General features: G+C 44.1%; 53 protein-coding genes and 3 tRNA genes. 17 read left to right on the forward strand and 39 right to left on the reverse strand.

Features of this window, described 5'->3' with window-relative positions:
- Positions 1-28: 28 nt before the first annotated feature.
- Both GDA45_05785 and GDA45_05790 read left to right on the forward strand, forming a co-directional pair.
- Complete coding sequence (locus GDA45_05785) at positions 29-1,072, forward strand: porin (GenBank protein ID MBC6414374.1); 1,044 nt, start codon at positions 29-31, stop codon at positions 1,070-1,072.
- Between the two features lie 342 nt (positions 1,073-1,414).
- Positions 1,415-1,705 carry a transposase gene (locus GDA45_05790; GenBank protein ID MBC6414375.1) on the forward strand — a complete coding sequence of 97 codons (291 nt, stop codon included), beginning with the start codon at positions 1,415-1,417 and terminating at the stop codon, positions 1,703-1,705.
- A 74-nt stretch (positions 1,706-1,779) separates the two neighbouring features.
- On the opposite strand, the gene GDA45_05795 is transcribed toward GDA45_05790, so the two are convergent.
- The 9 genes from GDA45_05795 to GDA45_05835 form a co-directional block, all read right to left on the reverse strand.
- The gene (locus GDA45_05795) at positions 1,780-2,967 is read right to left on the reverse strand and encodes a hypothetical protein (protein ID MBC6414376.1); all 1,188 of its coding nucleotides are present in this window, start codon (positions 2,965-2,967) and stop codon (positions 1,780-1,782) included.
- A gap of 270 nt (positions 2,968-3,237) precedes the next feature.
- Positions 3,238-4,323 carry a redox-regulated ATPase YchF gene (gene ychF / locus GDA45_05800; protein MBC6414377.1) on the reverse strand — a complete coding sequence of 362 codons (1,086 nt, stop codon included), beginning with the start codon at positions 4,321-4,323 and terminating at the stop codon, positions 3,238-3,240.
- A 19-nt stretch (positions 4,324-4,342) separates the two neighbouring features.
- Positions 4,343-4,900 carry an aminoacyl-tRNA hydrolase gene (gene pth / locus GDA45_05805; GenBank protein MBC6414378.1) on the reverse strand — a complete coding sequence of 186 codons (558 nt, stop codon included), beginning with the start codon at positions 4,898-4,900 and terminating at the stop codon, positions 4,343-4,345.
- Positions 4,901-4,954: 54 nt separating this feature from the next.
- Positions 4,955-5,647: a 50S ribosomal protein L25/general stress protein Ctc gene (locus tag GDA45_05810; protein MBC6414379.1), complete on the reverse strand. Its 693-nt coding sequence runs from the start codon at positions 5,645-5,647 to the stop codon at positions 4,955-4,957.
- A gap of 114 nt (positions 5,648-5,761) precedes the next feature.
- Positions 5,762-5,977: a hypothetical protein gene (locus GDA45_05815; protein ID MBC6414380.1), complete on the reverse strand. Its 216-nt coding sequence runs from the start codon at positions 5,975-5,977 to the stop codon at positions 5,762-5,764.
- Between the two features lie 324 nt (positions 5,978-6,301).
- Positions 6,302-7,378 (reverse strand): 2Fe-2S iron-sulfur cluster binding domain-containing protein, encoded by a 1,077-nt coding sequence (locus GDA45_05820; protein MBC6414381.1) that lies wholly within the window; start codon positions 7,376-7,378, stop codon positions 6,302-6,304.
- Between the two features lie 82 nt (positions 7,379-7,460).
- Positions 7,461-8,123 carry a glutathione S-transferase family protein gene (locus GDA45_05825; GenBank protein MBC6414382.1) on the reverse strand — a complete coding sequence of 221 codons (663 nt, stop codon included), beginning with the start codon at positions 8,121-8,123 and terminating at the stop codon, positions 7,461-7,463.
- A gap of 29 nt (positions 8,124-8,152) precedes the next feature.
- The gene (locus GDA45_05830) at positions 8,153-8,329 is read right to left on the reverse strand and encodes a (4Fe-4S)-binding protein (protein ID MBC6414383.1); all 177 of its coding nucleotides are present in this window, start codon (positions 8,327-8,329) and stop codon (positions 8,153-8,155) included.
- 274 nt (positions 8,330-8,603) lie between these two features.
- Positions 8,604-8,828, reverse strand: a complete 225-nt coding sequence (locus GDA45_05835; protein ID MBC6414384.1) for a hypothetical protein — start codon at positions 8,826-8,828, stop codon at positions 8,604-8,606.
- 397 nt (positions 8,829-9,225) lie between these two features.
- Here GDA45_05835 and GDA45_05840 point away from each other — a divergent pair, with 397 nt between their 5' ends.
- Positions 9,226-9,828: a cytochrome c4 gene (locus tag GDA45_05840; protein ID MBC6414385.1), complete on the forward strand. Its 603-nt coding sequence runs from the start codon at positions 9,226-9,228 to the stop codon at positions 9,826-9,828.
- The gene (locus GDA45_05845; protein ID MBC6414386.1) at positions 9,828-10,475 is read left to right on the forward strand and encodes a thiol:disulfide interchange protein DsbA/DsbL; all 648 of its coding nucleotides are present in this window, start codon (positions 9,828-9,830) and stop codon (positions 10,473-10,475) included. The genes GDA45_05840 and GDA45_05845 overlap by 1 nt, the downstream gene beginning before the upstream one ends.
- 88 nt (positions 10,476-10,563) lie before the next feature.
- On the opposite strand, the gene GDA45_05850 is transcribed toward GDA45_05845, so the two are convergent.
- The 18 genes from GDA45_05850 to glnA all read right to left on the reverse strand — a co-directional run bounded on the left by GDA45_05850 (position 10,564) and on the right by glnA (position 27,929).
- On the reverse strand, positions 10,564-11,454 hold the full coding sequence (locus GDA45_05850) for a ParB/RepB/Spo0J family partition protein (GenBank protein ID MBC6414387.1): 891 nt from the start codon (positions 11,452-11,454) through the stop codon (positions 10,564-10,566).
- Between the two features lie 38 nt (positions 11,455-11,492).
- Positions 11,493-12,275 carry a ParA family protein gene (locus GDA45_05855; GenBank protein MBC6414388.1) on the reverse strand — a complete coding sequence of 261 codons (783 nt, stop codon included), beginning with the start codon at positions 12,273-12,275 and terminating at the stop codon, positions 11,493-11,495.
- 12 nt (positions 12,276-12,287) lie between these two features.
- A complete protein-coding gene (rsmG, locus tag GDA45_05860; protein ID MBC6414389.1) occupies positions 12,288-12,917 on the reverse strand; it encodes a 16S rRNA (guanine(527)-N(7))-methyltransferase RsmG in 630 nt (209 codons plus the stop codon).
- Position 12,918: 1 nt separating this feature from the next.
- A complete protein-coding gene (locus GDA45_05865; GenBank protein ID MBC6414390.1) occupies positions 12,919-13,401 on the reverse strand; it encodes a DUF302 domain-containing protein in 483 nt (160 codons plus the stop codon).
- Positions 13,373-15,247: a tRNA uridine-5-carboxymethylaminomethyl(34) synthesis enzyme MnmG gene (gene mnmG / locus GDA45_05870; GenBank protein MBC6414391.1), complete on the reverse strand. Its 1,875-nt coding sequence runs from the start codon at positions 15,245-15,247 to the stop codon at positions 13,373-13,375. The genes GDA45_05865 and mnmG overlap by 29 nt, the downstream gene beginning before the upstream one ends.
- A 9-nt stretch (positions 15,248-15,256) precedes the next feature.
- Complete coding sequence (gene rpoH / locus GDA45_05875; protein ID MBC6414392.1) at positions 15,257-16,117, reverse strand: RNA polymerase sigma factor RpoH; 861 nt, start codon at positions 16,115-16,117, stop codon at positions 15,257-15,259.
- 36 nt (positions 16,118-16,153) lie between these two features.
- Positions 16,154-16,597: a GatB/YqeY domain-containing protein gene (locus GDA45_05880; GenBank protein MBC6414393.1), complete on the reverse strand. Its 444-nt coding sequence runs from the start codon at positions 16,595-16,597 to the stop codon at positions 16,154-16,156.
- Between the two features lie 3 nt (positions 16,598-16,600).
- The gene (gene rpsU, locus GDA45_05885) at positions 16,601-16,816 is read right to left on the reverse strand and encodes a 30S ribosomal protein S21 (protein MBC6414394.1); all 216 of its coding nucleotides are present in this window, start codon (positions 16,814-16,816) and stop codon (positions 16,601-16,603) included.
- A 103-nt stretch (positions 16,817-16,919) separates the two neighbouring features.
- The gene (locus tag GDA45_05890) at positions 16,920-17,213 is read right to left on the reverse strand and encodes a hypothetical protein (GenBank protein ID MBC6414395.1); all 294 of its coding nucleotides are present in this window, start codon (positions 17,211-17,213) and stop codon (positions 16,920-16,922) included.
- A 32-nt stretch (positions 17,214-17,245) separates the two neighbouring features.
- Positions 17,246-18,349 carry a TRAP transporter substrate-binding protein gene (locus GDA45_05895; protein MBC6414396.1) on the reverse strand — a complete coding sequence of 368 codons (1,104 nt, stop codon included), beginning with the start codon at positions 18,347-18,349 and terminating at the stop codon, positions 17,246-17,248.
- Between the two features lie 339 nt (positions 18,350-18,688).
- Positions 18,689-20,881, reverse strand: a complete 2,193-nt coding sequence (gene uvrD, locus GDA45_05900; GenBank protein ID MBC6414397.1) for a DNA helicase II — start codon at positions 20,879-20,881, stop codon at positions 18,689-18,691.
- Positions 20,882-20,883: 2 nt separating this feature from the next.
- Positions 20,884-22,431, reverse strand: coding sequence for a ubiquinone biosynthesis regulatory protein kinase UbiB (gene ubiB, locus GDA45_05905; GenBank protein ID MBC6414398.1), 1,548 nt, complete (start codon positions 22,429-22,431; stop codon positions 20,884-20,886).
- Complete coding sequence (locus GDA45_05910; protein ID MBC6414399.1) at positions 22,431-23,036, reverse strand: SCP2 sterol-binding domain-containing protein; 606 nt, start codon at positions 23,034-23,036, stop codon at positions 22,431-22,433. Before GDA45_05910 ends, ubiB begins: the two co-directional genes overlap by 1 nt.
- A 2-nt stretch (positions 23,037-23,038) precedes the next feature.
- Positions 23,039-23,779 (reverse strand): class I SAM-dependent methyltransferase, encoded by a 741-nt coding sequence (locus tag GDA45_05915; protein MBC6414400.1) that lies wholly within the window; start codon positions 23,777-23,779, stop codon positions 23,039-23,041.
- 66 nt (positions 23,780-23,845) lie between these two features.
- Complete coding sequence (locus GDA45_05920) at positions 23,846-24,217, reverse strand: DUF971 domain-containing protein (protein MBC6414401.1); 372 nt, start codon at positions 24,215-24,217, stop codon at positions 23,846-23,848.
- Positions 24,218-24,220: 3 nt separating this feature from the next.
- Positions 24,221-25,564, reverse strand: coding sequence for an ATP-dependent protease ATPase subunit HslU (gene hslU / locus GDA45_05925; GenBank protein MBC6414402.1), 1,344 nt, complete (start codon positions 25,562-25,564; stop codon positions 24,221-24,223).
- A gap of 30 nt (positions 25,565-25,594) precedes the next feature.
- Positions 25,595-26,131 carry an ATP-dependent protease subunit HslV gene (hslV, locus tag GDA45_05930; GenBank protein MBC6414403.1) on the reverse strand — a complete coding sequence of 179 codons (537 nt, stop codon included), beginning with the start codon at positions 26,129-26,131 and terminating at the stop codon, positions 25,595-25,597.
- Between the two features lie 385 nt (positions 26,132-26,516).
- Entirely contained in the window at positions 26,517-27,929 is a 1,413-nt protein-coding gene (gene glnA, locus GDA45_05935) for a type I glutamate--ammonia ligase (protein ID MBC6414404.1), read from the reverse strand.
- Between the two features lie 330 nt (positions 27,930-28,259).
- On the opposite strand from glnA, the gene GDA45_05940 reads away from it, so the two are divergent.
- Entirely contained in the window at positions 28,260-29,213 is a 954-nt protein-coding gene (locus GDA45_05940) for a glycosyltransferase family 9 protein (GenBank protein ID MBC6414405.1), read from the forward strand.
- Positions 29,214-29,638: 425 nt separating this feature from the next.
- Here the strand turns inward: GDA45_05940 and GDA45_05945 are convergent, their stop codons facing one another.
- Positions 29,639-30,634, reverse strand: coding sequence for a glycosyltransferase family 25 protein (locus tag GDA45_05945; protein MBC6414406.1), 996 nt, complete (start codon positions 30,632-30,634; stop codon positions 29,639-29,641).
- 126 nt (positions 30,635-30,760) lie between these two features.
- On the opposite strand from GDA45_05945, the gene GDA45_05950 reads away from it, so the two are divergent.
- Positions 30,761-31,531, forward strand: coding sequence for a hydroxymethylpyrimidine/phosphomethylpyrimidine kinase (locus GDA45_05950; GenBank protein ID MBC6414407.1), 771 nt, complete (start codon positions 30,761-30,763; stop codon positions 31,529-31,531).
- A complete protein-coding gene (locus GDA45_05955) occupies positions 31,528-32,181 on the forward strand; it encodes a thiamine phosphate synthase (protein ID MBC6414408.1) in 654 nt (217 codons plus the stop codon). The genes GDA45_05950 and GDA45_05955 overlap by 4 nt, the downstream gene beginning before the upstream one ends.
- Before the next feature lie 45 nt (positions 32,182-32,226).
- Here the strand turns inward: GDA45_05955 and folP are convergent, their stop codons facing one another.
- From folP to GDA45_05975, 4 genes are all read right to left on the reverse strand, one after another.
- On the reverse strand, positions 32,227-33,033 hold the full coding sequence (folP, locus tag GDA45_05960) for a dihydropteroate synthase (GenBank protein MBC6414409.1): 807 nt from the start codon (positions 33,031-33,033) through the stop codon (positions 32,227-32,229).
- Positions 33,034-33,037: 4 nt separating this feature from the next.
- Complete coding sequence (locus GDA45_05965) at positions 33,038-33,985, reverse strand: MBL fold metallo-hydrolase (protein ID MBC6414410.1); 948 nt, start codon at positions 33,983-33,985, stop codon at positions 33,038-33,040.
- Positions 33,982-35,772: an elongation factor 4 gene (gene lepA, locus GDA45_05970; GenBank protein MBC6414411.1), complete on the reverse strand. Its 1,791-nt coding sequence runs from the start codon at positions 35,770-35,772 to the stop codon at positions 33,982-33,984. Before lepA ends, GDA45_05965 begins: the two co-directional genes overlap by 4 nt.
- A 403-nt stretch (positions 35,773-36,175) precedes the next feature.
- The gene (locus GDA45_05975; GenBank protein ID MBC6414412.1) at positions 36,176-37,246 is read right to left on the reverse strand and encodes a hypothetical protein; all 1,071 of its coding nucleotides are present in this window, start codon (positions 37,244-37,246) and stop codon (positions 36,176-36,178) included.
- A gap of 213 nt (positions 37,247-37,459) precedes the next feature.
- On the opposite strand from GDA45_05975, the gene gshB reads away from it, so the two are divergent.
- The 5 genes from gshB to GDA45_06000 are packed head-to-tail and all read left to right on the forward strand — an operon-like array spanning position 37,460 to position 41,696.
- A complete protein-coding gene (gene gshB, locus GDA45_05980) occupies positions 37,460-38,467 on the forward strand; it encodes a glutathione synthase (GenBank protein MBC6414413.1) in 1,008 nt (335 codons plus the stop codon).
- Positions 38,467-38,943: a Holliday junction resolvase RuvX gene (gene ruvX, locus GDA45_05985; GenBank protein MBC6414414.1), complete on the forward strand. Its 477-nt coding sequence runs from the start codon at positions 38,467-38,469 to the stop codon at positions 38,941-38,943. Before gshB ends, ruvX begins: the two co-directional genes overlap by 1 nt.
- A complete protein-coding gene (gene pyrR / locus GDA45_05990; protein MBC6414415.1) occupies positions 38,933-39,430 on the forward strand; it encodes a bifunctional pyr operon transcriptional regulator/uracil phosphoribosyltransferase PyrR in 498 nt (165 codons plus the stop codon). The genes ruvX and pyrR overlap by 11 nt, the downstream gene beginning before the upstream one ends.
- 33 nt (positions 39,431-39,463) lie before the next feature.
- Entirely contained in the window at positions 39,464-40,534 is a 1,071-nt protein-coding gene (gene aroC, locus GDA45_05995; protein MBC6414416.1) for a chorismate synthase, read from the forward strand.
- 4 nt (positions 40,535-40,538) lie between these two features.
- Positions 40,539-41,696 (forward strand): MFS transporter, encoded by a 1,158-nt coding sequence (locus GDA45_06000; GenBank protein MBC6414417.1) that lies wholly within the window; start codon positions 40,539-40,541, stop codon positions 41,694-41,696.
- Here GDA45_06000 and GDA45_06005 read toward each other — a convergent pair.
- From GDA45_06005 to trxB, 3 genes are read right to left on the reverse strand one after another with little or no spacing between them, the layout of a single operon-like run.
- Positions 41,646-42,356 carry a leucyl/phenylalanyl-tRNA--protein transferase gene (locus tag GDA45_06005; protein MBC6414418.1) on the reverse strand — a complete coding sequence of 237 codons (711 nt, stop codon included), beginning with the start codon at positions 42,354-42,356 and terminating at the stop codon, positions 41,646-41,648. The two genes, GDA45_06000 and GDA45_06005, sit on opposite strands and share 51 nt — an antisense overlap.
- A complete protein-coding gene (locus GDA45_06010) occupies positions 42,349-43,581 on the reverse strand; it encodes an N-acetyltransferase (GenBank protein MBC6414419.1) in 1,233 nt (410 codons plus the stop codon). Before GDA45_06010 ends, GDA45_06005 begins: the two co-directional genes overlap by 8 nt.
- Positions 43,578-44,543 (reverse strand): thioredoxin-disulfide reductase, encoded by a 966-nt coding sequence (trxB, locus tag GDA45_06015; GenBank protein ID MBC6414420.1) that lies wholly within the window; start codon positions 44,541-44,543, stop codon positions 43,578-43,580. Before trxB ends, GDA45_06010 begins: the two co-directional genes overlap by 4 nt.
- A 68-nt stretch (positions 44,544-44,611) precedes the next feature.
- Between trxB and GDA45_06020 the strand changes: the two genes are divergently transcribed.
- The gene (locus GDA45_06020) at positions 44,612-45,457 is read left to right on the forward strand and encodes an ABC transporter substrate-binding protein (GenBank protein ID MBC6414421.1); all 846 of its coding nucleotides are present in this window, start codon (positions 44,612-44,614) and stop codon (positions 45,455-45,457) included.
- 18 nt (positions 45,458-45,475) lie between these two features.
- On the opposite strand, the gene GDA45_06025 is transcribed toward GDA45_06020, so the two are convergent.
- Positions 45,476-46,165 (reverse strand): DUF3108 domain-containing protein, encoded by a 690-nt coding sequence (locus tag GDA45_06025; protein MBC6414422.1) that lies wholly within the window; start codon positions 46,163-46,165, stop codon positions 45,476-45,478.
- A 237-nt stretch (positions 46,166-46,402) separates the two neighbouring features.
- Here GDA45_06025 and GDA45_06030 point away from each other — a divergent pair, with 237 nt between their 5' ends.
- Positions 46,403-46,594, forward strand: a complete 192-nt coding sequence (locus tag GDA45_06030) for a DUF2970 domain-containing protein (protein MBC6414423.1) — start codon at positions 46,403-46,405, stop codon at positions 46,592-46,594.
- Here GDA45_06030 and GDA45_06035 read toward each other — a convergent pair.
- Positions 46,589-49,480, reverse strand: coding sequence for a PD-(D/E)XK nuclease family protein (locus GDA45_06035; GenBank protein MBC6414424.1), 2,892 nt, complete (start codon positions 49,478-49,480; stop codon positions 46,589-46,591). The genes GDA45_06030 and GDA45_06035 overlap by 6 nt on opposite strands.
- A gap of 1 nt (position 49,481) precedes the next feature.
- Entirely contained in the window at positions 49,482-49,805 is a 324-nt protein-coding gene (locus GDA45_06040; protein ID MBC6414425.1) for a ferredoxin family protein, read from the reverse strand.
- A gap of 98 nt (positions 49,806-49,903) precedes the next feature.
- Here GDA45_06040 and GDA45_06045 point away from each other — a divergent pair.
- From GDA45_06045 to GDA45_06055, 3 genes are all read left to right on the forward strand, one after another.
- Positions 49,904-49,980: transfer RNA gene (locus tag GDA45_06045), tRNA-Pro, on the forward strand.
- An 83-nt stretch (positions 49,981-50,063) separates the two neighbouring features.
- A tRNA-Arg gene (locus GDA45_06050) sits at positions 50,064-50,140 on the forward strand.
- Positions 50,141-50,190: 50 nt separating this feature from the next.
- Positions 50,191-50,266: transfer RNA gene (locus GDA45_06055), tRNA-His, on the forward strand.
- Positions 50,267-50,283: 17 nt separating this feature from the next.
- On the opposite strand, the gene GDA45_06060 is transcribed toward GDA45_06055, so the two are convergent.
- Complete coding sequence (locus tag GDA45_06060; GenBank protein ID MBC6414426.1) at positions 50,284-51,156, reverse strand: site-specific DNA-methyltransferase; 873 nt, start codon at positions 51,154-51,156, stop codon at positions 50,284-50,286.
- Between the last annotated feature and the right edge of the window lie 271 nt (positions 51,157-51,427).

A 51,427-nucleotide genomic window follows, 5' to 3' on the forward strand; every position in this document is an offset into this window, starting at 1 on the left:
CCTTCGCCACGAGACGGCGGGTGAGATTATGTTTGGTCAATGGTTGCTACCTTACAACGAAATCGTTGCCCAATGGGTAGATCCTTTCTATGATGCTGGTGCCGACTCGCATACCAGCATTATGGGTAATATTGGTGGTTCTACTGAGCGTTCTGGTGGTTGGTTAAGTTCGTTGTTCTACAACGGTAGCTTTAATAATAGTAGCGACTTTACTAATGCATTCGGGGCACTGGCTTTTAACCGTCGTCAAGAAGGTGTCGTCCAATATGTTTGGCCGAATACTTCGGCGATGGCAAGTCAAACCCGCGATGGCTTACAGTTTCGCTTTGCGGTTACATCAGGAGATGGTATTGAAGCACAAGGCGTTGATTCTGAATCGCCGTTAGGTGGTAGGGATGTTGATCCGCGTATCATATCTACTGGTGTTTCGTATCAGCATAATATGGCTAACGGCCAAATCTGGCTTGCCGCCGCTTACGAGCAACACGAAGATGTCAGTGCAGTTAACTTAAGTTATAGTGGCGAGGCAGAAGTTGGTGACATTGCATGTGATGACTCAGATGACGAAGGTTATCGTTTAGCCGGTCGCTATAAGCACGATTGGGGTAATGGTCAGTCCACTTGGATTGCTGCGATGTACGAAGAACTGGAGTACGACGCAAGTTGCCAACGTGTGACAGCAGTTGATGCTAATGGTAAGCCTACTACTTCTGCAGATTATAATAATACAAATGCCCCCATCTGGAGCGGTGTAGACCGTGATGCTTGGATGATTTCCGGTAAGCATGCCTTCGGCAACGGCGTGGATATCCGTGCCTCATATATGGATGCCGACGAATGGGACTGTGATTCCGATGTATGTACTTCGGCAGCCGAAAGAGATACTGATGCGGATGCATTCAACATTGGTGTGTTCTACACGATGCCGGCTGGTACTGAGTTGCGTGCGACTTATTCTGAAGTTGATAACAAAGACAATGCTGGTTATGATTTTGGTATCAACGGTACCGTTCCTGCTACAGGCGCGGATATAGAAATGTTCGCCGTCGGTATCGTCCACTGGTTTGACTAGTCGTATATTTCACGGATAGAATTTTTTACCACTATTCCACCATGGATGGTAGAGACCGCCGCCTTTGGGTGGCGGTTTTTTTATTCTTGTTATTTTTTAATCTATTTCCCTAGATACAATAATCCCTATAATGACACACCAAATGGGACCATTTCCCAAATCATACGAACCTCTAGACAATCTTTGCTACACGATTTCACCTATATTTAAAGAAAGTTTTTCGTTTGGTAAAGTGTGGTAAATATGCAGAGAACTGGCTTTAGATGGGCTTGCCAGAAAATGACCGACTAAGTCAGCTAAGCATAGAAAAATCTTGATGCAACAATTACCTAATTACTTTGTTTGATTGCTCGCCTAGAGATTAGAAAAACCATCTATACTACGAATGCAATAGAAAGCCGCAATAGGTTTATCAGAAAATCAATCTGCACTCGTAAGATATTTCCAAGTGACCAATCGGCATTTAAAAATAGTCTATTGGGGCTGGAGGAAGTTGCTGATTACTGGGCGATTCCGATACGGAACTGGAAATCGGCGATGAAACAATTAGCTATTGAATACAAAGTTACACAGAATAGATTACAACCTCTCTTTTTCATAATATCCTCCTTATTTAATCAAGTTTTTTATTAGTGGAAAGCTTCCCTCTTGCCGGAGGGAAGCTCTCGTGACATCCATGTCAAAACATTTATCCGTAATTTAGAGGTTTAGTCAAACCAGTGGACAATACCAACGGCGAACATTTCTACATCTTCACCTTGAGGAACCCCGCTTACACCTATACCGAAATCATAACCGGCGTTAGCTTCGTTACTAACTTCAGAATATGTTGCGCGCAACTCAGTACCAGCCGGCATCGTATAGAACAAGCCTATGTTAAATGCATCCGCACCAGTGTTCCTTTCAGCTTCGGCCCGCTCGTTTACATTAGCTGTAGCTGGGTTATCTCTACAGACATCACCATCGCACTCTAAATCGTCGCCATCCATATAGGAAGCGCGAATATCTAAACCATTGCCGAAGGCATGCTTACCAGAAATCATCCAAGCATCACGTTCAACACCTGTCCAGATAGGAGCTGGGTTATCAAAGGTAAAATCAGCATCGTTCACATCTGTACAACCCGTCGAATCATAGTCCAGTTCTTCATACATTCCGGCAATATAGGTAGTTTGCCCATTACCCCAGTCGTGTTTATAGCGACCAGCAAGCCTTATACCTTCATCTTCTGAGTCAGCGCATTTTGCAACATTCCGAAGGATACTAGCGGTAGTGTCTTCATGTTGTTCATAAGCGGCAGCGATCCAGATTTGGTGGGCACCCATATTATGCTGGTAAGCAACACCAGTGGACATAATACGAGGGTCAAGAGTAGCTTTTCTTTCTGTATTAGTACCTTGATTATAAATTATCTCCTCGTCTGTTGCACTACCATCTGTTACCGCAAAGCGGAACTGAAAACCATCGCGATTCTGGTCTCCCATAGCTGCGGTATTCGGCCAAACATACTGGACGATACCTTCTTGACGACGATTAAAAGAGAGTGCGCCATAATTATCACCCGCTGCAAAACCACCAAAGCTTCCAGCATAAAACGCTCCTGTAAAACCGCCAGGTACATTCACTCCTCTAGTTTCACCACCAATATTACCCATAATACTACTATGCGAGTCGGCACCGGCATCGTAGAAGGGATCTATCCATTGAGCAACGATTTGGTTATATGGTAATAACCATTGAGCAAACATAATCTCACCCATCATCTCGTGGCGAAGGCTGATTTTAGATTCACGACTACACCAGTCATCGTTGGTATCTGCGTTTGAAAAGAAGGTGTATTGTTCACATCGGAAGCCCACTTGTAAACCAGGAATACCAGTATCCATGTGGGACATGAAGCCGATATTGGCAGAGTTGTTTTGTAAACGATCCCATTCTCTCGGACCATTATCAACCCACTCATACGACCAATCCTGCCAAGCGTAGATGTTAATATTCTCAGCTTGAGCCTAGCTATACAGGGAATTTTATGGTTCGGCACCCAGATTTATGACGAGATTACTGAATACCTGTGAGGTGTTTTGTTTGCAACAAAAGAATACAGTGCTTAAAAGTATTGCTTTGCTTAGCAAATAATTATCGGAAACTTAAGTGATGTGGGTTGGTTAAGTACTAAACCTGAAGTGTACGATATCGGCTTCTTGCATTATATAGTCCTTGCCTTCCAGACGCCATTTTCCAGCATCTTTAGCCCCTTGTTCACCGCCATGATTTATATAATCTTCATAGGCAATTACTTCGGCACGAATGAAGCCTTTTTCAAAGTCGCTGTGTATGCAACCGGCAGCTTGCGGTGCAGTAGCACCGTTGGCGACTGTCCATGCTTTAGCTTCTTTGGCACCAGCAGTAAAAAATGTAAGTAGATTAAGCAAGCGATAGCCGGCTTGGGCAACGCGATCTAGACCAGTCTGTCTCATACCTAAATCCTTCATAAACTCTAACCGTTCCTCTCTATCTAGACAGACCAGTTCAGCCTCAAATTTGGCACAGACCTCAACGAGAATTAAGTTGTGTTCATCGGCATAACGAACTAAATGTCGGTGATAGAGGTTTTCGATATTTTGCTCGTCTACATTGGCAATGAGCATCATCGGTTTAGAACTTAACAGATTTAATTCTCGCACATGTGCTTGTTCAGCTTCGTTTAAGTTGAGCGTGCGAATATTATTTCCTGCTGCTAGGTGTTCGTATAACTGCTCTAGTATTTGCTTTTTTTGAAGCTCATCTTTATTGCCGGATTTAGCGTTTTTAGCGACGCGTTGACAGGCACGGTCAACTATTTCTAGATCAGAGAGCAGTAGTTCGGTATTGATAATTTCCACATCAGACAGTGGATCGACCTTGCCGTCAACATGGCTCACCTCACCTCCAAAGCATCTTAAAACCTGAGCGATTGCGTGCGTGCCCCTAATATGAGACAGAAACTGATTGCCTAACCCTTCGCCTTTTGAAGCTCCTTTAACAAGACCTGCAATATCTACGAATTCAAGTATAGTCGGTACTTTTTTGGCTGACGATGCCAACTGCGCTAATCTATTCAGGCGCTCGTCAGCAACCTCTACCACACCGGTATTCGGATCTATAGTGCAAAAAGGATAATTCTCTGCAGCAATATCCGCACCAGTCAGCGCATTGAACAGGGTCGATTTACCCACATTAGGCAAACCCACAATACCGCATTTAAATCCCATGAATGCGCCTTCCCATGTATTAGTTATGGCTGTGTAGGGCTTCCACTGCCTTGTCAAACTCTCCGGCTACTATATCCTTGGTTAGTTCGTAAAGCATGGGAAAATAGGCATCTATTGCTAGTCGTTCTTCTGGTTTAGGGTTGGATAAAACATAGGGTGTGACCTTGTCTTTGGAACCAGGGTGTCCTACGCCAATACGCAAGCGCCAAAAATCCTTGCCTAGGTGCCTGATAATATCCAATAAGCCGTTATGCCCGCCGTGTCCGCCACCGTATTTAATGCGTATTTTTGCCGTTTGAAAATCTATCTCGTCGTGTACTACTAAAACCTGCTCTATGCTTAGCTTGTAAAAATGGATAACTGAGGCAAGTGCCTGCCCACTACGGTTCATAAATATGTTCGGTTTTATGAGTCTTACTGGTTGTCCTAACAGCGTGATATTGCATATAGCACTTTTGAGTTTAGCGTTGTCTTTGAACTGCAACTGGTGTTTATGTGCTAGATAATCAACAAACCAAAAGCCTGCATTGTGGCGATTATTTTGATATTTGGTTCCAGGGTTGCCTAAACCGGCTATCAGACTTATCTTTGTCTGACTAGATGTCAACTTAGAAATAGCGATGATTGCAACCTAGGTTTTCTGATCTTTATTGCTTTGTTCAGATTTTTGTTCGTCTTCCGTTTCTTGTTGTGGTTCTGCACTTTCCGCCTCTACAGCTTCCTCTGCTTCGCCAACTTCCATAACGCGCGGCATAATGACTGAGACCAGCGCAAAGTCACTTGCCTCACCGTGCGACAGAGCTACTAAATTAACATTTTCTGGTAATTTGAGGTCAGACAGATGCAGTGAATTATTTAAGCGTAAATCGGCAACATCTACTTCTAGATATTCTGGCAGGTCTTTCGGCAAACAACTGACTTCTACATCAGTCTGCATGTGGCTGATAATTCCTCCCTGCTGCTTCACGCCTACGCATACATCCTCATTTATAAAGTGCAAAGGCACATGGACTTTAATCTGTTGATCCTCACTAATCCTAAAGAAATCTATATGCAGAACTTGGGTTTTACTGGGATGGCGTTGTATGTCACGCAAAATAACCTTTTCGTGCTTGCCCTCTGCTTTTAAGGTTAGGATATGCGAATAAAAAGCCTCGTTTTTCAAATGCTGCATCAGTTCATTATGGTTAATTGAAAGCAACACCTCTGGGTGGTTGCCGCCATAGACCACAGCCGGGACTTGACCTGCCTTTCGCATACGGCGGTTGCCATTACTATTAGCTTTCGCACGCGATTGTGCTTTAATTTCAAATTGTTGTTGCATCAGTTCTATATTCTCCAGTTATAACAGCCATATAAACTAATGGCTTAGTCTGAGGCAGGTCGATTAAGAAATATTACTTGGTATCGTTAAATCTACAAAAATATCTCAAAGTGGCTATTCTTTGGGATCTGTATGCCACAACCATGGGTCCTCTTTCATGACCAGGAAAAATATCCATACATTACCGACTAAGCCGATCAATAAACCTACGGCAGCTCCTAAACTCCATAAAGGATCATGCAAGTGATCCGTGAATGGAATCCAGTTCATGACATAAAAAATAAACACTGACCATACCACCATTAGTGCTAAAGCAATAAATAATTTCATAGCTATCACCCCTTATCATACAAATTTAAATATTGAAGTAGCATTATATCAATGTATTGATGGTATGCAAGCGGTTCGCCCCTGCATTGCCAATATTTCGTATCAAGAACATCTTATGATTAGAGGGTACTAGGGCTATCAGTATTATTCTGATAGTTGTATCTACAGCACGCGGTGGTATCAGGTTGCACTACATTGTTAAGATACGGCACAAAGCAAGCTGCCTAGAGATTCTCCGGGGTGTTCTAAAGGTATAGTGTAGGCATTGGGACACCCCTACGGACTTTTCATGTTGGGCTGGCGTTGCGAACGGGGTGTTCTAACTTAGCGACCGCCAGGAATACTTGAAGCATCCAAGAATTTGTCATAAAAGATCTGGTCTTCCGGCATATTGTTTTCTATCAGCACTTTGATGGCTGCATCTATCATTGGTGGTGGACCGCAGAGATACGCCTGACATTGTCCGGCATCTATCACACCTTTGTCTATATATTCTTCTTTTAAGTGTTGGGTCACAAAGCCACTCGGTCCTTGCCAATCGCTGTCTTTTGGTTCATCCGACAAGACTTCTATATATTTAAATGTTTTTTCACCCGCCCAGTTTTTACCCACTTCTTCCATCTCCTCTCTGCAGTATAGATCGCGTTGGGCTCGTGCGCCAAAGAAGTAATATGCATCGCGCAGCACTTTGCTTTGGGCTGCGTGTTCCAATACTGCTTTAAGTGCGCTCATACCACTGCCACCAGCAATGCAAATCATAGGTTTTTCGCTATCGCGCAGCCAAAAATTACCATACGGCACACTGATATTAAAACGAGCACCTGTTTGATCGCGCTCAAACAACCAGTCGGTAAACTCGCCACCAGGTACATGGCGCACAAAGAACAGTAGTTCTCTTGAATTACTCTGTTGCGGAGAACTTGCAAAAGAATAGGAGCGAGGTTTGCTTAAGTCCTTATGAGATATTTCGGCGTATTGACCGGCTTTCATGGTCGGCATATCAACATCACAATGAATTAACATTTCAATAATATCGTGAGTTAAATTGCGCACCCGCGCCAGAGTGCCTTCACAACTAATAACCTGTTCTACACTGGCATCTAATGCTACTTCTATCTCAACATCAGATTTTAATGCAGTTTGGCAGGCAAGAATCATTCCTGCATCAAGCTGATCAGGGGTTAGCACATAAGAAAAATCATTCAGCGGCTTGATCTTACCTTTCTTTAGGTAGCACCGGCAAGTGCCACAACTGCCAACCCGGCAGTCGTGAGGCCAAGCTAAACCTGCTGTCAGACCTGCTGCCAGCAGATTTTGTTTGGGCTTTACGACAACCTTAGAAGAACCATTAATGGTAGCTTGATGCTCCTTGCTTGGTTTGAAAAAATCAAATATAGACATACCAACATACTATTACGATTATGCGGTCGAACAAACAAGCAAAGTGCTCTATCAGAAACAGTTAAAATCTTATCTAGATATTTCAAACATTAATAGAAATATCTCTGAGCTTACCGTTTTGTATATCCTCTGATGTCGGCACAGTAGTATAAGGAATGATATTCTCTTTACTAGTGCTTGAATGCTGTTTAACTTTGTTGAACCATTCCTGAACTTTTCCTTGCTGGCTCACTAAATCACCATGCCCTTTAATCATTAGCATGTTCACACAAGCTGACCAATGTATATCAGCCATAGAAAAATCACCGCAAATATAATCACCCTTTTTAGGTGGATTAGTAATTTGGGTATTCAACTGGCTTAGGATTTCGTCAAGTCCGGTAATGTCGTCAGCAGCTATTTTAGGTTGAGCTTCGTTAGATGCAACACCACACCATTGGTACATGATCGCCCTAACAACTCCGTTTCTAGGCACCAAAGAAGGTCCGAAACCCTTGTCATCTAAATAAGAAAGTGCTGCCCCAGTGCCGTATACAACAAAGTCTATATCCTTTAATATAGGAGCGACTCCTAATGGGGATAGTGTCCGAACATCAGAACTATCCATTCCTCCTCCATCTATATCTATTACTTTCGCTTCTATATCAACGCCTTTTTCTGCTGCCATTTGCAAACACTTGGCAGTATCCATGCATTTAGGATGACCATGTAAAACCATACGGGTTCTTAATTGATCTCCAATCATTTATACACCTCCTTGAAACTGAAAATTTATTATTCAATAGTTAAAGCACCCGATGGACACTTTGCCACTTGGTCGCGTATTGCCTCCTCACTGGCGCCCGTTTGATTAATAACGAATTTACCATCTACTACCTTAAAAACAGCTGGTAAGCCGTTTACACAATTACCCGCGTGTATGCAGGTGTCTTCATCCCATTTAACTTCCATAATTATCTCCTCATAAATTTTAGTGGAATACCCTAAGCAGTATTTGCTTATAATCTTTTATTATACCACAGCCCAACGAAAACTAAACTGGTTAGCTATAGATGGGAGCTAGAAAGTTTAGTCACACGACCCAGAGGTAAATAAGGTGCAGATAACTGTCTAATCTCCAAAGTCAAGTATTCTAAGCCTTTATAACCATATCCTCGCCTTAATAAATCCGCTATTTTACGGCTGAGACTTTCAATACCTGCATGGGTTACTCAGAACGATGGCCTTAGCGCGGATTTATTGAGGATGAATCGGCATCCCAGGCGATGTATTTGCCGGCTTGCAACCATTGAAGATAGCAAACTGCTTGTCTGCCACAACTGCGACACTGTACCAGAGGTTGCTTTACGCAAGTATGCAGACGCCCTCCCATCGTCAGCACTGGGTGTAAGGCATAATGCTCTCTTCTGCATAGCGTTGTGATATAGCGAATACACTGCACTTCAAGCAAGTCAAACGCCGCCTTTTTAACGCCGCCTTTTTTGGGGGTTCAAAAACGGCTACTGCTCGGCAATTATTTTCTGCACAAATAGCGGTCATTTTCCAAGCTGAATCTTGCAATAGCATATATAGATCAGTGAAGATATGTAGTATTGATTGATAGGTAATTCCTTTAATTGGAGTTTTACGGAAATAAAGAGATTATACAATTACTCACATATCCTCATTTATCAAATTCTGTGATTAAAATTCTCTAGTCCTGCATCGTACAATCAGTTTTACTCTGGTCTGAGATAGGGTATAATCAGGCTATGCAATTCAAAATATGGATATCTTTCATTATTTAAAGTTTGCTGGTCAAATAAACCCCAATAGCAATTTTTATAACTGAGTAAAGAGAAATTAGTATGAAATACAAAATATGTTTAATGGTTCTGAGCTTTTTAGCGATGAGCGTGGTTGGTGCGCAAGGCGATATAGAACAAGGTAAATCTAAATCTATGCAGTGTGTCGCTTGCCACGGCCCAGACGGTAACAGTGTCAATCCACAATGGCCTAAAATCGCAGGTCAGTCAGCGCAGTACATCATTAAACAACTGCAACATTTTAAGAAAAGCGAACGCGTCAACCCGCTGATGAACCCACAAGCTGCCGCTTTATCTGACGACGATATAAAGCATCTAGCGGCTTACTACGAGTCGATGGTGCGTAGTCCAGGTGCCGCCGATGAGGCGTTAGTCGCCGCCGGCGAAAAACTCTATCGTGGCGGCAATAGCGAGAGCGGCATACCGGCCTGCATATCTTGCCATGGCCCGAATGGCAAGGGCAATCCGGCAGCAGGCTTTCCAAATATCTCTTATCAGCATGCCATGTATACGGTTGAGCGGCTGAAGAAATACCGCAGTGCTACCGAAAACTATCCCGGTTCGGAGATTATGAATGGCATTGCTGCAAAATTGACTGACGATGAGATAGAAGCCGTGTCGTCTTATATGCAGGGGTTACACTGATGTTTGGTCGTACAACAATAATACAAGCAGCGGTGGCTGCTGCTCTTTTTGTGCTATCTGGCCAAGCAGTCGTCGCTGAACAGTTTGCCGAGGGTAGCGACTACACGATGATCTCCCCGCGTATGCAGACAGAAGTGGGCGAAGACAAAATAGAAGTGATCGAGTTCTTTTGGTACGGTTGCCCGCATTGTTATACTGTCGAGCCTTATATAGAAGGCTGGGATATACCGGAGGATGTAGAATTAGTACGCATACCTGCCACATTCAGCGAGCGATGGGTGATCCATGCCAAAGTGTATTATGTGCTGGAGAGCTTAGACAGACTTGATCTGCATGAAGTTTTTTTCAATGCTATACATGGTGAGCAATCACGACGCGATCTGGTCACCGAAGACAAGATAGCTGAGTTCTTTGCTTCCTTTGATTCTGGTATAAGCAAGGAACAGTTCATCAAAGCATACAATTCTTTTGTTGTTCATACTAAAACCCAAAAAGCCGACCGCTTGGTTAACGAGTATGCTATCAAAAGCGTGCCGACCTTTGCAGTGAACGGTCGCTACATCACATCTCCCAGTATGGTCGGCAGTTTGCCCGGCTTGATGGATGTGTTGGACTATCTGATCAGCTTAGAGAGGGAGCAATCTTAGCCGACTGACAGCCACAACCGAAGTAGTGTTGTGCCTACATTTTCATCCGCAAGTTGCTCAAAAAGATGTAGTTAAGTTGATGGTTTGTTTAAGTAATTTTCTCTAATATATTATCCAATTCGTCCAACGAGGTATAGTAAATTATCAGCGAACCGTTGCTGGTTTTGGAGCTGTATTTAACTTTAACTGTTGCACCTAAATGTTCGGATAGGTGGCGTTCTAGTTTAGCGGTTTCGCTATCTTCATCTGATTTTTTCTTTTTGGTCTTCTTTTTCTTTTTATTCAAAATTTTCCTAATATAATCCTCAACTTCACGTGCATTCATCTGCTTTTCCATTATCAAGCGGGCAGTATCGGCTTGCTGCGCTTTGTCGAGCTGTAGCAATGTTCGAGCGTGTGCCATCTCCAGTTTGCCTTCTGCCAACCAGTCGCGTACTTCGGGTGTCAATTCCAACAATCTCAGCAGGTTGGAAACTGCAGGTCTGGAGCGTCCGATGGCAGTTGCTACTTGTGCGTGTGTCATATCGAATTTGATTAGCAGTTGTTTGATAGCCAGTGCTTCTTCTATCGCAGTGAGGTCCTGGCGCTGTATATTCTCTACCAGCGCAATGGCTGCGGCAGCGTGTTCGTCGACCTGTTTTACTACTGCTGGAATCTTGTCAAGATCTGCTAACTGTGCTGCCCGCCAACGCCGTTCGCCGGCAATCAGTTCGTATAGCCCGTGCTGGCCAGTCGCTACCCGCACGACTATCGGTTGTAGCAGGCCTTGGTGTTTAATAGAGGTGGCAAGTTCTTGCAATGCGTCTTTGTCTATATGTTTGCGCGGTTGGTAGCGGTTTGGCTGTATTTTATCAACCGCTATATATATAATTGGTTCGTCGATTGTCGCTGTGGCATCATCATTGGCAACTGTGGTGAGTAGCGCATCTACACCAAGAGAGCCTAATCCTCTGCGTTTTTTCGCCGTGCTTTTAGCCATACTTTTTGCTGTACTTTTTGCTGTGTTTTTTGCTTTTTTCATGGTTGTAAATTTTTAGCATTGTTTTTCCTGCGGTTCAACATTTCACCTACCAATTCAATGTAAGCGATGGCACCTTTGGATGCCTTATCGTATTGTATGATAGATAGCCCGTGACTGGGTGCTTCAGCGAGGGTTACATTACGAGGGATGACGGTTTGGTAAAGTTCATCCTTGAAAAAAACGCTGAGCTGCTGCGATACATCTTGTGCGAGGTTATTGCGTGGGTCGTACATCGTACGCAACACGCCTTCTATGCGTAGTCGAGGATTAGCAGTTTGGCGTATGCGTTCAATAGTTTCAACTAAAGACGAAAGCCCTTCTAGTGCGTAGTATTCGCACTGTATGGGAATAATCACACCCTCAGCGGCTATCAATGCATTGATCGTTAATGCGTTGAGTGTCGGTGGACAATCCAACAAGATATAATCGTAGGGGGTGTCGTGATTTAATGCTTCGCGTAAATAAAAGCTACTGTTCTCGGCGCGCGTCAGAGCGACTTCGGTGACGGTCAATGTCGAGTTCGCACCGACCAGATAGTAACCGCCGGCTTCGCAAAATTTAATACAATCGGCAAGCGATGTGCCTTCCAATAAATTTGCAGTGGTTGCGGTTAATTCATTTTTGTCAGTGTTGCTACCTGATGTTGCATTACCTTGCGGATCCATATCAATGAGCAATACGCGTCGCCGAGCGGCAGCTAAGCCAGCGGCTAGATTAACACTTGTTGTCGTTTTGCCGACTCCACCTTTTTGGTTGGTTATCGCGTAGATGGTTGTCACTTTCTATTCTATCTAGTATCTAACAAGCACTAAATTTCCGGTTTCTTCTTTCATTGTATTGAGTACTTTAAGACGATGCCTCAATCCTATCTCAGTTGCTATACTATCTAATTTTTGTAGTTCTTGTGGGCTTATTTTACCTTTTAATGCCAGCCAATGGGTCTGTTTGTGACCTAAGTGTAGAGTGCTAGCAATAAATCGCTCCAAGCTACTCAATGCGCGACTGATTATCGTGTCAAATTTAATCCTGGGTATAAAATTTTCGGCACGGATCTGCTTGATTTCTATATGCGAGAGCTCTAGGAAAATTCGGCAGTGTTCCAAGAAGCGGGTCTTTTTACCGTTGCTGTCTATTAATGTATATTGATGGTGTGGTGCAAGGATGGCCAGCGGGATGCCCGGCACACCACAGCCGCTACCTACATCTAAGACAGTGTTGCCACGTAAATAAGGAATTGCAGCAAGGCTACCGATTATTAAATAACGGATGATTTGCTCAGTGCTATTTAACGCCGATAGATTATATGCAGTGTTCCATTTTTGTAGTAATTTAATCCACTGCAACAGCATCTCTAATTGTCGGTCGGTGGGTCTAATACCCAGAGCACAACATTCTTGGTTGAGCAAGGTTATAGATTCCAAGCTATCGCCCCGCTCGTTGTGCCAGGTCTTTTAGTAAATTTCCTATTTCATTGAATTTTTCGGCATAGGCATCAAGCTGATGGCGTTTTTGCATAGCCTCAACTGAACTGTAGCTAATCCAGACCACACCTCGGCTATCTTCCCACACTAGTAGTTTGAGTGGTAAGTCAAGACCGATTAACGGGTTTGCCTCGAGCAATTCGGCGTCTATCTCGGAATCGCCGAAAACCATCAGCTGAGCAGGCAATAGGGTCGTACCGGCAGCGCTAGCCACTTGGTTGTAGTCGATCACTCCAAATACTTTCAGTTCGCTATGCTCGGCAATACGCTTGGCGCGCTCGACAGTGAGTGCGACACTGTGTTTGCTTTTTATATGTAAGGTGTGCTCCGATTCAATAATACTCTGGGCATTGAGGGGTGCGGCAAAGCCTAACAGTATCCAGTACAGCAGTAGATTAGACGCTGCGCTGATAGCGTAGGTCATGCTTTTTTAGATAGATCCGCAATAGCGACAGGGATGCCGGGGTCATGCCTTGTATACGCTCCGCCTGTCCTATTGAGTTAGGTTTGAATTCATTGAGTTTGCTGCGTAATTCGTTGGATAAACCAGTGACTTTAGAATAATCAAAAGTCGGTGGAATTTGTTGGGAGCGCGCTGCAGCGAGTCGCGTGATCTCGTCTTTCTGACGAATTAAATAACCGCTATACTTTGCCTGTATTTCAATTTGCGAGATGACTTGTTCGTCGGTTGCCACGGCATCCATATTTGCTATACGAGCGATATCTTGATATGAAACCTCAGGCCTTTTAAGTAGTTCGGCAGCAGGGCATGGATGTTTGAGTACTATGCCGAGTGGTCGGCATTGTTCAGGGGTGATGGTGAGGGCTTTGAGTTTAGCTTGCTCGGCATTGATGCTGTTGCGCTTTTTTTCAAACACGCGCCAGCGTAAATCACTGATTAGACCCAGTTCTCTGCCTTGCTCAGTCAGGCGAAAATCGGCGTTATCTTGACGTAAAGATAGCCTATATTCGGCACGACTAGTAAACATGCGATAAGGTTCATTGGTACCATGTATGGTTAGATCGTCTATTAATACGCCAATATAGGCTTGCTCGCGGCTTGGATACCACGATGCTTTACCTTGTGCTTTGCGCGCTGCGTTGAGACCTGCTATCAAACCCTGAGCGGCAGCTTCTTCATAGCCTGTTGTGCCGTTGATTTGGCCAGCAAAGAACAGTCCTTCTATCACTTGGGTTTCAAGAGATGGATTAAGGTCGCGAGGATCCATATAGTCGTATTCAATCGCGTAAGCTGGGCGAGTGATGTGGGCTTTTTCGAATCCTTCAATAGAGCGTACCATCGCAACTTGCACATCAAAGTCCAGGCAGGTCGAAATTCCATTCGGATAAACCTCGCCGTTGTCTAATCCTTCTGGCTCAACGAAAATCTGATGCGATGTTTTATCAGCAAAGCGCACTATTTTATCTTCTATCGACGGACAATAACGCGGGCCGGCGGAATTAATTATGCCGTTGTAGGTCGGTGAACGATGGAGAGCAGTACGGATGATTTCGTGCGTACGCTCGTTGGTGCGAGCGATAGAACATTGGCGTTGCGGTGGATGCTCGCGGCGGCTACCCAGATAAGAGAATATTGGTTGTGGTGTGTCGCTAGGCTGGATGGCAAGTTTTGTGAAATCTATCGTGTCTTTAGCGATGCGCGGCGGTGTGCCGGTCTTTAGCCGACCTACGCGTAGCGGCAATGCACGCAATCTTTCGGCGAGTGCATTGGCTGGTGCTTCGCCAGCCCGCCCGCCTTGGTAGTTGTGGGTTCCTATGTGCATACGCCCACCCAGAAAAGTACCAGTGGTCAACACCACCGTAGGCGCTCTAAAGCGAAGTCCCATCTGTGTAATCACACCTTCTATGCGATTGTTAGTGACGATGAGGTCCTCCACTGTTTGTTGAAATAAGAATATATTAGCGTGTTTTTCCAACAGCCTACGCATGGCTGTTTTGTATAGCTGACGATCGGCTTGTGCGCGTATGGCTTGCACCGCCGGCCCCTTGCTTGCATTGAGCATACGAAAGTGTATGCCGGCAAGATCAGCACAGCGTGCCATTAAGCCGTCTAGCGCATCTACTTCACGGACTAAATGGCTCTTGCCTATACCGCCGATTGCCGGGTTGCAGCTCATTTGACCTATGGTTTCTATATTTTGGGTGAGTAGCAATACTGCAGCTCCGCTGCGCGCCGCCGCTGCTGCTGCCTCGCTACCGGCGTGTCCGCCGCCTATAACGATTACATCGAAGGATTGTTGATATTCCATTGTCTCAGCTTAATCTTTTATCGCTCGTCTGAGTTTTTGCAATGCTAATTTTTCAATTTGCCGTATACGCTCTTGAGACACCTTATATTGCTGTGCGAGTTCGTACAAGGTAACTTTTTTATCCGATAACCAGCGCGCTTTCAAAATAGTAAGACTACGCTCATCTAGGCTTTTCAATGCATCGTTTAATCTTTTACGGTTATAGGCACCGGCTTGTACATCTTCAAAATATTCTGCCGGATCTACTTCTCGTTGATCGGTTAAGTAAGCACTGGGTGAGTATGCCTTCTGCTCGCTGTCATCCGGCATCGGGTCTAGACTTATTTCGGTATGCCCCATGCGCTTTTCCATCTCAGTGACCTCTTCTGGCTTAACGCCTAGCTGGCGAGCAATTTCATGAACTTCTTTTTGGTTCATCCAACCCAGTCTCTTTTTGGAACTTCTGAGATTGAAAAAAAGTTTACGCTGGGCTTTGGTAGTTGCGATTTTTACAATACGCCAATTTTTAATGATAAACTCGTGAATTTCAGCGCGAATCCAATGTACTGCAAACGACACTAAACGCACACCAATGGCCGGGTCAAACCGTTGGATGGCTTTTAATAACCCAATGTTGCCTTCTTGTATTAAATCGCCCAATGCCAAACCGTAGCCGCTGTAGCCACGCGCAATTTGGATGACAAAACGCAGGTTATGCATTGCCAATTTACGCGCCGATTCAACATCGTTTTCTTGTTTATAAAGCGATGCGAGCCGCCGCTCTTCTTCGGCATCTAATACCGGAATTCCATAGGCAGCGGTGATATAAGCATTCAGGCTGCTTACCGGCACCATCATCATGTCTTTACTTCTGACTAAGTCTTTTCCCATATTCTCGCTACCAAAGAGTACCGCTCAGAGTGATATTCAAACAGACATCAGCTTGGTCTTTACGATGCGACTTGCGATCGATAAATCAACGCTACCACGAGCCTGAGTTTTTATCTCAGCCATTACTTTTGACATATCTTTGATGCTGGTTGCTCCGATATGCGCAATCGCTTGGTCAATCAACGCATGCAACTCAACCTCACTAAGGGGTTGGGGCATATAGCCGGTAATCACCTCTAGTTCAAAGCTCTCCTTTTCTTGCAGATCGACGCGGCCGGCGTCGGCGAATTGTTTGATTGATTCGCGTCTTTGTTTAGCCATTTTTCCCAGTACATCGACTACACCGTCGTCATCTAGCGGTTGTCTGGAATCTATTTCTATGCGTTTTATCTCCGATAACATCAGGCGCAACACTGCCAAGCGTGCCTTATCGCCGCTTTTCATAGCTAGTTTGGCATCGTCCTCAATACGATGTTTCATGGATTAATATAAGCGGGTACGCTTAGATCTAATTTTGAATGTATGTCTGCTTTGGCGTTTTTTTGCAAGTATCGTCTTGTGTCGTCGCACTGTGGTCGGTTTTTCGTAGAATTCGCGTGCGCGTATTTCCATCAAAATACCTGCTTTCTCGCAACTACGTCGAAAGCGCCTGATGGCAATATCTAGTGGTTCATTTTCTCTTAATTGTATAGTCGGCATATATATCTATCTCCAGTCGGAATGTGAATTATACAGGCTAACAATAAATTTGCAATGTTCCCAGTAGAACTGTGGGCAAGGATTTAACTGCAACTAGGAGATGCTAGTGTGAATTTCGCTTATTAGGGTCGTTAGTATGGCTTGCTGGCAGATGGCACCCAGCCCGCATCATCACAAACGGCAACAGCTGTTGGTAAAATGAGTCGGCAACTTCCAACTGTACAAAAGCAACATAAGTCACAAATAGATAAGCAAAGCCTAAAATCCCCCTTGTCCAACGGTGTACTGTCGTTTCTTCTTTGCAACCGAATATGGCTGATGCAGCTATAAAAATTGCCGCTAAAAAGCTAAATGCAAAAAAGGTGAAAGTGCCTATATCATAACCAAACACAAACATTGTTCTGCTCCTCCTAATATATTTTGTCTATTCTATTTACGGCTACGTATATCGTACACCATTTTTCCCGAATACTGCGACCATATTTTCATTTTGTTTAAGAAATCACTAAAAGAACGGTATACGCGCTGTGCATAATCGCTCTCGGCGGCCACTCCTTTGATAACATCATCGGCAGTTTCGTATAGTTTGTCAATTACTTTGTCGGGGAATCGGCGTAATTGTACACCGTGCTCATCCATCAATATACGCAATGCGTCGGGGTTTAACGCCAAATATTGGGTGAGTGAGCGCATGCTTTCGGCTTCACACGCATTGCGTACTATAGCTTGTAAATCTGCTGGCAATTCCATAAACATGTCTTTGTTGAGAATACATTCTATGATGACCCCCGGCTCTTGCCAGCCCGGATAGTAATAGTAGTCAGCGATTTTATAAAAGCCTAAAGTTAGATCGTTGTACGGCGTCGACCACTCTACTGCATCCAGTGTGCCGGTTTGCAGTGCGGTAAACAGTTCACTAGCCGGCAGATTTACCGGGATCATACCCAACCTTTCGTAGATTTGGCTGGCAAGTCCTGGTATTCTAATTTTTATGCCTTTCAGGTCATCAATATCTTTGATCTCCCGTTTGAACCAGCCACCCATTTGTATCCCGGTACCACCGACCGCAATAGGTATTAAACCGAACTCACCGTAGCCTTCGTCCCATAATTCTTGTCCGCCACCATAATTAAGCCAAGCAGTCATCTCAACGATATTCATGCCGAATGGCACCGAACTGAAAAAGTTAAACGCACGATTTTTACCTTGCCAATAATAAGCTGCTGAATGTCCCATCGCAACAGCACCGCTATGCACTGTATCAAAAACTTCAAACGCCGAGACCAACTCACCCGCACCGTATACGCTCACCTGCAGTCGTCCACCCGACATGTTATTAATATTCTCGGCGATACGCTCCGCACTAATGCCTAGGCCTGGATAGTTTTTCGGCCAACAAGTAACCATCCTCCAACGATAGCTTTTGCTACTGCTCGGAGATTTGTTGGTCTCTTGTTCGCTACGACTGCACGCAGCCAGCGGTGTTGCCAACAGCGCACCTGCTGTGCGGTTTATAAAATCTCTTCTTTTCATAAAATTTTTCGCAATAAGTAGATGTGTGCTTTAGATATGGGCTTTATAATGATGCTGTGTTGCTGGTCGTAAGGGACGGGAATCGAACCCGTCAGACTCAGGGTATAGTGTATAAACACATCACATTAGTGCCTGCACCAGCAGTCCCTACGATTTACAAAATCTTACTTTTTCTACTACTATCCAAATAATCCCACTGAAATAATTATATCTGTTTTTTAATCTAAAAACCTATACATTATAAACCAACAAAACAATATAAAAGTTATTTTAGCGACTCAATCATATTCCAATCCTATTGACAATGAGCTTAAAGGCTTATGCTACAGAGTGTAACCCTTAAATCTTCTGCAGTCGAGTATACGCCAATACCAGCCACTTTGTGCCGACTTTGTCAAAGCGAACTTTGGTGCGCGCATGGCTACCTTCCCCTTCAAAGTCAAGTACGACACCGTCACCGAAGGTCGGGTGGTTTACGCGTTGTCCGGATGAAAAACTATTAGGATCTGGAGATGGTTTAGATTGCCCGACTACATAAAATGCATTCCCAGATAATCTATTATGTTTTTGTTGCGGACGTATCTCGTCTACTAAATCAGTAGGTAATTCGTTTATAAAGCGCGAGGGTCGGTTATAAATTATATTGCCATGCATATTTCGTGATTGCGCATAGCATAAAATCAGTTGCTCACGGGCGCGGGTGATGCCGACATAGCATAGTCGGCGTTCTTCCTCTAATCCATCTAAATCCTCTAAGGAACGGCTGTGCGGGAATAAGCCTTCCTCCATACCGGTGATGATCACTAAGGGAAATTCTAGACCCTTAGCTGAATGCAGGGTCATCAGTTGTACACTATCTTCGTCGTACTCGGCTTCGTTATCGCCGGCATCCAAAGCGGTATGTGATAAAAATGCATCTAGTTCGTCTATTTCATCTTCATCTATTTTTTTCCATTGCTCGCTAAATTGCTCAGCCGCTCTGATTAATTCCTCTAAGTTTTCGATATCCGATAGGGCGCGTTCGTTGCGTTGTTCTCTAAGATAATTGGTCAGTAAAGCAACCACTTGCTCAGCTTGTTTAGCCAACGGCTGCACCTTCAATGCTAGGGAAAAATTTTCTATTAATTGAAGAAAGCGCTGCACCACAGAGTTGGCACGTGCACCTAAAGCCTTGTCGTTCATAAGTTGTTCGGCACTCTGCCACAGGCTGATTACATTAGCTTTGGCTTGGTCTCTGATCATTTCCATCGTGCGCGCTCCAATGCCACGCGGAGGATAATTGACGATACGTTCAAAAGCGGTATCATCGTCGTGATTGGCAATCAATCGTAGGTATGCTAGGGCATGTTTGATAATCGCTCGATCAAAGAATCGTAGCCCACCGTAGACACGATAAGGGATATTGGCACTCACCAGAGCATTTTCTATAACGCGAGATTGGGCATTGGCGCGATAACACACCGCAAGCTCCGATAACGCTCGTCGTTGCTTCTGCCACTTATGGATAACTTCGACAACATAGTCGGTTTCCTCATTTTCGTTTAGGGCAGCGAAGATTTTTATTTTATCGCCGCCCTTGGCTTTGGTCCATAGCCGCTTGCCCATGCGCCCCTTGTTATTTTCTATCAGTGCGTTGGCAGCATCCAATATTATTGCAGTAGAGCGATAATTGCGCTCTAATCTATAGACACAAACATCCTTAAAGTCCCGCTCAAAGTTTTGAATATTCTCAACGCACGCGCCGCGCCAACCGTAGATTGACTGGTCGTCGTCGCCCACCGCAAAGACTGGGATTTTATCGCTTGCCAGTACTCGTAGCCAGGCATATTGCAATTTATTTGTGTCTTGAAACTCGTCGACTAATATTTGTTTGAAGCGCGCTTGGTATTGTCGTCTTAAATCATCGTTGTCGCGCAGCATCTCGTGGGTGGCAAGCAGTAATTCAGCAAAATCAACGGTCTGCGTTTCTCGGCATAGTGCTTCGTAGCGGTGGTAAATGGCTAAAATTTGTTTGAATGTTGGGTTGTTCGTATCCTCTACAACCCTATCTGCTCGCTGCCCGGCTTCTTTATAGGCATTGATGATATATTGAGTTTTCTTAAATGGACATCTGTCTTCACTGATATTAAGGTCGCGGGTAATGCGTTTAATGAGTCTGAGTTGATCAATCGCATCTATCACCTGAAATGTTTTGGATAATCGTGCCTGTTCGTGATGATAGCGCAACAGGCGATGACATAAACTGTGAAAAGTTCCAACCCACATGCCAGCTATAGGTTTGTCGCTGAGTGATTGGATACGTGAGCGCATCTCGTTGGCAGCCTTATTGGTAAATGTCACCGCCATCACTTCCCGTTCCGAGATACCTTCCACCGCGCACAACCAGGCAATGCGATGCGTTAATACGCGGGTTTTACCGCTACCGGCACCCGCTAATATCAATGCTGACCTCAGCGGCGCATTCACCGCTTGGTTTTGCTCATCGTTCAAGTCTGCTAAAATTTGTCCCTTTATATTTGCGTTATCCGACATCGTTAAACCCACAACGATAAACCTCCTAGTGCCAATGCGCCGATAACTAGCACAATCACCAGGTAGATGCGCCATCGCTTTAGCTTGCGTTGCAGATTAGAGACTTCTTGGCGCAGTTGTTGGCGCTCAGTATCAGCGGGTGGCGGGAGACTATGCGTCGCTATGAACTCGCTACTTCTCTCAATTAATGCTGGCAATTGTTTGAGGATTTTTTTTAATAAAACCGCAGGATGTCTGCGTTTTCTCATCCATCGCTCTAAAAATGGTTTGGCGGTATCCCATAGATTAAGCTCAGGGTACAGTTGTCGCCCTAGGCCTTCTATGTTCAATAATGTTTTTTGTAGTAATATCAGCTGCGGTTGCACCTCCATATTAAAACGCCTTGCGGTTTGAAATAAGCGTAATAGCAGGGCACCGAAAGATATTTGGTTTAACGGCTGTTGAAAAATAGGCTCACACACCGTCCTGATTGCCGATTCAAACTCCTCTAAGCGTATATCGGGCGACACCCAACCTGATTCAATATGCAGTTCGGCAACCCGACGATAATCGTTTTGAAAGAAAGCTAGAAAATTCTCTGCTAGATAACGTTGATCTCTGAGATCAAGACTGCCGACGATACCGAAATCAACACCCAGATAATATGGCTTGAGTGGGTTCTCGACGGATACGAATATATTGCCTGGGTGCATATCAGCGTGGAAAAAATTGTGTTCGAAAACTTGGGTGAAAAATATCTCCACACCATTATGCGCGAGTTGTCGTAAATCAGTGTTGTGGCGTTTTAACTCTTCTATGTCGTTAATCGGCACGCCGTGTATGCGTTCCATCACCATCACCTCGCGATAACAATGTTGCCAGTATACTTTAGGCACATAAAGCAGGTCGGAACCTTCAAAATTTCGTCGCAGTTGGTTAGCATTCGCCGCTTCGCGTAATAAATCCAACTCATCGGTTATGGTCTTGCGGTACTCATGCACAACATCAACTGCTCGTAGTCGACGCCCTTCCGAACAGTAACGCTCAGTGAGCCGCGCCATCATATCCAGTAATGCAAGATCGCTATCAATTTTCTTTTTAACATTCGGACGTAATACCTTTACCACTACTTCGCTACCATCGTGTAATCGTGCCGCATGAACTTGAGCAATGGATGCCGAAGCGAGTGGCATCGTGTCAAAGTGTGCAAATACTTTATCTATAGGATCTCCCATCACCTGCTCAACTTTTTCGCGGGCGATGTGACCGTCAAAAGGCGGTACTTTATCTTGTAGTTTTGCTAGCTCAGTAATCAGCTCGCTAGACAATAAATCTGGTCGGGTGGACAAGGCCTGTCCGAACTTGACGAATATAGGCCCCAAGTCTTCCAGTGCTAACCTTATTCTTGTTGCCAGTGGTTTTTTCTGTTTACCAAACCAATTCCACGGCAGTAGGTAGAAAATAAAGTGTATCGGCCTGAAGAAGTGTATCGTTAGGACAATCTCATCTAATCGGTGGCGCACCAACACGATGTTGATATATAAAAGCCGCCAAAGTTTTAGGATAAACATTACTGGTCGCGTAGCCGGCTACACCTTGCGTCCAATCTCTCTACTGCGTCGCGCAGTCGTTCTACATTGTCTATAAAATAGTCTATTTCTTGCTGCGTCGGCGTTATTTTCAGTTCCTCCTGTAAAAACTCGCCGCTACTAAAATACAGCGATTCTATGCAACGATCAACAAAATTGTTTGCTGCCCGCACGCCCTCGCCGAGTTGATGTGCCGCAATATCTCCGATTAAAGGTGCGAGCAACTCTTCCCAATCAAACTCAATCTCAGTCAGTAAACTCTGCAGCCGTTGCCCCAGATGTACATCCCCTACAATTTCCAGATTAACCGCTTGTTCGTCGTTCTCTCTATCTAAGCCGAGTCTTAGTAAATCAAAAATACTACCACTTATCCGAGTATCAGGAACCCCGCTATAGTCCTCGCAAACGCGTATGGTGTCTTCTTCGATAAGTAAAAAGAGTTCTAAGCGCGGAACGCTGAGGGACAAACCGACCACTTTTCCAGACATTGCTTTCAGCGATGATGCGACCAGTGGTGGGTCAGCTTGTAAATAACGGCCTAGTGCATAATCAAACAATGGTGCCAGTTTCTTAGAAGCAACATTCATAATCAATATTTGTACGCGCGATGTATAGCGACGATACCGGCGGATAGATTATAAACCTCGCACTGCCGAAATCCGATTTCTCCAATCATCGCACCTAAGGTTGTTTGATCCGGGTGAATCCGAATAGACTCGACCAAATAGCGATAACTCTCCTCATCTCCCACCACATACGCACCCAGTTTAGGAATCACATTAAAAGAATACCATTGATAAAATCGTTGTAACCAGGCGTGCGGCTTGGAAAACTCTAGCACCACAAGGCGACCAGCAGGTTTTAGAACGCGTAAAATAGAACCCAATGCTGCTTGTTTAGAAGCCATATTTCTTAGGCCAAAAGCGACCACTACACAATCAAAGGTGTTGTCGGCAAACGGTAGACTCTCGGCGTCGCAGCGAATAAAAGGTACACCAGCATAACCGAGATCATATAACCGTCTTTGTCCTTCCGCTAGCATTGCCTCGTTGATATCGGCGACCGTCAAAAGACCGCCATCTTTGAGCAAAGGTTTTATGCGTACAGCCATATCGGCAGTGCCACCAGCAAGATCCAACACCCGCATATTTGCGCGCACACCGCACGCCATGACCGCAAATTGTTTCCATATTCTGTGCAAACCCAAAGACATTAAATCGTTCATCAAGTCATAACGACTTGCCACCGAACTGAATACATTATCAACTAATTTCACTTTTTCGTTGACATCAACCTTGCGAAAACCGAAATGTGTCTTTTTTGTGTCCATCGCTTAATTGTAAGATAAATCGTTCAAGATCGTGTTGGTGCTATCACTTCAGCCGATCTGCTTCGGTCAACCTAGACGATTTTGTTTACGCTCAAACCCAGCATCCTTTAGCCTTTGTAGATAGTTTTGCCATTTACGGTCGTAATTTATACCTAAGTCATATAAATAATCCCAGCTATAAATGCCGCTACTATGTCCGTCGTCAAAGATGATCTTGATTGCGTAGTTGCCGACTGGTTCGAGCGATGTGATGTTGATATCTTCCTTGCCTACCTGCAGGACTTCTTGCCCGGGGCCATGCCCGGAGACCTCTGCTGACGGTGAATACACGCGTAAATACTCGCAGCTTAAGTTAAATCTTTTACCATTGGTGAAAATTAGTTCCAACACACGCGAGTTTTGATGCAAATGTATTTCATCAAGTTGTACGTTAGACATAGCTTAAAGTATATAAGAACTGAGATCTTGGTCTTTGGCAATACTGGCTAATTGCTGGTCTACTAGTTCAGAGTTTATTTTAATCTGTTTGTTATCCAAGCTGGGTGCAGTAAAAGAAATATCCTCTAACAATCGCTCCATCACTGTTTGTAGGCGCCGCGCACCTATGTTTTCGGTGTTTCTATTAATTTCGTAAGCAATCGTTGCAATGCGTTTGATTGCCTCTTCGCTAAACACAACATCCAGCCCTTCCTGAGCCAGCAGCGCTTGATATTGTTTAACCAGAGAATTATCTGGCTCACTTAAAATTCTAACAAAGGCATCCGTATCCAAGGGTTCCAGTTCCACTCGGATTGGCAAGCGCCCCTGTAACTCAGGAATCAACTCGGAAGGTTTGGAGAAGTGAAAGGCACCGGCTGCAATAAACAATATATAATTGGTTTTTATCATGCCATAACGGGTGTTGACGGTAGATCCTTCTATTAGAGGAAGCAGATCTCGCTGCACGCCTTCGCGAGATACTTCGCCGGCAGTCGTACTTTGCGAGCGACGCGCCAGTTTGTCTATTTCGTCTACAAAGACGATGCCTCGTTGTTCGGTTTCTTCTACGACCATCGTATGCAGGCTTTCTTGGTCGATCATTTTTTCTAATTCTTCTTGTTTGATAGCTCTGAGAGCGTGTTTTACAGTCATTGTTTTGTGTTCTTTGCGATTTCCTAGTCCTAGGTTGCCGAGATTCTTAAGCATACCCTGCATTTGATCACCAATGCTCTCCAAACCCGGCACCGACATCACACCCATGTTAACCTGCGGTTTAGAGACCGCAACTTTAATTTTCTGATCATTCAACTTGCCTTGCTCAACTGATCTACGGATGTCTTCTCGAACTTGTTTACTATCCAAACTCTCCTGACTGTCGTAAGTTTCCTTCAGATTATTCATCAAGCTCTCGACCACCTGATCAACCGCTAACTTTTGTGCCAGACTATCGTGTTTTGCAAATTCTCTTTCTCGCACTTTGTTAAAAGTGATTTGTGCTAAATCACGGACTATTGATTCAACATCCCGCCCGACATAGCCGACTTCGGTAAACTTGGTTGCTTCCACTTTTAGGAACGGTGCTTGAGCTAAGTCCGAAAGTCGCCTAGCAATTTCGGTTTTACCAACCCCAGTCGGCCCTATCATTAAGATATTTTTAGGGGTAATCTCCGAGCGCAAAGGTTCGTCAATCTGCATCCGTCGCCATCGGTTGCGCAATGCAATAGCTACTGCGCGCTTCGCTTTATCCTGTCCGATAATGAACTGATCTAATTGGCTAACTATTTGTTCGGGTGTCATATCGGACATAAGGATTTCCGTCGTTATCGTCGTTATTCGTTATAAAGTCTCGAGCACGAATTCTTGGTTTGTATAGACACAAATCTCGCTTGCGATTGTCAGTGCTCTCTCAACTAAGCTACGGGCATCTAACGATGAATGTCTAAGTAGTGCAAGAGCGGCGGCACGCGCATAATCACCGCCCGAACCAATGGCAATTAAATCGTACTCTGGCTCTATAACATCCCCAGTACCCGACACTAGTAGCGAGGTCTGTTTGTCGGCGACCGCAAGCAAGGCTTCTAATTGTCTCAAATTACGATCCAGCCGCCAATCTTTGGCTAATTCGACGGCAGCTCTTAGCAACTGTCCTCCGTGCTCTTGTAATTTTCCTTCAAACCGTTCAAATAAAGTGAAAGCATCTGCGGTGCTGCCTGCAAAGCCGGCTAAAACTTGATCGTTGTTCAACCGGCGCACTTTACGCGCTTTATGCTTGACGATGGTTTTATTACCCATCGTGACTTGGCCATCACCGCCCATCACTAAACAACCGTCTTTGCGTACTGATAAAATTGTGGTTCCGTGAAATGTGTGCATCAGATTTAAGACTTTGATGTTTTATTATATCAGCACCACGGACAAGTTTGGTTTGACATTGGTTTGGCAGTTTAGTTTATATAGGATTTGATGCCGATATAGGTTTTCGCTATGTTGGCATTCGCAAACTCACACGCTTGTTCATAGTGCAAATAACGAATGGCAAGGAGGGACTTTTCTAAGTAAAGGAAGGAGAATATTGCGTTCCTTAAGGTTTTATACAAACGCAACACCACCTCATTCACACTACTGTATAAAATACTGGTTGCTAAACTACGATACGCATGTTTTTTTATATCAGGGATAGCTTAGTTCATTCCATAAGCAGCGGCTAACATTACACTGGTATTGTATGCTCATCCTTTTGACTGATTGGCTTCTCCGATTACAAGCTGTAATACATATCAAATTCAACTGGGTGGGTTGCTTGTCGCAGACGAGAGATCTCTTCCATTTTGAGTTCTATATAGCCGTCTATAGCATCGTCGTCGAGTACATTACCAGCTTTCAAAAAGTCTCTATCCGCGTCCAGTGCTGCCACTGCTTCGTCTAATGAGGCAGCAACTTTGGGTATCGCTTTTTCTTCCGCCGGAGATAACTCGTATAAATCTTTATCAGTCGGATCACCTGGGTTTATACGGTTTTGTATGCCGTCCAATCCTGCCATGAGCATAGCGACAAAAGTTAAATAAGGGTTACCAGCAGCATCCGGGAACCGTACCTCTATGCGTCTTGATTTGGGATTAACCACATGCGGTATACGGATCGCCGCCGAGCGGTTGCGTGCCGAATAAGCAAGCATCACTGGTGCTTCAAACCCTGGCACCAACCGCTTGTAGCTATTGGTCGCGGCATTTGAGAAAGCGTTGATGGCACGGGCGTGTTTCAAAATCCCGCCTATGTAATATAGTGCGGTTTCCGTGAGGTCGGCGTATTGGTCGCCGGCAAATAGGTTCTCACCGTCTTTAGACAAGGTTTGATGCACATGCATACCAGTGCCGTTGTCACCGACTATCGGCTTGGGCATAAAAGTTGCAGTTTTGCCATAATTGTTAGCAACATTTAGCACGACATATTTTTGAATTTGACTGAGGTCTCCTCGCTCCACCATAGCAGCATAACGCGTTCCTATCTCACACTGTCCCGCGGTGCCGACTTCGTGGTGGTGTACTTCGGCAACGACACCCATCTCGGCGAGAGCTTCACACATAGCTGAGCGTATATCTTGCAGAGAATCAACTGGAGGCACTGGGAAATAACCACCTTTTATGCCAGGGCGATGTCCGATATTACCACTTTCGTATGCTTTATTGCTACTCCAAACCGCTTCGGCAGACTCAATATCGTAACTACAGCCGCTGTAATCATTGTGCCAACGAACACTGTCAAACACAAAAAACTCAAGTTCTGGTCCGAAATAAGCGACATCCGCAATGCCGGTTTCTTTGAGGTATTGTTCGGCACGCTTGGCGATAGAACGCGGATCCCTGTTATAAGGTTGTTTAGTGTCGGGCTCCAATATATCGCAACGCAAATATAGGGTGAGGTCGTTATAAAACGGATCTATGCACGCAGTGTTGAAATCCGGCATTAGCAGCATATCCGAATTGTTGATCTCTTTCCAGCCGGCAATCGATGAACCGTCAAACATTTTGCCACCTGTTAAATAGCCATCTTCGCAGGCAGTTTCTGCTGGCACGCTCACATGATGCTCTTTACCTCTAGGATCGGTAAAGCGAAAGTCTACATACTTTACATTTTCTTCTTTTATTGTCCTAAGGACATTTTCTACTGACATGGTTAAAAAACTCCCAAATATTAAATAAGTGTATCTAAAGTGTATCTATAATTTTTCTGCATAAAGCATTATGCAGAACAGGCATTCTAAAAAGTGCTTTATTTATAGGAATATTACGCACATTATAGCATATTATTATTTGCAAATATGTGAAGGAGATTATATGTTACCCCATCTGTTTCAGAAAAAACAATAGCTAAGCTACCAGTATTAATTCTCTAGTTAAGGAAATTATTGCTACTGGAACAACAGCCTTTGATATGTAACAAACTGATATATTGCCGAACAAACATGAAAATTGCTCCCGCAAAAATCAAGAATATCCTACTCATGCGAACAGAAAACAGAATAGGTGATATTATTTTGACTATACCTCTCGCCGGCATACTAAAATCTCACTTGCCGGACTTACACATCACCTTCGTCGGTAGTGGACACGCTAAACCTATCGTAAAAAAAACCTCAGCCATAGATGACTTCCATCATTGGAATAGGTCTAAGGATATCAGCAAATACAATGCGGATGCAGTATTACTACTTTCATTGTATTTAAATGTAGCAAAAACTGCATGGCGAACCAAAATCCCGATACGCATTGGTGCGGCCCGAAGATGGCACCACTGGCTGTATGCAAACCATCGAGTATTCTTAAAAGCACGTCCTCACAATCTGCACGAAATACAACTCACTACCTCTTTTCTATCAGCGCTAGGGATTGAAGTACCCACTGATGTTGATAAACTATATCGCTATTACGGATGGCAAAAAGGATCTAACAAATCATATCCCAATGTCATCTCAACTACCAAACACAACATTATCTTACACCCTAAATCTAAAGGGAGCGCACCAGAATGGCCGTTAGAATACTATTATCAACTCGCCTGTCTACTCAATGAAAAAGACTTCAATGTGATAATAAGCGGCACCCATAAAGAAAAAAACTACATGCAAGAAAATTGCCCTGATCTATTTACACTCCCGCACATCACCGATATCGTAGGGCAATACAACCTAGCTGACTACATCAACATAGTTGAACAAGTAGACTGCCTAGTCGCTAGTAGCACTGGGCCGGCGCACCTCGCCGCTGCCATCGGCATCAACACCATAGCTCTATATGCACCCACACGCCCTCAACACCCCGGCCGCTGGAGACCCGTTGGCAAACGCGTTAAAGTGATCTGCAAAGGACTACCAACAAATAATCCGAAGGATGTAGACAAGATTAATGCGATTACGCCACAAGAGGTACGGGAAAAAATTGCAGAAATGGTGGAATGAGTTCGTTTAGCAAGCTCTGCGCTTATTTGGCTATCTCGGCTGATTAATGTCGCTATACGATGGCTAACTGACCGTTGCCTATTAGCTTCTTAGCCATGACTCATCTCTTACTAAGCGGTGCGCATCATTTGATGAGTATCTGAGTAGAGATGAAAACCACCTAAACAGATTTTGGCACGAGACAATGTGCCTTCAACAGCGCAGCCATAGGCACGACTAACCTTCATCACAACCAGCTGTTTGAGGATATGTTGTATTTGCTTAATAAGTAATCCCCTTCTTAGGTTTTAATTAGAATAAAGAGGTTATAAAAATAATTAAAGATTATGCCTGAGAAAATTTTATGACTAAAACTTGCTAGCGCCTCGTTTTGATAAGGATGTGATAAGGTGTATTTATCGTCTAAAATCTGGGATTGCTCACATTCATAGGTCGCGTGAGGAATTGACTAAGTAATACAGAGATGGAGTAACGCAAGCCGGTGTGGTGATTCTAAGTCGTATGCCTTTTCTCAAGTGTAAATACCACGGCATAATGTCTACAAGTATCCTAGGATGCGAATTAGCGAATTCTTTCCACTCTTTTGCCATTTCAAGAGTTAAGAGATAAGCCATTGCGGATAACGGTATTTCGGCCGGAATAGCAATGTCGTAATTTCCGTATAGTCTTTTCTGACTGTTTCTAATAGGAAGACCGCCTGATTTGCAACCGATATATATATGCCTTTTCTCTTGGTTTTTCTTTTTAGATTTATACAACACTCTATAATTATTCACATTACAGATGGCGGGTATATATTTAAACAGTTTGTTGCAATTTTTCGAATAACTCAAAAGCATAAGTAAATACCAATGTAATTGGGAGATCAATGTAACATCTAACTGAGACTGGCGAGTAGCAACGGGCGGGCGTATGCTTTTCTTTGCTCTCAATATAGGGAATAGAGAACAATCTACTTCGGGCAACCTTTCTATACTTTTCTGTATATCCGGGTTTGTTCCTAATAGAATGTCTGTGCTTCTTGAGTGGCTGGAGAGCATGAGTATATCCCAAGATTTTTTTAGCGAGGCACATAAGATCTCTGGGAAATCAGGTGGTAGAACACTATCGTCTTCTAATATACATGCTGTAGCAACATTATTTGTCAACATCAAGTTGTATGCTTTAATATGGCTCAATGTGCAAGAAAGATGGTCATAGAAATAAGGGATATGTTTGTAGCGATCTATAGTAGATTCGCTCATGCCTAGTGAGCGGGCTATTTCAGTTCTCCGCTCGGAGGATGCTACATCATATTTATCGACTGCCTCTATGAACTCATAGTCCAAGCCCAGTGCGTCGAGTTGCCTTTGCATATGTAATCGCCGCTCAGGGGTACGTTTGAGATTTATGATATAAATAGGGCAAGGACTAGTATTCATATTTAACAAAAACTAGAGGCATTCAGTATTTACTTTGATACATCTAAACTACTAGGAATTATGTATATAATGCTGTTATTTTCAGTAGTACTTTTTATACAATACCACTCTAAATGACCACTCTAAATGAATAGGGATAAGCATCCAAAAGCTCTAATTATATCAGGCTTTGATCCGTCTGGCGGGGCAGGATTGATTGCCGACATTGAAACGGTACACGCACTGGGCTGTCGTGCAAGCGCGGTCATCACCTGCCAGACTATACAAACTGAGTGGGATGCCACGGCGTGCGTGGCGAGCGACAGCTCTTGGTTTAGGCAGCAATTACATTCTATATTAAAGGCTTATTCTTTTTCAGTCATCAAGATAGGTTTAACACCTTCGTTAGAAATAATAGAGATACTCGCCCATGCGTTACCGTCTGTAAGCTGCCCTATCGTGCTTGATCCGATCATTGCCGCAGGTGGCGGTTATCCGTTCTGTAACGCTAAAACCATCGCACATCTTAGCGAGAAATTAATACCTTTGTGTGACTTGGCTACACCTAATGCGGAAGAACTCAGGCGCTTAGCGGGAACATCTGATGATGGCGTAAAATCGTTGCTTGAAAGGGGTTGCAAAGCAGTTTTGGTGAGTAGCGAGTACGAGCGCGCCGGTTATCTATACCATAACCTTTATAGCTTGCATCATCCGCCACATACATTTACTGCGAAGCGTTTACCACATCGTTATCACGGCAGTGGATGCACGCTTGCGAGCGCGATAGCCGCCTATCTGGCACACGGCAAAGCATTGGTGGAAGCGGTTCGCCACGCACAAGAGTTTACCTCTCACTGTCTAAGTATCGCAAGCCTATCAAAGTCCAGAGTTGCCGTTCCCAATCGTTTTAAGCAGTGAAATTAGAAGGTCTATATTTAATTGCCGACAGCACTCAGCTAACCGAAACAAATACCGGCGACTATATCGCTGATTTGATAGAAGCGGGCGTATCTATCGTACAACTGCGCGACAAAAATCATCATGCTGCTGCCGGCAACATGCGCAGCCGGAGATACCGACTGGCTAGAATCATTCAAGCAAAATGCCGCATTTACAACATACCGTTTATCATCAACGACGATGTTTCCCTAGCTTTAGAAATCGATGCCGACGGGGTGCATCTGGGGCAAGACGATATGGCAGTGCGTAAAGCTAGGCAATATTTAGGAGCTGATAAATATATTGGGGTATCGTGTTATGCATCTAAGCAGCGTGCACTGCAAGCACAACAAGACGGTGCCGACTATGTTGCCTTTGGTGCGCTTTTTAATTCGCCAACTAAACCGCAAGCGCAGTGTTTAGGGTCGTCGGTTGAACAATCGTTAAAGGTCTTGCAGCAACTCAGTGGCGGCATTAATGTGCCGATTTGTTCAATTGGCGGCATCACACCCGATAAAGCCAAGCTAGTGCTCAGGCATGGGGCGCAAATAATTGCGGTAGCATCGGGTATCCTAAAAGCAGTTGATGCTAGGCAGGCAATCAGACAATATCGTACCGCATGGCTTTAACTATTTGGTATAGATCTCGTTTGCATTGTTCTATTCGTAGGGTATCTACAGTGCAGCCATCAAATCCATCACTTGGCGGTGCTGCCAAACATCGTGCACCCTGAAAATTTTGACGCCGGCTTGCAATCCTAAAACAGTGGTGGCACAACTTGCTGGCACCCGCTGTTGTGGTTCGCTGACATCACATATTTGTCCCATAAAACTTTTGCGGCTAGTTCCGAGTAGAACCGCATAGCCTAAACCAGTTATTTTGCTTAAGTGTTTTAGTAGCGTGAGATTGTGCGCAGCATTTTTACCGAAACCAATACCGGGATCCAAGATAATGTTGTTATCATCCAAGCCGTAACTTTTCGCTATGTCCGCACGCGAGCGTAAGAAATCGCATACCTCTGCGACGACATCGTTGTAGTGCGGTTTCACATGCATAGTGCCTGGTTCGCCTTGCATGTGCATGAGACAAATAGGTACTTGCTTATCTGCGGCCAGCTCCAACATGGTCGGATTGTCGCGTCCTGCCGAAATGTCGTTTAGCATAGTAGCACCGCTATCCAAAGCAGCTTCAGCAACTTCGGCTAAGGTGGTATCTACGCTAATCATCGTATCTGGATAATGCTCAGATATTGCCGCAATGATATCCAGTATGCGTGACTTTTGTTCTAATGCAGGCACTCGTTGCGAGCCAGGGCGTGTCGATTCTCCACCAATATCTATGATGTCGGCACCTTGTGCTAACATTGCCCCTACACCATCAATAATCTGCGTTGCTTGTCGCCATTTGCCACCGTCCGAAAAGCTGTCGGGAGTGAGATTCAGTATAGCCATCAATTTGGGTTTGGTTAAATACGACTGCATTTTTCTATAAAGCGTCGCGCCGATACATGCGTATGTGGTCACCTATATCAAAAGCCGTTAGATCCTCACCAAATATCACTTCACCTTCATATTGAGAGCGTATCTCGGATAATACATCAGTGCGCGCTTTGCCAAAAATCAGTGCGTGCACTAAGACCGTTTGGCGAGGATTGGTTTGTTGCAACAAACGGCTTAATTCCGCAGGTCTGGTGTGATAATCCAGCACCTTGCGCAAGCGCTCATTATTTTTTAGCAATGTGTCGCTTGCATCGGCAATTTCGTGTATCAATAAGTCAACGCCCTTCGCGTGTTCAACGAGGTTCTCAGAGTAGCGAGTGTCACCTGAAATGACTAGGCTGCGGCCTTTATAATCGACCCTATAGCCGAAAGCAGGTTTTACCACACCATGGTCAACGAGAATGGCTTTAACGGTTAGATCCTGTTCTGCATACACTATGCCTTCGGTAATTTCGCGTACTTCAATACGAATACCTTCGTCGGATAAATGGGTATGTTCTTTACGCAAATTTATATCAGTGTGATACGCTTTTTGTATTTGTTCAACATGTGCTTTGCTACCCGTAGGTCCCCATAACCGTATCGGTTGCGTGCGTTGAAAGACCCATCCAGACAGCATCAAATCAGGCAAGCCGATAATGTGGTCGTAGTGCAAATGGGTAATGAACAACTTATCAACGGTATTGTAATCTAAACCTAGTTGATAAATGCGCCTTGCCACATCGCGCCCGGCATCAAATAATAATTTTTGGTTGCCAGCTTCAACCAATACCGCCGCACTGCCACGATCCGCTTCGGGGCGCGGTGTGCCGGTGCCGAGTAGTGTGACAACCATGACATCAGCCGAAGCAATCGGCATAGCTACAACGAAAAGTAGTAGACATTGACGCAAGCTGACAACTGAGCGTTTTATTATTTGCATAAATTTATTCATTTATTCACCTGCAACACTGCTAAAAATGCTTCTTGCGGTATACTCACTTTGCCAATTTTTTTCATACGCTTTTTCCCTGCTTTTTGCTTTTCTAACAATTTACGTTTACGCGTAACATCGCCACCATAACATTTCGCTGTGACATTTTTACGTAATGCTTTGGTCGTAGCACGAGCAATCACCCGCGAACCGATAGCCGACTGTATCGCTATGTCAAACATTTGCCTAGGTATTAAACCAGCCATCTTTTCGACTAAGGTACGCCCTAGAGTTTGCGCATTACTTTTATGTACGATAACTGATAGCGCATCAACTCGTTGACCGTTGATCAGCATATCCAGCCTAATTAAATCGGCTGGTTGATAACCTGACAAATAATAGTCAAAAGATGCATATCCCTTAGTAGCTGACTTGAGTCTATCAAAAAAATCATAGACGACTTCGTTCAACGGTAGTTCGTATTCTATAGCAGCTTGCTGTCCTACATAGCTGATTTTTTTCTGCACACCTCGTTTTTCTATGCATATTTTCATTACATCACCTATATGATTTTGGGCAACCAGGACAGTCGCTCTAATCATAGGTTCCTCAATCACCACTATCTCGTTGGATGGTGGCAAGGTCTCAGGGTTATGTACTTTCACTACTCTGCCGTCTTTGAGTGTAACTTTATAAGTTACGGTGGGTGCGGTGGTGACTAATGTCTTGCCGTATTCACGCTCCAATCGTTCTTGTATCACTTCCATGTGCAACATGCCGAGGAAGCCACAGCGAAAACCAAAGCCCAGAGCCTGGGAGGTCTCTGGATCGTACGCTAAAGAGGCGTCGTTTAAGCTCAGCTGATCCAGTGCTGCGCGTAGTTCAGGATAATCTTCTGAATGTAGCGGATAGATACCAGCAAAAACCCGGGGTTGTATTTTCTTAAATCCGGCGAGTGCTTGCAGTGCCGGCTTGTGGGCATCAGTCCAGGTATCACCGACGCGCACCTCCTCGATACGCTTGATGCCAGCAATAACAAAACCTACATCGCCAGTATACAAGCAGTTGCGCGCAACACGCTCAGGTGTATACACCCCGACTTGTTCAATTTTATGGGCAGTTTTATTTGCCATAGAAAGTATTTTACTGCCGACTTCTAAGATGCCGTCGACCACTCTTACTAATGCAATAACGCCTAAGTATTGATCAAACCATGAGTCTATAATTAACGCCTTCAGAGGTGCATCTACTACTCCTTTAGGCGGCGGGATTTTTGCAACGATCTGTTCCAACAAGGCTTGTACGCCATGCCCTGTTTTAGCACTAACTAAGCAAGCCTCGTCGGTATCCAATCCGATTAGCTCAAAGATCTCTTCTTTGACGCGAGCAACCTCTGCAACCGGACGATCAATTTTATTCAACACCGGTAACACGATAAGATTTTGTTCTATCGCAGTATAGCAAACTGCAATACTTTGCGCCTCAACACCTTGGGTTGCGTCAACAACCAGCAACGCACCCTCGCAGGCGGTTAATGAGCGCGACACTTCGTAGCCGAAATCAACATGCCCTGGCGTGTCTATAAAATTAAGTTTATATTGTTCACCGTCTTCAGCTACATAGTTGAGTGATACCGCCTGTGCTTTAATAGTGATGCCGCGCTCGCGCTCTATATCCATCGTATCCAGCACCTGTGCCACCATCCGGCGACCGCTATAGCCACCGCATAATTCAATAAATCGGTCGGCGAGCGTAGATTTGCCGTGATCTATGTGCGCGATGATTGAGAAATTTCTTGTTTTATCCATGTTGCCAGTTTTATCAATAATTATAGACGGGCAGAGATTTCCCAATCTATGAATTTATTGACGATTATTTACCGCAAAAGTCATTATATGATATTTGATTTGGCAACTACTATAAACAACTTGGCACACGGTGGGTTCACCTGTGAACCATCACCTGCACAAAACCAGTTTCGTATTTAAGTGTGCAGACTAATTTGGGTTGACGGGGTATCTTAATTGGATGCTATTTAACTTCGGATATTTTTGGCATCGCCACCTTACTTAAGGTACAACAATTTTGATAAAACCGTAATGCTTGTTTGGGCACTAGCAAGTTTTAGTCCCGCTGCATACTTTTGAAAAGTATGCTTTATGGTATTTGAGATATAATTTATCTACTTACCAAAGATAGATTGAGCGTCTTTTACCCTAACCTAACTCCCTCTGGAGTCATTGCCTGAAGAGCCTCTGCCGCACCTTTGCAGTTAAAAATAGGGTAACCGCTCTTGAGATTTCTAATATTCAAATAAGCATATAATTTAAATTCTTGCTCGGATTTGATGTAAACCCCATACCTTAATCCATCAGTCACTATGAGCCTATTACATTTCTTTTTATTAGCTGCATATGACTCGGCTTGCCTGACGGCTGTAAGGCAACTATTGCCTTTTTTCTTTACTTCTACAACCACATTCAAGTTATTATCTTCACGAGGTAGTTGATCGAACAAAGCTATATCAATATTGTTCCATTCAATTGCCATTCGCTGAGGAGTCCAACCCAAAACTTTTAATAAAGGAACAACGAGATAGGTTAATGTTTCATATTCTGAAGGGCCCTTATTTGCCTCCCAATACTGAATTTTTGCATACCACTCAGCAATCCTAACAAACCCACTCAACTCTTCAACAAGAGCCTGTATTGAATAGTCAGCAATACCCTGATCAAATAAGCGCGTGGAGATATCTTTAATCTCTAATTGAAGATCCTCATCAGGTGGAATAGACCTAAGATATTCGGCAGTGTATTCCTTGTCTAGCTCTAAATTAAGAGACTTCATCCAATTTATAATTTCCGACGACTTATTAATATCTAGCTTTTGAGTTGTATCTCCGAGCTTCATAGTATGTGTTTGAAATTTTTTCTGTTTTCTCGTTAGCCATTTAACTCTTCTAACATGCTGCAAATCCCAACCATCAATATCACCAAACACTTCCCTATGTTCATAGTCTCCAACTACAACACCTATTCCGTCTACTTGATCCGTACCTTGTCTTAGAATAACAACATCACCATGCTTGACTTCTGCACAAAACCTACCCAAATCAGTTTTTTTCCTCGTCGTTACCCAGCTAAGTTTTTCAAGGCACTCTGGGTATGCTCCCATACATCCATTCCCTGTTAAAACCACATCCCATTCTAGACATAGATCTGTATAATTACGGTTTGTATCACCAGCGGCTATTTGCCAATAATTTCTTGTATTCTCTTTTATCTCTGTATCCACTTCTATACTCTCCTTTGATTAAGCTCTAATTACAAAATTTGCTAGGTGAGAATGTATATGCAAAGGTCAATACTTATGAAGCAAATACACTATGTTCCCCTTGATCTAACCCTCAAAAACCTATTATACATAACATTACAAGATCCAGCGCCCACTATACATAGTTTCCACTGATTTATACAATTCGCATACAATGTTTATATGAATCACCTAAATAATCGGACGATATCGCTGGGCGTGGTTATGGACCCGATTGCTGCGATAAACCCGAATAAAGATACCACCTTAGGTTTGCTGGAGGCGGCGCAAAGAAAAGGTTGGCAACTCTACTATTTTGAAGCCAAAGATCTACATTTGTATCAGGGTCGTGCAAAGGGGCACGCTCGCCGTTTGTGGGTGTCCTTAAACAGCGAACATTGGTTTGAACTAGATGCCTCTCAAAATATAGATTTAGCTGAACTTGATGTCATATTGATGCGTCTTGACCCGCCGGTAGATACTGAGTTTCTGTATGTCTGTCATCGATTGGCGTTTGCCGAGCAGGCCGGCACTCTAGTGTATAACCCGCCGCGTAGTTTGTTGTCGGTCAACGAGAAAATCCTAGCACAAGAGTTTCCTGATTTAGGTCCGCCGACTATAGTCAGTAGCTCGGTGGATGATTTGCTGGGCTTTATGGAATTACATCCTCAAGTAGTGGTTAAGCCATTGAACGAGATGGGTGGCGCTTCAGTATTTAGGATTAACCTAAGTGACAACGATGTTGTAGCAAAACTTAATGCTGCACTTTGCGATGGACGAAAAACAATTATGATGCAAAAGCTCATTCCGAATTATAGCGAGGGCGATAAACGGGTATTATTAATCAACGGAGTTGCAGTGCCTTATGGGCTCAACCGCATCCCACAACACAGTGATTTCAGGGCTAATCTGGCTGCTGGTGGCAAAGGAGTCGCCGTTCCATTGAATGCACGCGACCACCTGGTTTGTAATAAAATAGCCCCTCGTTTGCGAGAATTGGGGTTGTTATTCGTGGGCATTGATTTGGTGGCTGGTTATTTAACCGAAATCAACATCACCAGCCCTACCTGCTTACGAGAAATCAACCGTGCCTATGAACTAGATATCGGGATGGATGTTATCAATACAATTGAAAAGGCAATTGACAAGCGATGGAAGAGGCAACTAAAAAAGCATAGTGCTCAAGATTAATGGCAGATAAACCTATAAAGCAAAATGTCCCTCCGATATCAGAGCATGTCATTGCCTTCGACTATGGCTTAAAGTATATAGGCAGTGCGGTCGGTAATATCAAAACAATGCTAGCACAACCCTTGCAAACTATCAGCTGCAAGTCCGGTGCAGCTGATTGGCAAGCAATAGATAAGATCTGTAGCGTCTGGCAACCGCGCGGATTTGTAGTCGGCTACCCTAATACCGATTCACCATCGCCATTATTAAAAAAACTGGATATTTTTATCGACAGACTACACACTCGCTTTGATTTGCCGGTTGACAAGAGCGATGAATACTTAAGTTCTATCGAAGCCTACCGTATACTGAAGCTGAAAAGAATAGCTGGGGAAACTGGTAGAATAGTACGCTCAGACATAGACAAGGTTGCTGCTGCTTTGATATTAGAAAGTTGGTTTGCAATACAGAAACCGCAAACATTGAATGAAAATTGAACATCCTGAATTATTGATAACGGAAATGTCGCAACAGTTGCAACAGTTGATTGAAAAGCGCTGCTTATCCGAACCGATTATTTTAGGTATACGTAGCGGTGGCGTGTGGGTTGCCGAGCGTCTACATCAATTATTGAAAATCAAAGAACCCATGGGATTATTGGATATTAATTTTTACAGAGACGACTTTAGTCGGGTGAGTTCCTTCCCGCAGGTTAAACCTTCGGCAATTAATAACACAGTGGATGACCGTCATATTATTTTGGTCGATGATGTAATTCATAGCGGGCGTACCGTCTGCGCAGCACTCAACGAAATTGCCGACTACGGACGAGCAGCAACCGTCAGCCTAGTTATCATGATAGATAGAGGCGGAAGGGAGATGCCTATCTATGCTGATATTGTTGGTACAACCGTCGAGCTGAAGAAAGGACAGCATATAAAACTCAGAGGTCCCGACCCTCTCTATATAGAAATTATTAACTGATGACCCAACCTATAAAACGCATACGGTAATAAAATGGCAGGAAATACTATCGGAAAAATTTTTACGGTCACCACCTTCGGGGAAAGCCACGGTCCGGCAATCGGCGCAATTGTTGACGGTTGTCCGCCGCTTTTAGAGCTCGCTGAGCACGATATACAAAAGGATTTAGATCGCAGACGCCCTGGACAGAGTCGTTATACCAGCCAAAGGCGTGAACCTGATCAGGTACGTATACTATCGGGTGTGTTTGAAGGTAAGACGACCGGCACCCCAATTGCGTTGATGATAGACAATGTAGATCAACGTTCGCGCGACTATGAAAAAATCAAAGATAAGTTTCGCCCCGGGCATGCCGATTATACCTATCAGCAGAAATATGGTTTTAGAGATTATCGCGGCGGGGGTCGTTCTTCGGCGCGCGAGACTGCGATGCGCGTTGCCGCCGGCGCAATCGCTAAGAAGTATCTTCGTCAATACTACGGTGTTGCGATACGCGGATGGCTTGCTAAAATCGGTACTTTAGACATAGCAACTGTGCAGTTAGAAGAAATTGATAATAATTGTTTTTTCTGTCCTGATGCCACGCGCGTTAAAGACATAGAAAAATATATAGAAGATTTACGCCGTGCCGGCGACTCAGTGGGGGCACAACTACATATCCAAGCAAGTGGCATGGTAGCCGGCTGGGGAGAGCCGGTGTTTGATAGATTAGATGCCGACATCGCTCATGCAATGATGAGCATCAATGCAGTTAAAGGGGTCGCAATGGGTGCTGGGTTTGATTGTGTCCGTCAAACTGGTAGCGAACACCGTGACGAATTGACGCCTGAGGGTTTTATTGGTAACAATGCCGGCGGTGTTTTAGGTGGTATATCGAGTGGTCAGGATATCGAAGTGGATGTTGCGTTCAAACCAACTTCTAGTATACGTGTCGCCGGCCGCACGATTGATAAAGACGGTGCAGCCAGTGAAATCATCACCACCGGCCGCCACGATCCGTGTGTCGGAATTCGTGCGGTGCCTATCGCCGAAGCGATGCTAGCTATCGTGCTCATGGATCATTGTCTGCGCCAACGAGGACAAAACTTTGATGTTATAAGCTAACGCGATGTCCCGTCGCTTTGTCGGATTTTCCGCTTTTTACTTCTTTTATTTTGCAACACTAGGCACCTATCTACCGTACTGGCCGATCTATTTGAAAGCACAAGGGATGGCGCTACATGAGATAGGCGAGTTGATGGCTATTGCGCTACTCACTAAAATCTTCGCACCTTATATATGGGGATGGTTAGCCGATCGTCTGCACTACCGCTTAAAGCTGATTCGCTGGAGTGATTTTATTGCCTTCGCAGCTTTTGTGCCGATATTTTATGTAAGCGATTATGCGAGCATTGCGATCATTTTGTTTTTGTTTAGCTTTTTTTGGAATGCCTCTTTACCGCAGGTCGAAGTGCTAACCTTAAATAACCTGAAATATCACGCACATCGTTATAGTTTGATTCGGCTTTGGGGATCAGTCGGTTTTATTACAACGAATATAGTCGGTGCGTGGCTGGTTTCGACCCACGGTGCCGATGTGATTCCATGGCTGATGTTATCTCTACTGTTATTGCTATGGCTAAGCACACAGACCTTATCGGAACCTAGATTACCATTTACCACATCTCATATTCCGAGTATCGTGCATTGCTTTAATCCATCTTTAATTGCGTTATTCACAATATGCTTTTTCATACAGTTTGTTCACGGGCCATACTACGCTTACTTCACTATTTATATGCAGGAGCAAGGTTATAGCACTTATACCATAGGGTGGTTTTGGTCTTTCGGCGTGCTCGCTGAGGTAGTAGTATTTATCTATTGTAGTGCTTTACTGCGCCGCTACAGTATCCTCCGCTTATTGTTTATCGTCATAATGGTGACCGCATTGCGCTGGTTGTTGCTCGCTTATTATAAAGACTATATCGCCATCGTTTTGTTTGCTCAAAGTATGCACGCTGTAACTTTTGGGGTTTATCACGCGGTACTCATTCATGCCATTTCTAAACTATTGCCTAGTGGCTTGGAAGGGCGCGGGCAAGCATTGTATTCCTCGTTGAGTTTTGGGGTCGGCGGTGGGCTTGGTACTTATGTCGCAAGTCAGCTTTTAGAACAAATACCGGGCTGGCAACTCTTCGTTTATACTGCCCTCGTTACATTAGTCGCACTATTTTGCTTATGGCCGCTGTACCTTGCTAATAGGAGAGAACCGTCGCCGCTGCCATAACCCCACCGGTGCCTCTAGCGCACACAATTTAGAGACATACTCGATAAATTGTCCGCGCGCCATATCAAACGCGCCAAGCGTTTGTAAATGCGGTGTTTTTACTTGACAATCTATCAGCATCACCTGATGTGCGTATAGGTGTCGGCATAGATAAAACAATGCCACTTTGGACGCATTGCTTACATCAGAAAACATTGATTCTCCGAAAAACATACGACCGATACCGACACCATACAAACCACCGACCAAAGCACCGTGGTGATAGACTTCCACCGAATGTGCGCAACCTGCTTGATGTAGGGTTAAGTAAGCATCCCTCATCGCTTGCGTAATCCAAGTCGCAGCACGACGATCTCGGCATACTGCACATCGCTCAATAACTGCGTTGAAATTATAATTGAGTCTGATATCGCTAAATTGCGACTGAATTACCTTGTTTAAGCTGCGGCTGACGCGCATGCCGTTGCTCAGTAAAACCATTCGTGGGTCTGGCGACCACCATAATAGAGGTTGACCCTCTTCATACCAAGGAAAGATGCCGCGCCTATACGCACGGCAAAGGGTTTCTGGTTCAAGGTTGCCGCCGACTGCGAGCAATCCGTCGGCATCAGCTGATGAAACCGAAGGGAAGCAAGGGCTTTTTGTATCCAATTCAACCATCTAAGCTAATGTCTGGTGTTTTACTAAATAGCGGTTGTTGTGGCAAAGGAATAGGCACGGTGTCGTCGCGATAGGGGTGGTGCGACCAATTATCACAGATATAATCGTAGACTGCGTTTTGTTCGTGTGCGCAAATTTTTATCGCCGATTGCATAAAGCCAGTATGTGCAAGCCAGTGTGCCGAACAGGTTGCAGTTGGTAGAAAACCGCGCGCTATTTTATGTGTGCCACCAGCCCCTGGTTCAAACCGTTTTAAGCGATTGCTTATGCAATACTCTATACCTGCGTAGTAGCAAGTTTCAAAATGCAGAGAATCGTGATGATTTTTAACTCCCCAATGACGACCGTATAGTGCATCACCATCACGCAAGTTGATAGCACAAGCAATTATCTGATGGTTATGCATAGCGAGCACCACGACTAGGTTGTCGGGCATGGTTTTTCCTATCGCCTCAAAAAAAGCTCGTGATAAAGTTGGTAGCCCGCTTTTGTAATCATAAATGCTCTCATAGAGTTGGTGAATTTTCTGCCATAGTTGCGAAGTTATGTCATGCCCATGTAATAGCTTAATCGTGATGCCTTGCTCACTTACTAAGCGTCGTTCTCGTTGGATCATTTTGCGCTTTTTCGAGCGTAGCACTGATAAAAAATCGTCAAAGTTGCCGTAGTCATTGTTATACCAGTGATATTGACAGTCCGAACGAAACGCCAACGGAAATTGTGCAAGGTGTTGATAATCTAAATCATTGGGGAATAACCAGTGCACACCTGAGAAATTTTGCTGTTGCGTTAATTGTATCGCTGCGTTGATCAATAGATTTTTATATTTAGGGTCACTGCAAAGTAGCCGTTCTCCGCTAACTGGAGTATAGGGAACGGCACAGACCAGTTTGGGATAATAGGCGATACTGTTTTGGGTATAAGCCTGTTCCCAACTCCAATCAAAAACAAATTCCCCGTAATTATTCGTTTTTATATAAATCGGCAACGCGGCGCATAACTTGCCTGCCCTGTTGCGTAAGATAATATGGCAGGGGTACCAGCCGTAGTTCTCTAAGCAACTGTTTTGCTCTAGGGCGCTTAGAAACTCGTATCGTGTGAAAGGATTATCATCCTGCTTGAGTGCATTCCACTCAGCGGCAGCTATATCGCTTAAGTCGCGGTGAATCTTTATAGAAAAATTTTGTCGGTCGTTAGGACAGCTATCGTTGTCATCGTGCGTCATGCATTGTTATCCAGGCTATCTAGATAACGCTCGGCATCTAAAGCCGCCATACAACCGGTGCCTGCCGAAGTGACCGCTTGTCGGTAAACATGATCCATGACATCACCGGCCGCAAAAACGCCAGCCACGCTACTCATCGTTGCATCGCCGTTGCTACCACCGATGACTTTTATATAGCCGCCTTCCATATCCAGCTGTCCTTCAAAGATATCAGTGTTGGGCTTATGTCCTATGGCAATGAAAACACCTGTGACTTTTAGTTCGGTAATTTTATCGTCGGGGTGAGTTTTAATTTTAATACCAGACACGCTGTCACCATCGCCTAAGACCTCGTCAAGTTCCGAATCCCATTGGATAAAGATATTGGCTTTGTCAAAAATTTTCTGCTGCAGTATCTTATCGGCACGTAATTTGTCACGCCGATGTATCAGAGTAACATGCTGTGCAATGTTCGATAAATACAGTGCTTCTTCGACCGCAGTGTTGCCGCCGCCAATGACCGCTACTTTTTGGTCTTTGTAAAAAAAACCATCGCAGGTAGCGCACGCCGATACTCCTTTACCTTTGTAGTGTTGTTCGGATGCCAAGCCTAGATATTGCGCCGAAGCACCTGTTGAAATAATCAATGCATCGCAACTGTAGTGATTTCCCATTTCACTTTTTAACTGCAGAGGTCTAGTTTTAAGATTGACTTCACTAATTTGATCTAAAACAATAGGATTGTCGTAACGCTTTGCGTGTGCCAGCATCTGTTCCATCAACTCGGGACCTTGCAAGTCGTCTTTGCCACCCGGCCAATTATCCACCTCAGTGGTCGTCATCAATTGTCCGCCTTGCTCTAATCCAGTAATAAGTAGAGGTTTTAAGTTCGCACGCGAAGCATAAACTGCGGCGGTATAACCTGCTGGTCCAGAACCTAATATAATCAAACGTGCATACTGTGCTGTAGTATCGGAAACCATTTTTATAGCTAATGATATATTTAAGTATATTTTATTATACTGAATAATATGCAAATATCGGAGAGATAATGGCAATCAGCAGATACAAAATAATAATATCGGCTTTCATCTGTTTATGCACAGCGATTAGTGCCGATGAAATTATCGTTGTAGATGATTGGCAGCGAGAGGTTTTACTCGATCGTCCGGCACACCGTATTATCACATTGGCACCACATCTCGGCGAGTTGGTCTATACGGCTGGCGGTGGTGATTTTTTGCTCGGCGTATCAGAGCATTCCGATTATCCTCCGCAGATACGTAAATTGCCGATAGTTGCCGACTATCGTACTTTCAATCAAGAATTACTAGTCAAACTCGCACCCGATTTAATTTTAGTTTGGGGTGTCATGTTAAAGCAGCCGGTGTTTCAACGATTGATTTCTACCGGTTATAGCTTTTATATTTCCGAACCACAAGATTTTGCCGACATCGCCAAAACTTTGGAAGATATAGGTGTATTGATAGGGCAACCGCAAACGGCATGGAGGCGCGCCGAACAATTTAGGCAAACCATAGCATCGCTGCGGCGTGAGCAGCAGGCCACGCACCGAACAGCCTATTTATTATGGTTAAAGCCTACGCTTAGCATCAATCGCACAAGTTGGATATCAAAAGCAATTAGTCTGTGCGGAGGCATCAATATCTACGCCGATTTAGAGCCGCAGGTTGTGCGGCTTGGTAGGGAAGCTCTATTACTTTCCAAGCCTGACTATATCATTCATAGTCTTGAGTCGGGTGTAGATCAGGCGGCGATTATCAGTTTATTCGGTGACAACATACCGACTCATTATGTAGATGCCGATTTAATACAACGTCCGTCGCTGCGGATCGTTCAGGGGGTTGAAAAAATTTGCCGCATTTACAATCCGTAATTTATAGCGACCACCTCTCTATTCGTCAAATACTACTAGGCTGGTCAATGTCAAAGTTGTTTTAACTTTTTCGTCGCTCAGTTTTACTATTTTTAATGGCAAATAATTGTGTTCGGGGCTGAGCCAATATATTTGATCGGGTATTTCATCTTTGTATCGCACGACGCGGATGGTTTTGAAAGTTCCCAGTCTGGTTTTAATGGTTTGGTCGGCTTTTTTAACAAATCGCCTTTCTTTCAATCGTCCATCCGAGAGCAATGTATAGTCTTGTTCAAAATCGGCACCTAAACTGTTAATAATATCTTCTCTGAGTTTGAGCTGAAATGTATTTTCGTCGACCGTGTTTTTGCTGATAGCCAAATCGTATTGCTGTCCTTTATATAGCACACTAGCCTTATAGTTTTTCCAATCAAAGCGATATAGTTGCTTTTTGTTTTTATCGGGTACTTCTTTTTCGTAGACTATCGGTAGCCAGTACTTGCCAAGTCTGATTATTTTGCTATAGCTATAAGCCTTGATATTGAGTAGCTTGCCCAATCCCGCCGGAGTTACTTTGCTTTGGTACAATAATTTATTATCTTCGCGTTTAACGGTGACGGTCATCTCAGCGCCGGTTATATTAGGAATGCCGATTTTATAGGTCGCCTTAAACGGTGACAATTCTTCACCTAAGCTGTCACCGACAACTATGCTACATAATAGTAACAAGAAAATATATTTTGCAGTTAGTGTGTTAACTTTTACAGAGATTATCAAAAATTTATCACTAATCAGTTCGCTACGATTATTGTACCTACTGTTAGCCGCCGATTATTCAGATATATTATATACAACTTTATTATAATAATAGAACAGCTTGTATGTTTTAAGTGAAAAATAGCTTTACATCTCACACTAGCTGATACTGAGGGATACAATTGTTAAGGTTTTAATGGTCTAGAAATAATGCGTTATTGGGATATAGTCAAAAGTGTACTGGCGAGTTTTCTCGGAGTACAGAGCGATAAAAATAGGAAACGCGATTTTCAACAAGGCAAAGCATCGCATTTTATCGTTGTCGGGATTGTGATGACAATATTATTCATCGTTTTACTGTGGGGCATTGTGCAATTTGTGCTTTATATGTCAGGCCTATGATGCACTAGTCCAATCGTGATATTCATCCCATGTGGGACGACGGCACAGACCCGCATAGTCGCAGTACTTGCATACATTTTGTTTGTTGCCCCAGGCACTCAACGGCTGTTGGGCATCGTAATCGCATTTGATATCTAGCATCCGTTGCTGGTTTTTATCACGGTATTCGATGAGACTATCTCCATCAATCTCGCGTTGCTCTCCTCTATTTTTCGCTCCCAAACCCAGATAAATCGCTGTTTTAATATTGTCGTCGAGCAACGCATAGCTTAAAAGTTGTATGTGTTCGCCGGTTTGTATATCTTTCTTGCGAACTAAAGATCCAGTTTTATAATCTATTAATACAACGCCGTTATCGGTTTGTAGCATTAAATCGGCGAAGCCCATCAGGTACAAGTTTTGAGCTAATTCTTTACCCAGTTCCACTTCGGTTTGTGTGGCTAATATAGCCTGTGCTTGTTGTAGTTGTATCATCCAATCTATGTAGTATGTTATTGAATCCTGTGCATCGTTCAGCCAAAGATAGTTTGCATAGTTGTTGGATGCCGATTTCTTAAATTGTGTATGTAGTATTTGGTGTGCCTCATCAACTATTGCCTTACGGCGTTCGGCAAGCCAAATCGGCAGTTTGTACAAATCGTCCAACCGTTGATGCAGTTTCTGCAAACACTCGTGCAGATAAGTACCGTAGTTCGTCGCTTCCCAATAGTCAGAGACTTTAGGGCGGCTGCGAATTTTTAACAGATAGCGAGCATAAAAACGATATGGACAATCTATGATATTTTGATAAGCGTTGACACTGATTTTCTTCGGCCATAGTTGTGGAGATGGAATGGGTTTTGCAATGCTTTGAATTTGCGCCCTGATGCCTTGTTCAGTACCTAAGTTCAATGCTGAACATTGCTTTGCCGTATTGCGTAGTTCGTAGTCGGTGATATCACCATAGGCGATTTTATGAAAATGATGTATCGCACTCAGCCAAGCCGACGGCATCAGTTTTCTATTATTCGCATATTGCTGGCAACTTAGCAGTAAATGTTCGGCACTCTCCAATAAGGTCCTGAACAACAGGAATTGCTTCCCTACTGACTGCTCGTAGGTTTCGAGATCTAGTTCACGGCGAATGTTTTCGTTGATTAAGCCACTGCGTGGTTGGGAAGGCAGGTGTCTATGATCCAGCGCAACGATTGCGAGAGCATCAAACTGCATCAGTTCGGCCTGTTCAGGGTTCATTAGAAATACGCCTTGATCCGGAAAGACGGGTCTAAAGTTACTATTTTCTAAATGATGTAATATCAGGTTGCGCCAAATATTAAAATGAGCTTGTTCTTTCTCCATTTTGACTGCCTGATATATTTTTTGTAACTCGGAGATCAATTTTTTACCGGCACTATCGGCGGCCAGTTTTTCATACATACCAAGTTTTTTCATCGCCTTGAATAGACATTCAAAATAGTCGCTATGAGGATGCTCTTTCCGGTCTCGGAATTTTTCTATCGAGCTTAGAGCATTGATGATTTTTTCGCAAAGTTCAATTGATGAAGGGTTGTCACGAAGAACTTTCTTTAATTGCTCGACGGTTTTATTGATAGAACGATGCTGGATTTGGTGGCGACCTATCAGATATTCGATATGGTCGGCTACTTTAACCGCATCTTCATGCGCAATATCTAAGTCGCAAAAAGATGAGCGTAGCAGTGCTAGAAAAGTTTTTATGATGGGTGTGTCGTCTGCATCGTTTAGCATATGCATCAAAGCAGTGGCGCTACTGGTGGTAGAAAGCTCCCAACCGGAATAATCTATCAGCGGAATATTGCGCTTTTCAAAGATAGCTCTGATGCGCCTGCTTAAACGGCGATCTAAGCTCACCAGTGCGATGCTTTGGTGTCGATGTTCCAACCAACGGCGCACGGCAATATATATCCCCCAAGCGTGTTCTTCAATGGTCATAGGGAAAAACAACCGCACCCTGCCGGCTAAGGGGCTGGTGGTGCACTCCTTAGCAAACTGCCGGGCGCGTTCCGCAAAAGGGATACTTTTATATACCAATGAATCACCACTGGAAAACACGCGATCTAGAAAACGACTGTAATCGGTTCCGCTATCCGCAAATACATCTGGATCTACGGCTTTTTTTGTTAACTGAGCTAAGGTCTCACGCAACGGGTGACAAGCAACCGGAATGGGCGCCGTGTTTGCTTTGGCAATCCAGGTTAAACGCCCTTTTGTGTATAGATTGCTAGCCCATCTTTCAAAGCACGGCGATAGATTCTTCATCCCACATAAATATACTTGCTCGTGTTGCGCCGTATAGGTGTCTGTGACGAGCATCTTGTACCAAGCAAAGAGCGGATAATTTTTTTCGTCGTATAAGTCTTTCCAAGTATGCCATAACGCAACCAGCATACGGGTGTCGTCTCGCCATACCGTATCCAGTGCTGCGATATTTTTTTCAAAGTCGTAGTCGGCTTGTTCTGCAACATAAGCGTTTTCGCTGATGTTGTTGAAAACTGATATTATTTCGTCAGCCAACCGCCATCTATCAGCGTGTGGAAATAAATCCTTATATTGATGAAGTGCGATTGCTAAACTCAGTTTGGCAGATAGACTTTTTGTATTTTTGTTATCTGCCTCATAGCGTTCGAAAAAAAGCTGGCGCGGTGTTGTGATAGTTGGCGGAATGAGCGCATGGCATCCTAGTCGCTGCGCGCTATCCAACAAAGATTTACGCAGTGCTATGAATTGTGCTCTGATGTGTGCGGTCGCCTCAGGGACGAAGATGATTGCGTTTGATAAATCAGGCAGTTGTTCAGCTAAATCCGCTACTACCTTGTCGGCACAAAATGCTGTAAGATCCTTGTCAAAAGGCAGAATGTGTACCGGCACCCTAGTACTCAAGCAAGCTAAGCTTGTCGGGCTTATCCCTCCATTCGTCGGCGTCCGACGGAGCTTCTTTCTTAACCGTTATTACCGGCCATTTTTGACAAAGCTCATTGTTCAATTCGAGGAATTTCTTTTGCTCTTCTTCTAGATCGTCTTCGGACAAAATGGCATCTATCGGACATTCGGGCTCACACAGCGAGCAGTCAATACATTCCTCCGGGTCTATCACTAGGAAGTTAGGTCCCTCGTGAAAACAATCCACTGGGCATACTTCCACACAATCGGTATATTTACACTTGATGCAATTTTCCGTAACTACGAAAGTCATATAGAAATCCTCCCTTAAACAGACTTATTGTATCTTATCATCGCATATTTTTTAGGTATAAGTAAATGTGGAGCAACGCGATATAATACTCTGATGTTCGGGGTATAGCGCAGTCTGGTAGCGCGCCTGCTTTGGGAGCAGGAAGTCAGAGGTTCAAATCCTCTTACCCCGACCACTTATGTAAAGGTATTTGCAATGTCTAGCCATAACTAATAGCATTGCGTGTACTTTATATAATAGTGAAACAATTTCGGGTAGGCGCCTGTAGCTCATCTGGATAGAGCATCGGCCTTCTAAGCCGAGGGTAGCAGGTTCGAATCCTGCCAGGCGCGCCATAGAAAACTGCCACCGTTTATGCCGATCGGTTACAATAAGTTCAGGCGTGGTGGGCGTAGCTCAGTTGGTAGAGCACAGGATTGTGGCTCCTGAGGTCGTGGGTTCGATCCCCATCGTCCACCCCATATTTACCTGACTTGGCTTAGCGAAAAGTTATATCCAGTTGTTTCTTTTTTGCACAACGAGTTCGATGTTTCCCTACATTTTTATTGTTTGCTTTTCTTTCCTTGAATGTTTCGTATACGCAATGGAGTTGTTTTTCCTTTTCTATTTTATCCAGTTCGCTTTGTGCATTTTTAAGCCTATCTTTAGACATATCTAAATATGCTTTGCCTATTTCAATGCCCAGATAATCAAAGCCCAGTAAAGTCGCGGCTACGGCTGTGGTACCGCTGCCTATATACGGATCAAGCACAAGCCCACCGGTTTTTTCATCCAGTAGCGACAGAATAATGCGGGTGGGTAACCACAATGGGAACGGTGCCGGATGTGCATTTTTGCCTTCAGGCATCGCCCGCCATAGAGATGTTAGCTTTGCATCCCTAGACGCCAGTTCCCGCCCCTTCTTGTTGTTGTCAATTGGTTTGTAGAGCCAATAAACTCTCTCATCTACCTGCCAAAATCTCCAGCCTCTGATATTGCCGGCAATCACCCTGTCCCAAATTATCTCCTGCTTGATAGTCCAGTTTGTTTTTCTCAGCCAATCCATCGGGTGAAACATCTCGCCATCTTCCCATCTTATTTTGTGGTTGTAGAAAAAAGAACCACCAGCTTTGGTAACCCGATAAATATCGTTCAATACCGCAATCTGATTATCTTGATACTCACCTTCGGGCAACTTGTCGCGGTATTCACAATAAACCACATTTTTGACGAGCCACCCCTTGTGTTTTTCCTGTTTGTTGTAAGGCGGCGATGTAATGCCCAAGTCGACAACCTCGTCGGGAATTGACTGTAACACAGTGCGTGCATCACCAGGCAGTATCTTGTTTCTATATTGACTGTCTTTAAGCATCATCTTGTATGTTCTTGTGTAGGTAATCGTAAAGTTTGATAGCTATGAGGTGGCGATGGCTTTCTAATTCACTGAAATTGACAAAAACAGACACCTCTAACTCAGAATATTTTAATCTTTTGAGAAATTATATATTCAAGTATGCACTAAATCAAAGGTAGGTAGAAGGATCGGCACTAGAAAGTTTTAGTCACAGAATTTGATAAGTGAGGATATGTAAGTAATTGTATAATCTCTTTATTTTCATAAAAACCTAACTAAGGAGATTACA

It is taken from the genome of Chromatiales bacterium, assembly GCA_014323925.1.
Classification (GTDB): Bacteria; Pseudomonadota; Gammaproteobacteria; order Poriferisulfidales; family Oxydemutatoraceae; genus SP5GCR1.

Bases quoted from the DNA above. Each gene is read 5' to 3' on its own strand.
- gshB (MBC6414413.1), top strand. From the start codon at position 37,460: ATGAATCACCTAAATAATCGGACGATATCGCTGGGCGTGGTTATGGAC.
- folP (MBC6414409.1), bottom strand. From the start codon at position 33,033: ATGCAGTCGTATTTAACCAAACCCAAATTGATGGCTATACTGAATCTC.
- ychF (MBC6414377.1), bottom strand. From the start codon at position 4,323: ATGGGATTTAAATGCGGTATTGTGGGTTTGCCTAATGTGGGTAAATCG.
- GDA45_06000 (MBC6414417.1), top strand. From the start codon at position 40,539: ATGTCCCGTCGCTTTGTCGGATTTTCCGCTTTTTACTTCTTTTATTTT.
- trxB (MBC6414420.1), bottom strand. From the start codon at position 44,543: ATGGTTTCCGATACTACAGCACAGTATGCACGTTTGATTATATTAGGT.
- GDA45_05795 (MBC6414376.1), bottom strand. From the start codon at position 2,967: ATGTCCCACATGGATACTGGTATTCCTGGTTTACAAGTGGGCTTCCGA.
- ubiB (MBC6414398.1), bottom strand. From the start codon at position 22,431: ATGTTTATCCTAAAACTTTGGCGGCTTTTATATATCAACATCGTGTTG.
- GDA45_05850 (MBC6414387.1), bottom strand. From the start codon at position 11,454: ATGGCTAAAAGCACGGCGAAAAAACGCAGAGGATTAGGCTCTCTTGGT.
- GDA45_05945 (MBC6414406.1), bottom strand. From the start codon at position 30,634: ATGAATACTAGTCCTTGCCCTATTTATATCATAAATCTCAAACGTACC.
- uvrD (MBC6414397.1), bottom strand. From the start codon at position 20,881: ATGTCGGATAACGCAAATATAAAGGGACAAATTTTAGCAGACTTGAAC.
- GDA45_05815 (MBC6414380.1), bottom strand. From the start codon at position 5,977: ATGAAATTATTTATTGCTTTAGCACTAATGGTGGTATGGTCAGTGTTT.
- GDA45_05890 (MBC6414395.1), bottom strand. From the start codon at position 17,213: ATGTTTGTGTTTGGTTATGATATAGGCACTTTCACCTTTTTTGCATTT.
- GDA45_05915 (MBC6414400.1), bottom strand. From the start codon at position 23,779: ATGGACACAAAAAAGACACATTTCGGTTTTCGCAAGGTTGATGTCAAC.
- glnA (MBC6414404.1), bottom strand. From the start codon at position 27,929: ATGTCAGTAGAAAATGTCCTTAGGACAATAAAAGAAGAAAATGTAAAG.
- GDA45_05865 (MBC6414390.1), bottom strand. From the start codon at position 13,401: ATGACCTACGCTATCAGCGCAGCGTCTAATCTACTGCTGTACTGGATA.
- GDA45_05830 (MBC6414383.1), bottom strand. From the start codon at position 8,329: ATGGAAGTTAAATGGGATGAAGACACCTGCATACACGCGGGTAATTGT.
- GDA45_05840 (MBC6414385.1), top strand. From the start codon at position 9,226: ATGAAATACAAAATATGTTTAATGGTTCTGAGCTTTTTAGCGATGAGC.
- GDA45_05845 (MBC6414386.1), top strand. From the start codon at position 9,828: ATGTTTGGTCGTACAACAATAATACAAGCAGCGGTGGCTGCTGCTCTT.
- GDA45_06020 (MBC6414421.1), top strand. From the start codon at position 44,612: ATGGCAATCAGCAGATACAAAATAATAATATCGGCTTTCATCTGTTTA.
- GDA45_05965 (MBC6414410.1), bottom strand. From the start codon at position 33,985: ATGAATAAATTTATGCAAATAATAAAACGCTCAGTTGTCAGCTTGCGT.
- rpoH (MBC6414392.1), bottom strand. From the start codon at position 16,117: ATGGGAAAAGACTTAGTCAGAAGTAAAGACATGATGATGGTGCCGGTA.
- GDA45_05820 (MBC6414381.1), bottom strand. From the start codon at position 7,378: ATGTCTATATTTGATTTTTTCAAACCAAGCAAGGAGCATCAAGCTACC.
- hslU (MBC6414402.1), bottom strand. From the start codon at position 25,564: ATGTCCGATATGACACCCGAACAAATAGTTAGCCAATTAGATCAGTTC.
- GDA45_05895 (MBC6414396.1), bottom strand. From the start codon at position 18,349: ATGAAAAGAAGAGATTTTATAAACCGCACAGCAGGTGCGCTGTTGGCA.
- GDA45_06005 (MBC6414418.1), bottom strand. From the start codon at position 42,356: ATGGTTGAATTGGATACAAAAAGCCCTTGCTTCCCTTCGGTTTCATCA.
- GDA45_05880 (MBC6414393.1), bottom strand. From the start codon at position 16,597: ATGAAACATCGTATTGAGGACGATGCCAAACTAGCTATGAAAAGCGGC.
- GDA45_05810 (MBC6414379.1), bottom strand. From the start codon at position 5,647: ATGCAACAACAATTTGAAATTAAAGCACAATCGCGTGCGAAAGCTAAT.
- ruvX (MBC6414414.1), top strand. From the start codon at position 38,467: ATGGCAGATAAACCTATAAAGCAAAATGTCCCTCCGATATCAGAGCAT.
- GDA45_05910 (MBC6414399.1), bottom strand. From the start codon at position 23,036: ATGAATGTTGCTTCTAAGAAACTGGCACCATTGTTTGATTATGCACTA.
- pyrR (MBC6414415.1), top strand. From the start codon at position 38,933: ATGAAAATTGAACATCCTGAATTATTGATAACGGAAATGTCGCAACAG.
- GDA45_06030 (MBC6414423.1), top strand. From the start codon at position 46,403: ATGCGTTATTGGGATATAGTCAAAAGTGTACTGGCGAGTTTTCTCGGA.
- GDA45_05785 (MBC6414374.1), top strand. From the start codon at position 29: ATGTTTGGTCAATGGTTGCTACCTTACAACGAAATCGTTGCCCAATGG.
- rpsU (MBC6414394.1), bottom strand. From the start codon at position 16,816: ATGCCGACTATACAATTAAGAGAAAATGAACCACTAGATATTGCCATC.
- GDA45_06040 (MBC6414425.1), bottom strand. From the start codon at position 49,805: ATGACTTTCGTAGTTACGGAAAATTGCATCAAGTGTAAATATACCGAT.
- GDA45_05825 (MBC6414382.1), bottom strand. From the start codon at position 8,123: ATGATTGGAGATCAATTAAGAACCCGTATGGTTTTACATGGTCATCCT.
- GDA45_05920 (MBC6414401.1), bottom strand. From the start codon at position 24,217: ATGTCTAACGTACAACTTGATGAAATACATTTGCATCAAAACTCGCGT.
- GDA45_06010 (MBC6414419.1), bottom strand. From the start codon at position 43,581: ATGACGCACGATGACAACGATAGCTGTCCTAACGACCGACAAAATTTT.
- GDA45_06060 (MBC6414426.1), bottom strand. From the start codon at position 51,156: ATGCTTAAAGACAGTCAATATAGAAACAAGATACTGCCTGGTGATGCA.
- mnmG (MBC6414391.1), bottom strand. From the start codon at position 15,247: ATGGAATATCAACAATCCTTCGATGTAATCGTTATAGGCGGCGGACAC.
- GDA45_05940 (MBC6414405.1), top strand. From the start codon at position 28,260: ATGCGAACAGAAAACAGAATAGGTGATATTATTTTGACTATACCTCTC.
- lepA (MBC6414411.1), bottom strand. From the start codon at position 35,772: ATGGATAAAACAAGAAATTTCTCAATCATCGCGCACATAGATCACGGC.
- hslV (MBC6414403.1), bottom strand. From the start codon at position 26,131: ATGCACACATTTCACGGAACCACAATTTTATCAGTACGCAAAGACGGT.
- aroC (MBC6414416.1), top strand. From the start codon at position 39,464: ATGGCAGGAAATACTATCGGAAAAATTTTTACGGTCACCACCTTCGGG.
- GDA45_05950 (MBC6414407.1), top strand. From the start codon at position 30,761: ATGAATAGGGATAAGCATCCAAAAGCTCTAATTATATCAGGCTTTGAT.